The organism is Geomonas ferrireducens (assembly GCF_004917065.1).
GTDB lineage: Bacteria > Desulfobacterota > Desulfuromonadia > Geobacterales > Geobacteraceae > Geomonas > Geomonas ferrireducens.
This window is the reverse complement of sequence record NZ_SSYA01000001.1, coordinates 242,213-299,168: the sequence shown is the minus strand read 5'-3', so window position 1 is coordinate 299,168 and position 56,956 is coordinate 242,213. Positions and strand designations below refer to the sequence as shown.

The window sequence follows — 56,956 nt, the reverse complement described above, 5'->3', positions numbered from 1 at the left end:
ATTACCTGTCAGGGTGGGTCAAGACTGAGAATGTAGCTCATACCCGTGAAATTGTGGACGCAGGGGCAAATATCTCGGTGTTCAATTCGTTTATTCGCTCGCCGGCTACCTATGGAACAAACGATTGGGCGAAAACCGGAATCGTGTTCAATTCAGAGGGAAAGAATCAGGTCACAATTGCTGCCAGGTTGGGGTTCTATGCTGGCACTACTACTGGTACCGCTTGGTTTGACGATGTCAGGTTGACTCCGGTTGTTCCAAACGATCCTCATCCACGGTGGAATATCTTGGTGCTGATATACCGAAACACAAACTTTGCCTATGGGGACAAGTTTGGAACGCGACATCATGTAATGGCTTCAATGACCCCGGAAGAGGTAGCACGGGCTGCGGATGCGGCTCGGCGGTTCGTGGAGCAGGATATCCCGGCATTGACTGACACCAACGTGCTGCCAAGACTGACAATCCGGTACCCAGAGCAGGCTTTGTCAGCGCTTGCGCCAAATGGAGCAGGATGGTGGCCGGCCCCGGAAAATACGGCCGGTGATCTTGATCCCGCTTTCGACTCAGTCATCGTCATTTGGGATCCTCGTTGCACTGACCAACTCACGGGACAGCCGGTTTGGATCGGCAGCGCAGCCGGGCTTACCCCCGCGATGGGAACAGGCCAGACCTACACCACCATGATCATTGAGGCAGCCATTTCGTACGGCCATAGAAACGTGTTCAAGCATGAGTACGGACACTCTATCACCGAGTATTTCAACGCCGCCGGGGTTACCCCGAAACCGAAGGTCGAGAACCATGCAATCGCAAGTGACTATGTTAACTGTTTGACCGGCACTTCTTATGTCTGGATAGATGAGACAGATGCAAATCCCATCAGCAACTCTATCTATAGCAACGCGTCGGGGTTTACCCACGACTATTACTCGGGCATGACGGCTTTGGCGAGCAACCCGACACGTTGTCTTGGCATTAATCGAGACGCATGGGCGCTGGGCGGGCCTGTGTCGCATTCCGGTTCCAATCCGGTATTTACGCCGACTCAAAGAGTGTTTGCCATAATGGATCAAGTTGCAGCCCTGGTCACAGCCGGGCAACTTGACTCACTTCATAGCGATTCTCTCAACGGCGAACTGGAAGCAGCTTTATCGGGAGGTGGTAAGAAGTTCGAGCAGCATCTTCACAAATTCGTGAAGCGAGTCGAATCTCTCTTGAGAAAGGAGCAGATGCAGGCGAATGCAGGCGAACTCTTGATCGCGGCCGCTAATGCAGCAATCGGTTGCCTTCAGTATTCATCATCATCGCGGTAAGAAAGAGAAGGCGGTAACCGGTACGCCGCTACGAACACAGTTCAGAAATCGGCTTGGTAACGGCTGCTGAGGACAAACTTGACGGTAAGTAGGACCAGGTAGGATCATGAGCGCTCTGCTTTTCCTTATCAGGTTGAGCAGAGCGCTTGCAGTCCACACCCTTCATCACCCCGCGCTGACTCCCGCCAGCAAGGCGGAAAAACCCTGAAGATCAATTTCGGATGTGCGCAAGTAAACAGGTAGGCGGAAGTTTTGCTACCTTCTCTTCTCGTGCGCCTTTTGGCCGTGCACCCGCTCGTAGGCGCGGCAGAAGGGGCAGATGTCCTCTTCCACCTTGGTCACGAAGTCGTAGACCATACCTTTCTGGTGGTAACGTGCATGCAGGCACACCGGGCAGAGCTCGCATACCTTGGCCATGGCCTTATCGGTGGCGGTCGGTTCGTTGTGTCGAAGTGTCATGGGCAACTCCCAAGAAAACGGTGCGGAAACGCCCTATCCTAGATTAAACGGCCTCGTCTAGGCAACTATAACCTGACCTTCCTGTCCCAGACGCTCAGGACGAATCGGGTTACGGGCTCCAGCCGTTTTCTTGAGGCGTGGACCAAAGCGGTGGCAAGTATCCCGGTAACTGCACCACCAACGACATCCAACGGATAATGGGCCCCGGTGTAGACACGAGAGAAGGCAAGCAAGGCGGCAAACCCTAAGGACAGAGCACCCGTCTTTTTGTCGGCTAGAAAAAGCGAGGAGGCGAGTGAAAAGCCGCCAGTTGAGTGGTCGCTGGGAAAGGATGGATCGGGTGATCGGTCCAGCAGCAGTGCTACGGCGTGTTCCGCGTAGGGGCGTGGCCGGAAATAGAAATGTCCTATCACCTGGTTCATCCCAAGTCCGATCATCGCAGAGCAGATCGCATGGATCACGGCAGTCCGGTTCGCCATCTTGGCTTCCGGGGTATCGGGGTGGGCAAGCCAGGTCCTCAAAAGGATAAGGGCGAAAAGCAGCGGACCGTATTTCGCGATGCAGACCATGGCGGTATCGAGTACCGCGGTTTTGCCGGCGAGGCCGTTAACCAGGTGAAAAAGCGTGAGATCTGCGTAGAGCATGAGGCGTTATTCCGGGTTGTTCTTGTGGCGGTCAAAACGAAGGCTTTTGCAGGGCAACCGGCATGGCTCTGCCGGCGATGGTCCCCATCTCGACCTTGCACGGGGGGGCGCTTGCTCCGTACTCGTTGGCAGCCTCGCGGAGTGTGATGAAGCGTACACCTCGCTTTGACAGCGACGTAAGGAGTTCCCGGAAGGTGTTGACCATGGCGTGCCCCTCGAGTTCGGCGTGGATGGTGTGAACGTTGAGTCCGGGACGCAGACGGGCAAGGTAAACGTCGTTCACCGTGGCGGCAGTCACGCCGTTTTCTCCGATCAGTTCATCCATGGTGGGCCAGGTTGAAGGGATCTGCAGCGTCTTGAACCGCTTTCCGGCGAGGATCGGATAGAAGGGGGAATCTCCCCTCGTATCGCTGCAATAGGCGAAGCCCATGGCGTCCTGGGTCTCAAGGGAAGTGGAGCTGACCGTCCACCCGGGCGCCGCACTGGTCCGGGCGCGGCAGCTAAAGATCGTCTCGAAGGTTGAAGCGGCACGTTCCAGCGCAGCTTCAACCTGTTCCGGGGTGAACCGGTGCAGATGGTCGTGCCAGTTGACGTGGTCCCAGCAGTGGATCCCCACCTCGTGCCCCGCATCCCTCACGCTCCTGATGACGTCCGGCAGTCCTTGGCCGATCATCGGGGCGGGGAGCAGGGTGCCGTAGAGCATGGTCTTCAGCCCGTACATGGCGGGCGCCTTGGTACGCAGCATCTTGGCGAGAAAACCCTTGTGCAGCAGGCGACGCACCGCCTTGCCGGAGTTGTCGGGGCCGAAGGAGAAATAGAACGTGGCGCGCACCCCGAACTCGTCCAGGATGCGCAGCAGGTTCGGAATGCCGTCGCGGGTGCCGCAAAAGGTATCGACGTCGACTTTCAGGGCAACAGTTTCGTTGCTGTTTTCAGGCATGTCGTCTCCGTTAGCGTGATCAGGCGAGGAGCTCGCCTAAGCAGGGGATCTTTTTGACGAACGCTTCGCCGGAAAGCTCAGCCTCTCCTTCCACCTGCAGGCGCCGAATTTCCAGCAGCCCCGTGCCGGTGCCGACACGCAGCGGCTCTGTAGAGACCACGCGCCCCGGTTCAGCCGCCCCTTCCACCGGAAGCGCCTGCCAGATGAAGACCCTGCGGCCGGATAACGTGGTGAAGGCGCCGGGATACGGGTGGGTTACGCCGCGCACCAGATTGTAGATGCGTTCCGCGCCGAGGCGCCAGTCTATGCGGCCGTCTTCGGGACGGCGGCCGCCGCAGTAGTTCCCCGCCTTGAGGTCCATGGGGATGCGGGGCGCGGTCCCGGCGACAAGCTGCGGCCACGTCCGGCGCAGCACGGTTACCGCGGCCTCGGTGACCTTTTTGAAGACGTCGAAGGCGGTATCCTCGAAGGCTATCTCCACCGCTTCCTGGTCGACGATCTCGCCTGCGTCGGGCATCTCCACCATGTAATGCAGGGTGGCCCCGGTTTGCTTCTCGCCGTTTATCACGGCCCAGTTGATCGGTACGCGCCCGCGGTACTTCGGGAGGTAGGAGCCGTGCAGGTTGAGGGCGCCGCGCCGCGCAAGGGCGAGCACCTCCGGCTCGATCATGTTGCGGTAGTAGAAGGAAAGCAGGAAGTCGGGGGCGAGTGCAGCGACCCTCTCGCGGTTCTCGGCAGCGTTGATGCTGCCGGTAACACAGGGGATGCCGTGGCGCGCGGCGAGCTCCCGCACGCTGTCAAACCAGATCTCCTCGTTCGCCGAGTCCTCGTGGCTGAAGACGAGACGGACGTCGGCTCCCTGCCGGATCAGCTCCTCGAGGCAGCGGTAGCCCACGTTGTGGTAGGCGCAGACGACGACCTTATCCTTCATCGCTTCCTCCGTGTATCCTGCGCACCACGTAGCGCGGCCTGCGCCGCACCTCCTGGTAGATCCTCCCCACATACTCACCGACGATACCTATCCCGAAGATGGTGATGCCCAGGAAGAAGAACAGGATGGCGAAAAGGGTGAAGACACCTTCGACCTCCGCGCCGACCAGGAAGCGCCTGACGATAAGGAAGACGGCAAAGGCGACGGCGCCGAGCGAGGTGATGATCCCGGTGAGGGCGAAAAGCTGCAGAGGCACCACCGAGAAACCGGTCATGAGGTCGAAGTTCAGACGCACGAGCTTGTAGAGCGAGTACTTGCTTTCCCCTTCGCTGCGCTCGGCATGCGCCACGGTGATCTCGCTCGGGCTGGAGGCGAAGGTCTGTGCGAGGGCGGGGATGAAGGTGCTCGCCTCGCCGCAGCGGTTGATGTTGTTCACCACGTTTCGGTGGTAGGCCCTCAGCATGCAGCCATAGTCGGTCATCTTCATGCCGGTCATCTTGCGCGTGGTCATGTTGACCAGGCGCGAGGCGCTCTTGCGGAAGAAGGTGTCCTGGCGCTTCATCCGGATGGTGCCCACCACGTCGTGCCCTTTTTCCATCTCGGCCACGAGCTTGGGGATCTCCTCGGGCGGATTCTGCAGGTCGGCGTCCAGGGTGACCACGATCTCGCCGCGGCTGATCTCGAAGGCCGCGAGGATGGCCATGTGCTGACCGAAGTTGCCGTTGAACTCGATCACGCGCACCTCGGGGTGGCTCCCCGCCAGGCGCTTGAGGATCTCCAGGGAACGGTCGCGGCTGCCGTCGTCGGTGAAGATGATCTCGAAAGGACGTCCCATTCCCTTGAGCACGGGGTAGAGGCGCCCCATCAGGTTTTCCAGGTTCCCTTCCTCGTTATAGACGGGAACCACTATGGAGAGGTACGGGGTCATTTGCGGTTCCTTGCTATCACGGTCTTCACCGCCTCGACCACGTCGCTTGCGTCCGCGGCGGTCATCTTCGGGAAGAGCGGCAGCGACAGGATGCGGCCCGAGGCGTAGTCGGCGTTCGGGAGCGAACCTTCGGGCTGCGGCAGGTTGGCCTGGTACCAGGAATGCTGGTGTACCGCCTTGTAGTGCAGCCCGCTGCCGATGTTGAGCTCCTTAAGTTTCGCCATGAAGCCGTCGCGGTCGATGGAAAGGTGCTCGATCTTGACCAGCGGCGTGTAGAGATGCCAGGCGTGTCGCTGCTGGTACGGGGCGTACGCCGGAAGGCAGAGTTCGGCCACGTCGGCGAAGGCCGCGTTGTAGAAATGGGCGATCTCGGTGCGCCGGTCGATGAAGCCGTCGAGCTTTGGAAGCTGGTGGATGCCGATGGCCGCCTGGATGTCCATCATGTTGTACTTGAAGCCCGGGAGCACGATGTCGTAGTTTGGCGTCCCGCTCGCGGCGAAGCGCTTCCACGCCTCGCGGCTCATGCCGTGAAATTTGAGCAGGGACACTTCCTCGGCAAGAGCCTCGTCAGGCGTGCAGACCATGCCGCCTTCGCCGGTGGTGATGTTCTTGTTCGGGTGGAAGGAGAAGATGGAGATGCTGTCCAGGGAGCCGATCCTGCGCCCCTTGTACTCGGTCCCGGCGGCGTGGGCCGCGTCTTCGATGACGGTGAGATCGAACTCGCGGGCGAGCTCGAAAATCGGGTCCATGTCGCAGGGCTGCCCGGCGAAGTGCACCGGGATGATGGCCCTGGTGCGGGGGGTGATCTTCTCGCGTACTTTTGTCACGTCCAGGTTGAGGGTCCCTGGCTCAATGTCCACGAGGACCGGCTTCAGCCCGCACAGCACGCAGATGCTCACCGTGGAGGCGAAGGTCATCGGCGTCGTGATGACCTCGTCCCCCTCCTGGAACTTGAGTGCCAGCAGAGTCAGGTGGAGCCCCGCTGTGGCCGAGGAGAGGGGGACCGCGAACGGCGCCCCGACATAGGAGCGGAACTGCTCCTCGAAGCGTTTCACTTTCGGGCCGGTGGTGATCCAACCGGATTTTAGGGAATCGACCACCTCGGCGATCTCTGCGTCGTCGATGGTCGGAGTGGAAAAGGGCAGAAACTCGCTGCGCACGTGGCCTCCGGAATTACAAAAGGTGCTGGATGGTTTCCCGCTGCTCAATCAGGTAGAAGTCGAGGGTCTGTCTCAAGGCGTCTTCCACGGAGGTGGACGGCTCCCATCCAAGGCGCTGCTTCGCGTTCTTCACCGAGGGGACCCTGTTCAGCATGTCCTGGTATCCCTTGCCGTAAAACTCGGCGGAGGTCACCTCTATGATGCGGCACGCATTCGCCCTCTCCTCGTAACCGGGATACTGCCCTACCAGTTCGAGCAGCTTTTCTGCCAGTTCCTTGACGGACAGGTCGTTGTCAGGGTTACCGATGTTGAAGATGCCTGCTTCGGCGCAGCCGTCGCGGTTCTCGATGATGCGCATGAGGCAGTCGATTCCGTCCTCGATGTAGGTGAAGGAGCGGCGCTGTTCGCCGCCGTCAACGAGCTGGATCGGCTCGCCGGCCAGGATGTTGTAGAGAAACTGGGTCAGGACGCGGGAGCTCCCCTCTTTCGCTGTGCTGATCGAATCGAGTTTCGGGCCGATCCAGTTGAAGGGACGGAACAGGGTGTAGCGCAACCCCTCATGGGCGCCGTAGGCGTAGATGACGCGGTCGAGCATCTGTTTCGCGCAGGAGTAGATCCAGCGTTCCTTGTTGATCGGCCCCAGCATGAGCGGGGAAGTCTCCTCGTCGAACTCGCGGTCCGGGCTCATGCCGTAGACCTCCGAGGTGGAGGGGAAGATGATGCGCTTGTTGTACTTCGCGCACTGACGGATCACCTTGAGGTTCTCCTCGAAGTCGAGTTCGAAGACCCGCAGCGGGTCCTTCACGTAGGTGACGGGGGTCGCGATGGCAACCAGCGGCAGCACCACGTCGCACTTCTTGATGTTGTACTCGATCCACTCCTTGTTTATGGTGATGTCGCCTTCCAGGAAGTGAAAGCGCGGGTGCCCCATGGAGCGCTCCAGTTTGTCGCAGGCCATGTCGAGGCCGTAGACCTCCCAGTCCGTGGTGGTGAGAATACGGTGGGTGAGGGCGTTGCCGATGAAGCCGTTCACTCCGAGGATCAGTACTTTCATATCTTTCTCCTTTGCTGCAGATGAGGCTAAGGCGGCGTGCGAGGCGGCCTGTAGGTTTATCTATTGGTTACGAGGTAGTGCTTGGAACTTTGCCAGAGGATGCGCGGTGAGGCCTTGCCGTCGCGGGAAAGTTCGGGCAGGTACTTACGCAGTATCATCGCGTACACGGGCCTCGGTCCGTCCCAGAGCGCGAGGAAGCTCGTCCGGTCGAGGAACCAGGCGGACTGGTCGCCGATCTTGCTGCCGAATTCGATTTCGCCGGTGCCGCCGAAGATCGCCACGCGGCGCCCCGAGTAGAAGGAGAGCCCCTGGCGCAGGCCCTGGCTGACGAGCACCGCGTCGGGACCGGCCAGTTTTTTCACGATTTCACCCGGCTCCCGATACGATTTACGCTCCACGAAGAGCGGATAGATGAAGTGTGGTGCGACCAGAAATAGCAGGACCGAGCCGAGCAGCATCCCCGTGAAGAGTCCGCGCGGGTCCTGACGAATGGCGGCACCGACGGAAAAGGCCCCCTGCACGAGCAGTATCGAGCCTACGACGAGTCCGCCGATCGGGGCGACGAGCGGTCTGTGGGCGACCAGCGGGTAAATCATCGAAGCGCAGCCTAAAAGGACGAGGAGCCAGCCGAAGGCGAGCGCCGGGCGGCGCAGGGGGCGGAAGTCACCGTTCAGCGCCTTGTCGAACAGCACGGCGATCAGTATGGCGAGCGCCGGGTAGACCGGCAGGATGTAGGCGGGCAACTTCGAGTTCGACTTGGAAAAAAACAGGAAGATGATTATGGCCCAGAGTGCAAGGAAGAGGCGGGACTCTCCGCCGTGAACGGAGCGCTCGCGCCAGCAACCGCGCAGCGCCGCCGGAATGAAGAAGGACCATGGGATCATGAAGCCGCACAGAATAGGTATGAAGTACCAAAACGGCTGATAGCGGTGGTGCACTTTGGTCAGGAAACGCTCGAAATGCTCGTGGATGAAGAAGAAATTGAAGAAATCCGGGTTGCGCTGGCACACCACCACAAACCAAGGGGCGGCGACCGCAAGAAAAAGTATGATGCCGGTTGCAAGACGCATCTCCTTCAGGATGCGCCAGCGCCGGGTCAGCGCGAGGTGCCAGAAGATGACCGCGCCGGGGAGGACGATACCGATCAACCCCTTCGCGAGGACCGCAAGAGCGGCGAAAAGGTAGAAGAGGTAATAGTAGCCGGGCCTTGGGTGGTCGGCGTCCCTGGCGGCAAGGATGTAGCTTCCAAGGGCCACGGTCATGGTGAAGGTGAGGGGGATGTCGGTCAGGTTCATCCTGCTCTGGATCAGGAAACCGGTGCAGCCTCCGAGGACCAAGGCGCTTAGCATGCCGACGCGGCGCCCGAACAGTTCGCGCCCCAGATGGTAGCTGAAGAGCACCGTGCCGAGTCCACTCAGGGCGCAGGCTAGGCGGGCGGCAAACTCGTTGATGCCGAACAAGGTGAAGGAGAGGGAGTTCAGCCAGTAGAGAAGCACGGGTTTTTCGAAGTACTTGACGTAGTTCAGCAGCGGGGTGATCAGGTCGCCGCGCTCCAGCATCTCGCGCGGAATCTCCGCGTAGCGGGTTTCGTCGGGGTCGATGAGCGGGAAGTGGCCGAGCAACTGCAGGAAGAGTACACCAAAGAGAAGGGCAAGTATCAGGAGGTCACGGCGGCGCGACGCGTCGGGGCGGGTCACGAAGTCAATCGGATTCTGCATCACAACTCCAGGGTACGGTCGATCACGGTGACCCCTCATGGCATCTCCGAGCGCATGCCAATATAGGGAAATGTGTATTACCTGAAAATGACATCAACATTACAATACTGTCATCTGGAGAGGTGCGTCGACCGCTCCGAAGACGATAGAAGAGCTGAAAGACGCCGCGCCGCTCGCCCGTGGCGTCAAAGGCGCGGGGTCATTGGAATTCCTGATCAGTCCGTGAGCAGTATTGTGGAGCCTGTGGTTCTGCGCCCCTCCAGGTCCTGGTGCGCCCGTGGTGCGTCCTGCAGGGGGTACTGCTGGTTGATCTCGATCTTCACGGCGCCGGAGGCGACCACGCCGAAGAGCTCTGCCGCGGCCTCTTCGAGATCGAAGCGCTGCGCGATGTAGGTGGCGAGGGTGGGGCGGGTGACGTAGAGTGAGCCCAACTGGGAGAGCAGCAGCAGGTCGAGCGGCGGGACGGGCCCGGAGGCGTTGCCGAAGGAGACCATCAGCCCGCGGGGGCGCAGTGACTTGAGCGAGGTCTCGAAGGTGTCCTTGCCGACGGAGTCGTACACGACCGAGGCCCCTTGGCCGCCGGTTATCTCCTTCACGCGCTCGAGGATGTTCTCGGTCCGGTAGTCGATGCAGAAATCGGCGCCGTTTTGCCGCGCGAGCTCGCACTTCGATTCCGACCCGGCCGTACCGATCACCTTCGCGCCCAGCATCCTCAGCCACTGGCAGGCGATGGTCCCGACGCCGCCTGCTGCCGCGTGGAATACAACCGTTTCACCTGCCTCCACCCGGTAGGTCCTGCGAATCAGGTACTGGACGGTGAGCCCCTTAAGCATCATGGCCGCCGCCTGCTCGAAGGAGATGTCGTCTGGGAGGAGGCAAAGCCGCTCCGCCTTGATGTTGCGGACCTCGCAGTACGCCCCCATCACCCCTGCGTAGGCGACGCGGTCACCGGGTTTGACCAGCGTCACCCCGGCCCCGACAGCCTCGACGATGCCGGCTCCTTCGTTGCCGGCTATGGACGGCAGAGGCGCCTTGTAAAGCCCGCTGCGCTGGTAGACGTCCACGAAGTTCACCCCCACCGCCTTGTGGCGAATGCGTGCCTCTCCCGGTCCCGGCTCCGGCACCTCGACATCCATCCACTTCATGACCTCCGGGCCTCCGAACTGTTCAAAACAGATCGCTTTTGGCATCGTTGCCTCCTTTTAGTATTGGTCGGCTCTTGGTTCAGAATCCCATGAACAGGAAGTCCAGGGCGGTGATGATCTCGGTACGTGAATCTTTGAGAGTGCCCGCCTTTACGCCAAGCTCACGGATGTGTATGCCCGACAGCTCGGCCGTCGACATTACGACGGCCTTCCCTTCGACCTCGAACTGAGGATTCAGAAGGCGGACTGGTTTTCCCATAGCTGCGACGGTAACGAGCGGGACTACTACACGAGTCGTCAGCTTGTTTAACAAGTCGGCCTGCACGTCCAGGAGATAAGGTACCGATGTCCTGGAAGCTTGGTCCGTGTTCTCATACACGTCGAATTGCGCCATCAGAACAGCCTCCGCCCGTCCCCGAAGGTTCCCTCTGCTTCGACACGACTATTATAATTGTCGATCGCCTCTTTGTTCTCCTCGTTCCAGTGCAGGTAGAAGTCTTCCCTCAGCATCTCGGCAAGACGTGCTTCCAGGGCCTGTGACAAATTGATGCGCCGCTCTTTTGCCAGGCGCAACAGGTCGCTGTTGATGCTTAGATTGGTCGCCTTTTTGGGGGCGTCAGGGTCGAACAGGTTTACTTGCATGAATGCCTCCTGCGCATGGGTTATGCGCATAGCATAGCGACCTTTTTCACTTCGTTCAAACTTTCTCTCTGAGCTCATCCGGACGAGGCGCTTCGCCCACACAAAAAGGCCGCCCCGTAAGGACGGCCTTTTTCTACCTATGCTTGCTGCCACGGCGGCGGCCGGAGGCACGAAAGGATCGCGTTGTTGCCGGTCGCCCCCGTGACAATGGGTTACGAAACCATTTCGCAGTCGTCTTCAGGCCAGCTGTCGAGGCTGCCGTCGGAAAGTTCCACCTGGACGGTGTCCCCCTCGATGGTGCAGCCGTAGCTCAGACCGGTCTCGCCGGTCTTCTTGTTGCGCACCTGTACCCGCTGTTCCTTTCTTTCCGTGGTATCACAAATCTCCGAATGTACCCGTTTCATGGTAGCCTCCTGAGTCTTGTCCTAATGATAGCAAGGTCGTTGGGCGATGCAACTAGAGAACTGCGGCGATTTCCGGCGCGGCGGTCTCCTTGAACTGCTCGAAGTTGTGACGGAACATCTCGACGAGCTTTTGTGCCATCGCGTCGTAGGCCGCCTTGTCGCTCCATGCGTTTCTCGGGTTCAGGATCTCGGTGGGCAACCCGGGGCAGGAGGCGGGGATGTCGAGCCCGAAGACGGGGTCCTTCACGAAGCTCCCCTTGGCGAGCGTGCCGTCCAGTGACGCGTTCACGAGGGCGCGGGAGTAGGCGATCTTCATCCTGCTCCCGACACCCGGACCTCCGCCGCTCCAGCCCGTGTTGACGAGCCAGCAGTCAACCTTTCTCGAGGCGATCTTCTTGCCCAAGAGGTCGGCGTAGAGCGAGGGCTTGAGCGCCATGAAGGGAGCGCCGAAGCAGGCGGAAAAGGTCGCCTGCGGTTCGGTGACCCCTGCCTCGGTGCCGGCGACCTTGGCCGTGTAGCCGGAGAGGAAATGGTACATCGCCTGCTCGGGGGTGAGCTTCGCGATCGGGGGAAGCACGCCGAAGGCGTCGCAGGTGAGCATGATGATGTTGTTCGGGTGCCCCCCCACCCCGGAGGGGACGATGTTGGGGATGTGGGTGATGGGATAGGAGGCCCGGGTGTTCTCGGTGAAGGAGGCGTCGTCCAGGTCGATACGGCGCGAGATGGTGTCGATGGCGACGTTCTCGAGGATGGTGCCGAACCTTCTTGTGCACTGGTAGATCTCAGGCTCGCTCTCGGCGGAGAGGTTGATCACCTTGGCGTAGCACCCCCCCTCGAAGTTGAAGACGCCGTTCTCGTCCCAGCCGTGCTCGTCGTCGCCGATCAGGAGCCGGTTCGGTGCCGCGGAGAGCGTCGTCTTGCCGGTGCCGGAGAGACCGAAGAAGACGGCGACGTCCCCCTGCGGGCCGGTGTTGGCCGAGCAGTGCATCGACATCACGTTCTTTTGCGGCAACAGGTAGTTGAGCACGGTGAAGATCGACTTCTTGATCTCGCCTGCGTAGCTGGTGCCGCCGATGATGACGAGCTTCCTTGCGAAGTTGATGATGATGAAGGCCTCGGAATTCGTGCCGTCGATCTTTGGTTGGGCGTGGAAAGCGGGAAGGTCTATGACGGTGAACTCGGTCTTGTGGGTGAGAAGCTCCTCCGGGGTGGCGCGCAGGAACATGTTGCGGGCGAACAGCGAGTGCCACGCGCGCTCGCTTATGATGCGCACCGGGATGCGATGCGCTGGACTTGCGCCGGCGAAGCAGTCCTGTACGAAGAGGTCACGCCCCTGCATGTAGTTGCACATCTTCTTGTAGAGGGCATCGAAGCGTTCCGCCTCGAAGGGGCGGTTCACCTTGCCCCAGTTGACGAGGTGGCTGCTCGAGGGCTCCTCGACGATGAACTTGTCGTTCGCGGCGCGCCCGGTGTAGTGGCCGGTCTTTACGGTGAGGGCCCCCAGGTGGGAGATGAGTCCCTCGCCGCGCCGGACCACCTGCTCGTAAAGGACTGAGGTGGGGGAGGTCCAGTAGATGAGGTTCGCGTTGGTGATGCCGTGTTGTTCCAGTCCATTGCCTCTGGTTATGTCGTTTAATCTCACTGCTCCCTCCTTCTCATTGGATCTGCGACAAGATTAAAAGATAACAGGGGCAGGTGTCTTTGCAACCTTAGCGACAATGAGAAAGGGCCCCGGTCTTTCGACCGGGGCCCTTCATCGTTGCATCTGTTTTTCAACGCGTTAGTCGTTGAAACCTTCCTCCGGGGTCAGCGGGTTGAACTGCTCCCAGTGCTCCGGGGAGCGCCACAGGCCGGAAAGGATCATCTCGCGGATGTGGAGGAACTCCTTCGGGAGGCGGTCGTACATCTTCACGAAGAGCTCCTCGTGGGAGAGGATCTCCTCCTTCCAGACGTCACGGTCGATGGACATGAGCTCGTGGTACTGCTCGCGGGATACCGAGCCGAGCCCGGTCCAGTCGATGTCCTCATAGCGCGGCATCCAGCCAAGCGGGCTTTCCACGGAGGCGCCGCGGCCGTTGGCGCGGTCGGCGATCCACTTGAGAACGCGCATGTTCTCGCCGAAGCCCGGCCAGAGGAACTTGCCGTTGGCGTCTTTTCTGAACCAGTTGACGGAGAAGATGCGCGGCGGGTTCGGCGTGGTGCGGCCGACCTGCAGCCAGTGGTTGAAGTAGTCCGCCACGTGGTAGCCGGTGAACGGCAGCATCGCGAACGGGTCGCGGCGCACGTTGCCGATGGCGCCTACCGCGGCCGCGGTGGTCTCGCTCCCCATGGTGGCGGCCAAGTACACGCCGTAGCTCCAGTTGAAGGCCTGGTACACGAGCGGGATCACGTTGTTGCGGCGGCCGCCGAACACGAACGCCTTCATCGGAACGCCCTTCGGATCTTCCCAAGCGGGGTCGATGGAGGGGCACTGGGAAGCCGGGGAGGTGAAGCGGGAGTTCGGGTGCGCGGCGTTCCTGCCGCAGCCCGCGGTCCACGCGTTACCCTGCCAGTCGGTGAGCTTCGCGGGCGCCTCGTCGGTCATCCCCTCCCACCAGACGTCGCCGTCTTCGGTGAGTGCCACGTTGGTGAAGATGGTGTTCTTGGAGCAGGAGTGCATCGCGTTCGGGTTGGACTTGAACGAGGTGCCGGGGGCCACGCCGAAGAAGCCCGCTTCCGGGTTGATGGCGTAGAGCTGGCCGTCCGGGCCGGGCTTGATCCAGGCGATGTCGTCGCCGACGGTGGAGATCTTGTAGCCGCTCTGCTTGAAGTGGTCGGGCGGGACCAGCATGGAGAGGTTGGTCTTGCCGCATGCGCTCGGGAAGGCGGCACCCAGGTAGGTCTTCTCGCCTTCCGGGGTCTCGATGCCGAGGATCAGCATGTGCTCGGCGAGCCACCCTTCGTCCTTGGCGATCTTGGAGGCGATCCTGAGGGCCAAGCATTTCTTGCCGAGAAGGGCGTTGCCGCCGTAGCCGGAACCGAAGGACCAGATGGAGCGCTCCTCCGGGAAGTGAACGATGTACTTCTCCTTGTTGCACGGCCAGGGCACATCTTTCTGGCCCGGGGCGAGCGGTGCGCCGACGGAGTGGAGGCAGGGGACGAACTCGCCGTTCTCACCCAGGATGTCGATGACCTTCTTGCCCATGCGGGTCATGATCTTCATGTTGACCGCGACGTAGGCGGAGTCGGAGATCTCAACGCCGATCTTGGCGATGTTGGAGCCCAAGGGCCCCATGGAGAAGGGGATGACGTACATGGTGCGTCCCTTCATGCAGCCGGTGAAGAGGCCGGTCAGGGTCTTCTTCATCTCTTTCGGGGGCGTCCAGTTGTTGGTCGGGCCTGCGTCCTGTTTCGCGATGGAGCAGATGAAGGTGCGGTCTTCGACGCGCGCGACGTCGCCGGGGTCGGACCAGGCGAGGTAGCTGTTCGGGCGCTTCTCCGGGTTCAGCTTCTTGAAGGTGCCCCCCTTGACGAGCTGCTCGCAGAGGCTGTCGTACTCCGCCTCGCTGCCGTCACACCAGTGGATCTGGTCCGGCTGGCACATCTCTGCCACTTCCTTCACCCAGGCCAGCAGTTGCTTGTTCTTTACTTCGTAACTCATGCCTATTCCCTCCTTTGGGTATTTCGACGCGATAACACGTGACGCTAATGTCTCTTGGGTGTTGCTGATCATCGTTTCCATGGGGTCACCCTCCTTCGCCTAAGTGGCGGAAGACCGAGAGGAGACGGCGGGGTGCAAACGTATCCGCTGCCGGAATTTCCGGTCGGTCTGCTGTTTGATGTTTTTACTGCGTTCGATTTTCGGGACTGTGATGACTGAGAACTGCGGGATTGCAGGGACCTCTGGTGCGGGGGATGTTGCAGTGACGTCCTCGCCCTGTGTCTTGTTCTTCTGTCTTGCACTGTGCCTTGCTGCTGTGAGTCGCCCGTTACTGCCGGGAGACCTTATGCCTTTGCTGCATCGAACGGCTGTCTTCTCACCTCCCTGTTTTATAGTTTTAATTATCGCACTGTAACACAGCGTGCAATGAAAGCAAGTTCTAAACGGCTCGGCACCCCAATTGACAGGCTGCGGCGCTCTGTTAGACTTTTGCGGTCCCAGAACAGATACCGAGGGGGTGTTTAATGGAGCCTTACATCTGCACCGTATGCCAGTATGTCTATGACCCTTACGTCGGCGACCCCGACAACGGCGTGCCGCCGGGAACACCCTTCGCGGACCTGCCGGACGACTGGGTCTGTCCCATCTGCGGCGTCGGCAAGGAGGCCTTCGAGCCTGAGTAAAGCATTTAAAAAGGGGGGGAGCTGAACTGCTCCCCCCCTTCGTCTGTTTAGAGACCCTGCAGGATCCCTTCCAATTCGGTTGTAATCTGTTTGAGATCTTCCAACTGCATGTCGCCCATGTGTGCCACGCGGAAGGTCTTCCCTTTCAGTTTCCCGTAGCCGTCGTCGAACGCAATGCCGCGCTCGCCCAGCTGTTTCTTCACAAGGGCCAGGTCCACGCCGCGGTCGTTGGTCGCGCAGGTGAGGGTGACGGAGCGGTAACCTTCGGCTGGAAGGATGCCGAAGCCCTTCTCCCCGACCCAGGCGCGCATGAAGTCGGCCATCGCCTGGTGACGCTGCCAGCGCTTCTCGAGCCCTTCGGCGAAGATCCTCTCCAACTGCAGGTCCATGGCGTAGATGAGCGAGATGCACGGGGTGGACGGGGTGTTGTCCTTCTCGTCGGCCGCGAGGAATTCCAGGAAGTCGAAGTAGTAGCCGCGCCCCGGGACGTTCTTCGCGCGCTCCAGCGCCTTCTCGCTTGCGGTGAAGACGGCGAGGCCCGGCGGCAGGGCGAAGGCCTTCTGCACCCCGAAGACGCAGCAGTCGATCCCGATCTCGTCGATGGGGATGTTGAGTGCGCTCATCGAGGATACCGTGTCGACGATGGAAACGACGTCCGGGTACTTCTTGAGCACCTCGCCGATCTCGAAGAGCGGGCTCATGGTGCCGGTGGACGTTTCGTTGTGGATGAGGGTGATGGCGTCGTACTTGCCGGTGGCAAGTGCTGCGTCGACCATCTCGGGGGTGATCGGCTGTCCCCACTCGGCCTTGAAGGCGTCCGCCTCCTTGCCGCAGGAAAGGGTGACCTTGTGCCACTTGTCGGAGAAGGCGCCGTTGCAGAAGTTCGCGCAGCGCTTGCCGACGAGGTTGCGTACCGCCCCTTCCATGGCGCCGAAGGCGCTCGAGGTGGAGAGGAACACTTTGTCGGAGGTGGACATGAGCCGTTTCAGCTTATCGGTGACGCCCTTGTGCAGGCGGGCGTACTCCGGCATGCGGTGGCCGATCATCGGGGTTGCCATGGCCTGGAGGATCTCCGGGCTCACCTCGATCGGTCCGGGGATATACAGCTTCTTGTGCATGTAGGGCTCCGTTCCTGAAGTTTTAGAGATCTTGCCGGCAGCGTGCGGCGGGAGGGCGGGGGTAGGGCGTGAACGTCCGACACAACGGGGTCACAGTCCTGCTGCAGGCGGATCGCCAACCTAGCAGATTCCGCTTGCAATGTCAATTCTTGCGCGAGGCAAAAGAGCCTTTGCAAACTGTATCGGAGGCGGCGTCGCACCCCTTTGTGTTGTCTCCCGCCGGGCCATACTCTGACAATGAGCGTACCTGTGTCAGGCGCCTCGGGAGTAGGGACGTACTTCGGTCTCCAATCGCCCCTGCAATGCCTCCAGCGCGACTTCCATGTCGTAGTTGTTCTGCAGGTTGAGCCAAAACTGGGCTTCCATTCCGAAGAGGCGACCGAGACGCAGTGCGGTGTCCGCGGTGACGGCGCGCCGTTTAGCCGCGTAAGACCGTTACCGACGGCCTTTTGCGACTAAATTGTATATGTTGCTTATTGATCGGCAAAATGTTAAACATACCGGTTAGCTGTTTAATACATTAAAACCGAAAGCGCGCGTTTTTTTAGCATCTTACGAATTGGCGCGTTTTCCGCTGGAAAAACATGAAACCTATTATTGCCATCGTCGGGCGCCCGAACGTCGGGAAGTCCACCCTCTTCAACAGGCTGGTCGGGCGCCGCAAGGCGATGGTCGACGACATGCCCGGGGTCACCCGGGACCGTAACTACGCCGAAGTGAACCGCTTCGACATCCCCTTCATCCTGGTCGACACCGGCGGCTTCGAGCCGGAGACCTCGGACAAGCTCTTACAGCAGATGAGGGAGCAGTCCCGCTTTGCCATGGAAGAGGCGGACCTGATCCTCTTCATCATGGACGCCCGCGACGGGCTCACCCCAGCCGACCGGGACGTCGTCGACATGCTGCGGCGCATCAACAAGCCGGTCTTCCACATCATCAACAAGGTGGACGGCGAGAAGCAGGAGGCGAACGCGGGGGATTTCTACTCTCTCGGCGTCGACCACGTCCACACCATCTCCGCCGAGCACAACCGCGGCGTGGGCGACCTGATGGACGAGGTGCTGGCCGCGCTCCCCTACAACCGGGAGAAGGATGAGGACGAGGAGATCACGAGGATCGCCGTGGTGGGGCGCCCGAACGTCGGGAAGTCCACCCTGGTGAATCGTCTCCTTGGATACGAGCGCGTGGTGGCGAACCCCACCGCCGGCACCACGAGGGACGCGGTCGACACCCGCTTCACCGTGAACAAGAAGCCGTACCTCTTGATCGACACAGCCGGCATCCGCCGCAAGGGGAAGACGGTCGAGAAGGTGGAGAAGTACTCGGTCATGGACGCTTTGCGCTCCATCGAGCGGGCGGACGTGGTGCTCATCGTGCTGAACGCCGAGGAAGGGGTCACCGAGCAGGACACGAAGATCGCCGGTTACGCCTACGAGGCTGGGCGCGGCTGCATCTTCGTCGTCAACAAGTGGGACACCCTGCAAAAGGACAACTCCACCATAGTGAAGTTCACCGACGACATCCGCCGTCATTTCAAATACCTCCCCTTCGCGCCGATCCTCTTCATCTCGGCTTCCACCGGTCAGCGCACCGGCAAGATCATCGCCGAGGTGGACCGGGTCATGGAGCAGTACTGCAAGAGGGTCCCGACCGGCGAGCTGAACCGGATCTTCAACCAGGCCGTGGACGAGAATCACGCACCGCTCGACGGCGGCAGAAGGGTGAAGTTTTACTATGCGACCCAGGTAGGGGTGAAACCTCCTTCCTTTGTCATCTTCACCAACCGCCCCGAGGGGATTCATTTTTCCTATGAGCGGTACATCATGAATCGTTTTAGAGAGGCTTTCTGTTTCGACGGGACTCCATTGAAACTCATTTTCCGTGGCAGAGACAAGAAAGATACCTAAATCATTCTTTACTTGGCCGATACGATGGTTTAGTATGATGCCTATTTTTAATCTACCTCCTACGCACAGCGAGCGGCATCAATGAGTCTAGTCGGCAATTTGGAAGATCTCGGACTTGGCGAGATCCTGCAGATAGTCAGCCTGAGCAGAAGGTCCGGCGTCCTCACCCTGCAAAGCAGGGGACGGGAGGCTCGGGTGCTTTTCCGCAGCGGGCAGGTTATCCGCGCCACCTCGTCGACCTTCCAACAGAACATTGGCGAGGTGCTGATCCAGCAGGGGGTAATCGACCTCGGCACCTTGAAGCGCGCGCTCAGCATCCAGGCCGACGAGGGATACAAGCAACTGCTCGGCGCCATCATGGTGGACCGCTTCAACGTCAGCGCGGACGCCATCGAGACGGTGGTGCGCGAGCAGATCGAGAACGTGGTCTACTCGCTCTTCGCGTGGGCGGAGGGGACCTTCGAGTTCGAACTGCAGGAGATCGGCGAGGGGGACAGTACCAGGCTCGACCCGGTGCAGTTCATGCTGCAGCAGGGGCTCAACCCGCAATACCTCGCCATGGAAGGGTCGCGCATCATCGACGAGCAGCGCCACCGCGGCGAGTCCGGCGAGGAGCACGATGAGGCCGCGGTGCAGGACGAGTCGGTGGACTTCGCCTTCGACCTGCTCCAGGAGCCCGAACCGAGCCCCCCCGCGTCCCCTTCCTTCCCCCCTGACGTACCCGCCTTTCAAGAGGAACCGCCCGCAGCACCGACTCCCGCGGCACCCCGCGAGCGAATAACCGCCACCACGGCGGGAAAGCCGCTCGTGCTCGTGGACGACGACCCGGCGACTCTCTCTGCGCTCACCGACATGCTCACCGCACAGGGGTTCCGGGTGGAAGGGATGGATCGTGGCGAGGATGCCCTCATCCGTGTCGACTCGCTGTACCGTGACGGCGTGCGCCCGACGGTGCTCGTGGACCTGATCATGCCCCGCATGGACGGCACCGGCATCCTGGGCGGGCTGGAGCTTTTGGAACTCGTGCGCAACAACTTCCCGGAGCTGCCGCTTCTGGGATTCTCCGACTTCCCCAACGACGAGGCGCAGCGCAAGATGCGCACCCTCGGCATACCGCTGCTTATGAAGCCGTCGAAGGGCGACCTGGACGACGCGCTCGACATCTTCGCGCCCAGGCTGCAAAAAGCGCTGGAAAGTCTGGCTGCCGGGGAGGATGCCGCCTTCACCAGCGTCAACATCGGCGACGAGCTGCGGCTCGAGATGGGGGAGGAGCCGGCGCTTCCTGCGCCGCAGGTGAGCCAGAGCACCGGCATCTCGCAGCTGCGCGGCATGCTCGAGGAGCTCAACAACCCGCAGCTTGGCGGCGGGATCATCCTGCTCGTGCTTCGTTTCGCGTCGGAGTTCGTGAACCGTGCCGTAGTGCTTCTGGTCAAGAAGGAGACCATCCAGGGGCTCGGGCAGTTCGGCCTGAGGGACAGGGACGGGAATGCCGACGCCAGGATCAGGTCCCTTTCCATACCGAGGGGTGAGCCATCCCTCTTTACACAGGTGCTCGAGACCCGCTTCCCCATGAAAGGGGAGGTGGACGCCTCCGTCTGGAGCCGGCACTTCCTTGAACAGCTCGGAGGCGGGCGCCCTGCAGAGTATTTTGTGGGGCCGATCGTGAGTGAAGGGAAGGTCGTAGCGGTCCTCTACGGCGACAATCTGCCGGAGGACAAGCCCGTAGGCGACACCGACTCGCTGGAGATATTCCTGAGTCAGGCGGGCATAGCGATGGAGAAGGCCCTCCTGCAGCGCAGGCTGCAGGAACAGGGACGAGGAGAAATGTGACGTGAAGAGGATACTCATAGCGGAAGATTCCAATACCATGCGTTCCATGCTGGTCTCCACCATAGACGAGCTAGAGAAATACACCATCGTCGAGGCGGCGAGCGGGTTCGAGGCGCTGCGGCTTTTGCCGCGCGAGCAGGTGGACCTGATCATCACCGACATCAACATGCCCGACATCAACGGGCTCGAGCTGATCAGCTACGTGCGCAACAACCCTAACTACCAGTCCATCCCGCTCTTCATCGTCTCCACCGAAAGCGGCGAGAAGGACCTGGAGAAGGGGCGTGCGCTCGGGGCGAACGAGTACCTGGTGAAGCCGTTCGACCCGGTGAAGCTGCAGGAACTGGTGCAGAAGTATCTCGGATAAGGCCGTTCAACGTTCTACGTTCAACGTTCCGCATCGACTTGCCCGTGGCAAAGGGAGCGGCGACGGCTTCAGGAGTAATACGCAGACACGACAGTCTTAGACAGAACAGAAGGCCAAATCGAACGTTGAACGTTGAACGTTGAACGTCAGTTGAGAGAAAGAGGCTATGAGCGTTGAGGACAACATAGGGAAGGCTTTGAAGGATTTCCTCGCTGAGGCGGAGGAGATCCTCGACCAGTTGAGTCTTGACCTGGTTTCGCTGAGCGACTGCGCGGATACCGGCGACTGCAATCCGGACCTGGTGAACTCGGTGTTCCGCGGCGCGCACTCCCTCAAGGGGCTCGCGGGGATGTTCGGCCTCTCGGACATCGCGGAACTGGGACACCACCTGGAAAACCTCCTCGACGCCCTGAGGCTAGGCAAGGTGGAACTGGACCAGGCGGTGGTGAGCACCCTCTTCGAATCGACCGAACTGCTGGCGCAGCTCGTGCGCGGTGCAGGCGAGTCGGGTGGCGAGGGGGCCGACCTATCCGGGGCGATGAAACGCATCAACGACTGCCTCACCCGCGGCCCGAAGGGAAATCAGGATTCGCCGCTTGCCCGCCTCAAAATCCCCGAGCGGGTCCTCTCCTCGATGACCGAGTACGAGGAACACCGGCTCCTGGAGAACGTGAAGAAGGGGCGCAACATCTACTCGATCCGGGTCTCGCTTCTCCTTGCGTCCTTCGATTCCGAGCTCATGGAGCTCACCGAGACGCTGAAGCAGGCGGGCGAGGTCATCAGTACGCTCCCCTCGGCCTCCAGCGGGCTCGACTCCGGTATCGACTTCGAGATCCTCTTCGGCTCGGAGCTCTCCGCCGACGCACTCACCCCGCTTATCGACCGCGAGCACCTGAGCATCACCGCCTTCGGCGACGCAGACAAGAACCAGGCCCCGCGCCGCTCGCAGCCCCTCGCCCAAGCCGAAGTCGAGGCCGAGGCCGAGGCGGAAGCAGGAACCGGGCACGAGGAAGGGGAGTTCCAGCCTCCGGTGCAGGCGGAGTCGGCGCTCAGCGCGAAGAGTATGAGCCGCACCGTGCGCGTCGACATCGGAAAGCTCGACCTGCTCATGAACATCGTAGGGGAACTGGTTCTCTCCCACTCCATGATCGCCGACGTCGCCGGCCGGATGCGCCGCGACGGCCTCATCGTCCCTTCGCAGGATCTCAACAAGGCCGCCAAGGGGCTCGAGAAGAAGCTCTCCGAGTTGCAGAAGGGGGTCATGGAGATCAGGATGATCCCGGTGGGGCAGCTCTTCGACAAGATGTCACGCATCATCAGGAAGATCTCCCGCGAGCAGGGGAAGAAGGTCGACCTGAAGCTCTACGGCGCGGACACCGAGCTCGACAAGCTCATCATCGAGGACATCTCCGACCCGGTCATGCACATCGTGAGAAACTCCATCGACCACGGCATCGAGACCCCCGAAGAACGGCTCGCCGCGGGCAAGGACGAGAAGGGAACCATCACCCTCTCCTCCTACCAAAAGGGGAACCACGTCGTGATCCAGGTCGATGACGACGGCGGCGGCATCGACGTGTCGCGGGTGAAGAAGAAGGCGATGCAGCTGGGCATCATCGACAGCATGGACGAGGTGAACGACCGCGAGGCGCTCGACTTCATCTTCCGCCCCGGCTTCTCCACCACCGACACGGTGAGCGAGATCTCCGGTCGCGGCGTCGGCATGGACGTGGTGCGCACCAACATAGCCGCCCTCTCCGGCCTGATCGACGTGGAGAACTTCCCGGGGCAGGGCGCCCGTTTCGTGATCACCCTCCCCATCACCCTCGCCATCATCAAGGCGCTCATCATCTCCACCGCGGGACGCACCTACGCCCTCCCCATCACCTCGGTCCTTGAAAGCATCATCGTAGAGCAAAAGGAGATCAAGACCGTGGAGCGCAAGGAAGTGATCCAACTGCGCGAGACGACGCTGCCGCTTTTGCGCCTCTCGGAGTTCTTCGAGCTTAAAGGGGGGACTCCGGCGCCGGAGAGCTGCTACGTGGTCGTGGTCGGGGTTGCCGAGAAAAGGCTCGGGCTCGTGGTCGACGACCTTTTGGGGCAGCAGGACATCGTCATCAAGTCCATCGGCGAGACCTTCGCCGGCTTCCGCGGCATCTCCGGTGCGGCGGACCTGGGGGATCAGCGCACCATCCTGGTGCTTGACGTCGGGGGCGTGATCAGCGAGGCCACCCGGGGGAGCGCCTGATGTACAAGGAGTTTTACGGTCTCATCGAGAAGCCTTTCAGCAAGACCCCTGATCCCCGGTTCCTTTACATGAGTTCCGGGCACCAGGAGGCCCTGGCGCGGCTCGAGTATGCGGTGGAGGAGACCGAGATCGCCCTTCTTACCGGCGACATCGGCTGCGGCAAGACCACGATTTCGCGGGCGCTCATGGACCGTATGGGGGACAGGTACCACTTCCTGTTCGTCTTCAACCCGCGCCTTACCGCGGACGAGCTTTTGCGCGTGATCGCCTCCGGCCTGCAGGTGGATACCCCCTCCTCGCAGAAGGACCAGCTATTGAAGGAGATCACTACGGCGCTCTACCGTCTGCACGGCGAGGGACGCATCCCGGTGGTGGTGATCGACGAGGCGCAGATGATTCCGGACCGGGACCTTTTCGATGAGCTGCGTTTGCTTACCAATTTCCAGCTCGACGACCGGAACCTTTTGAGCGTGATCATCATGGGGCAGCCCGAGCTGCGCGAGATGCTTGCCTCGCCGGTCTACGAGCCGTTTCGTCAGCGCATCTCGCTCACTTTCCACCTGGCGCCGCTTGGGCTCGAGGAGACGCTTGAGTATCTGGATTTCCGGATCGCGGCGGCCGGGGGGGAGCCCGGGCTTTTCTCACCCGATGCGGTGCAGAGGATCTACGAGCTTTCCGGCGGGGTGCCGCGGCGCATCAACGCCGTCGCCACCAACGCGCTCTTGATCGGCTACGGCAGGGACGCCGCCTGGATCGACGCCTCGATCATCGAGGAGACCGCGGCCGAACTGCTTGCTTGAACCGAACTGACGTTCAACGTTCAGCGTTCAACGTTTAAAGCAAGACACCCGCTTGATCTGTCGCTGCGTCAATGGTAGGTGCGGCCCGCGTTGAAGCTGATGCCCCGAACGTTGAACGTTGAACGCTGAACGGGTTTTACGAGGTCCTATGAATCTTGCAGAGATCAGAAAGAAGGCTTCCCGCGGGGAGGCGCCGAGGACGGCCCAGGAATGGACAGCGCCTCAGGCTGAGCCCGCGCCGCAAGCGCCTCAGGCTGAACCCGCGCCGCAACCGGCGCAGGATGCTCCGGCGGAGCACGAGACGGACGAGTTCGCCGAACTCGAATTCGAACCGGCTGCCGTCGACCCGGATCCGCTGCCGCAGGCATCCCGCCCATGGCAGGCGGAGACACAGGCGTTTGACTCCTTCGAGGAAGAGTCTGAGGTCTTCGACCCGGCCGCGGTGATCCTCAAGGGGCGCGAATCGGCCTCCTTCGATATCGAGGTCTCCCCGCAGGACGTACTGGACGCGGCCAGCGTGGAGCTTCTCTGCTTCAGGGTGGCGAGCGAGGAGTACGCCATCAGCATCATGGACATAAAGGAGATCATCAAACCGCGCGAGGTGACCGAGGTTCCCAGGGTGCCGAGTTTCGTCCGCGGCATCCTCTCCCTGCGCGGCAACATCATCCCGGTTTTCGACATCAAGGCGCGCCTCGGCCTCGTCGACGGGGCGGTCTCCGAGCGCGAACGCATCGTGGTGGTGAAGCGGGAAAACGGCTACGCCGGCGTCCTCGTGGACGAGGTGGTGCAGGTCGTGCGCATCGCCGAGGGTGGGATCGAACCGCCGCCGGTGGTCCTCGAGGGGATCGACCGAGAGTTCGTGCTCGGCATCGGCCGGGTGAGCGGCAGGATGCTCATCCTGCTCGACATGGAAAAGGTACTGGACGTAGGGCTTTTGTAGCAGCCACGGGGCGGCAGGGGGGAAAGATGGAGAAGAACAGGATCCTCGTGGTCGAGGATGAAGAGAGTCTGCTGAAGCTTGAAAGCATCCTCTTCACCTCCAAAGGATATCAGGTCACCGGCGTACGCGGCGGCAAGGAGGCCCTGGCAGCGATCGCGGAGCAGGCACCGGACCTCATCGTCCTGGACCTCATGCTCCCGGACATGGACGGCTTCGAGGTCTGCCGGCACATAAAGGAAAACGAGGCGACGCGCGTCATCCCGGTGGTGATGCTGACCGCCAAAAAGAGCAGCCGCGACCTTGAGCACGGCAAGCAGGTAGGCGCCGACGCCTACATCACCAAGCCTTTCAAATCGGTTAAGGTGCTCGAGGTGATCGAGGAACTGCTCGGCAACCAGCAGGAGAAGGAGGGGCGATGACTGAGGATCTGCAGGAAATCCAGGTCGCCTGCCTGCGCATGGACGAGGGGCTGTACGCCGTTGATATCATGCGCATCAGGGAGATCATCAGGGTTCCCAAGCTCGCGCCGCTGCCGAGGGCGCTCCCGTTCGTAGAGGGGGTGATCAACCTGCGCGGTTCGGTGATCCCTGTCGTCGATCTGAGGAAGCGCTTCGGGCTTCCCCCCGCTGAAAACAAGGAGACCGCGCGTCTTTTGATCCTCTCCATCTCGGGGCAACCGCTGGCCCTTATGGTGGATGAGGTAACCGAGATGATCACCATCCCGATGCGGGAGCTGAAGGCGCCGCCGCGCGGCGTGAGGATCGTGGGGAGCGAGTACATGGTGGGGCTTTGCCTGGTGCAGGAGGTGCCGGTGATGCTCCTGAACATAGACGCCCTGCTCACCTTCCAGGAGAAGGCCCAACTGGGCTGCTTCACCCCCCAGACGGGGACCACTTCCACGACGAAAAAGAGCCAAGCATGCTGATAGTCTGCCCAAACTGCAAGAAGAGATTCGACGTTACCGTTACCGGTCCTGAAGAGGCGAAGAAGCTGCGCTGCTCCAGCTGCAAGGCGGTGTTCCGCCTGGTGCGCAAGGGTGAGCGGAGTGCTGCACCGCCGACGGCCGGGCTGAAGGTGGTGGTAGCCAACGAGAGCGGCGCCTTCTGCAAGGCGGTCGAGAAGGTTCTGGCCGCCGAGCCTTTCAAGCTCTTTCTCTGCACCGACGGCAAGGAGGCGCTGGAGACTGTGCAGCGGGAGAAACCTGCGGTGCTTCTTCTCGACGTGGCCCTTCCCACCATGTTCGGATTCGAGGTCTGCGAGCGGGTGCGCCAGGACCCCGCGCTTTCCGGCGTGAAGATCGTGCTCATCGCCTCGATTTACGACAAGACCCGTTACAAGCGTTCGCCGAACTCCCTTTACGGCGCCGACGACTACATCGAAAAGCACCATATCCCGGACTCGCTGGTCTCCATGATCTACCGGCTCACCTCCGGCGGGATGCCCCCCGTGGTGCGTCCGACCGAGAGTGAACTTGCCGCGCAGGAGCAAAGCCGCAGCGAGATCAGGCAGTGTGAGGTTGAGGAGACCTCCATGGCCGTGCCGCCCGCTTCCGAAGCGGCCCCGTCCCCCGCAGCCGTCCCCGCTCCCGAGGAGGTCCCGGTTCCCGAGGCAGCACCGATTCCGGTGGAAGTACCTGCCCCGGTTGAGGTCCCTGCACCGGTCGAGATCCCTGCACCGGTCGAGGCACCTGCACCGGTCGAGGCACCTGCACCGGTCGAGATCCCCGCACCGGTCGAGGCACCGGCTCCCGTTGAAGCGCCTGTACTCGAAGCTGCCCAGGAAGTGCCGGCGCCCCCGGTTACTCTCGCTGCACCCGCAGCTTCCCCGGCTCCTGCACAGCAACTGCCGGAGGAACAGGTCAAGGCGCGGCGTCTGGCGAGGATCATCGTCTCCGATATCGTCCTCTACAACCAGGCGAAGGTGGAGCTGGGGGTGCGCGAAGGGAGTTTTTACAACCTTTTGGCCGACGACATCAGGGAAGGAGAATACCTGTACCAGCAGCGTGTTTCCCAGCAGGTACGGGACACCACCACCTTCCTGAAGGACGCCTTCGAGGAACTGATCGCGAAAAAAAGAGCCGAACTGAACGTCTAGGAGATCACCCTGTTTACCGATCTGCAAGAAATCAACGAGAGACTCGCAGCCCCTGACGAGGAGCAAAGACGGTTTGCCGTCATGGCACTGCGCGGGCGTCCCTTCCCGGAGGCGATGGAACTGCTGTTCCGCGCCATGGCGGACGACAGCTGGCGCGTGCGCAAGGAGGCGGTGAGCGTGGTGCTGCAGGCACAACCTCTTTCCGCCGGGGCGCTCGAGGCTCTCATAGACTTATTGCGGGCCTCGGACAACGCGGGGTTGCGCAACTCGGCGGTGGAGTCGCTTGAGCGGATCGGGGAGCCTGCTGTTGAAAAGCTCTGTGCTCACCTTGAAGACCCGGACCACGACCTGCGCAAGTTCATCATCGACATCCTCGGCAACATCCGCTGCGCGGCGTGCGTGCCGCTTCTGGTACGGGCGCTGGACGACGAAGACATGAACGTGAGGGTTGCCGCCGCTGAGAACCTGGGCAAGATCGGCGACCGGCGCGCCCTGCCGCACCTCCTTAAGGTGCTTGACGGCGGCGAGATCTGGTTCAAGTTCACCGTTCTCGATGCGCTTTCCTCGATAGGTATCCCGGTGCCGCTCGCGAAGCTCGAGCCGCTTTTGCAGGAAGGGCTCTTGCGGCGGGCGACCTACGACTGCCTCGCCGTGATCGGCGATGCGAAATGCATCCCGCTTTTGTTGCAGGGGATGCACGAGAAGGCGAAGAACGCCCGCGAGGCCGCCGCCGTAGCACTCATGCGGATCAGGGGCCGCCTGCCGGTCCAGGAACGCGATGCGCTCATCGACCTGCAGCTCAGGGAGCTTGCCGGCACCCCGGCGGCGAAAAAGCTCATCGACTCGCTGCACGGCGAGGACCCGGTGCTGATCGCCGTGCTGGCGCAGCTTTGCGGCATCATGCGTGACGAGCGCGCGGCGCTCCCCCTGGTGCGTGCCGCACGTGCCGAGAGGCTGCGCGCGGGGTGCCTGGAGGCGCTGCGCAGCATCGGGGAACCGGTGATGCCGTTGCTTCTCGAGCACTTCCCGGTTTCCGGCTCCAGCGAGCGGGCGGTGGTCGTGCAACTGATCGCGGAAACGGAGCACCACGGTAACGACGAACTCCTCTTCTCGGCCCTCGAGGACGAAGGCGCGGAGGTCCGTCGCTGCGCCGCCCTCGCCCTGGGACGTCTTGCTCCTGCGGGCGCGGCGTCGCGCGTGGCAGCGCTTCTTGACGATGACGACCCACAGGTGCGGGAGGGTGCGCTCGACGCGGTACAGCGTCTTGCCGCCGCCGACCGCGACGGGGTCTGCGCCATCTGCTCCAAGCTTTTGCGCAGCCGCGACGAGCGCAAAAGGCGGGACGCCGCGGTCATCCTCGGCGCGCTCTCCGACGGGGAGCGGCTCGCCCTGCTCGTGAAGGACGAGGATGCCACGGTGCGCCGCGCCGCGGTTGCCTCGCTGGCGCGGGTGGAATCGCCGCAGGCGCCTGCTGCGCTCGTCCTTTCCCTCTCCGACGAGGAGCCCGAAGTGCGCATCGCCGCGGCCCAGGCGCTCGCGGAACGCGGCGGCCGCGACGTTCTGGCGCCCCTTTGCCTTGCGCTGAACGACTCCGATCCCTGGGTGCAGACCGCGGCGCTCAAGGGGCTCGCCGGGGTGGGGGACGCCGAGGCGCTTCCCGGCGTCATGGCGCTTTTGGAGCAGGCCCAGGGGCAGGTGCTGATCGCGGCGCTCAACACGGTCGCGGCACTCGGGGGAGCCAAGGCGCTAGCACCGGTGCAAAAGGCGCTCAGCCACAGCGACGAGGAGGTGGTCGAGGCCGCCATAGCGATCCTCTCCGGCTTCGGCACCGATTGGATCGGCGAGCATCGCGAGGAGCTTTTGGGGCACCCGCACTGGATGGTGCGGCGCTCCTTCGTGCGTGCCGTGGCGCAGCTTAAGGGGGCTGAGTCACTGGGCGTTTTGGACCAGGCGCTCGCCCGTGAATCGGACCCGCTGGTGAAGAGCGAGATCGCCGAACTCCTCGACAGGCTGCGCTAATGCCATATTTCGAACCGGAACTGCAACTGACGGAAGAAGAATTCCGCCTGATCAGGGACCTGATCTACAACCACTGCGGCCTCTTTTTCGACGACGACAGCAAGTACCTTCTCGACCGTCGTCTGTCGCAGAGGGTATTCCATCACAACCTGTCCGGCTTCCGCGAGTACTACCAGTTCCTGAAGTACGATCGCAGAAAGGAGGAGGAGGTCGCCGACATCATGGACCTCCTCACCACGAACGAGACCTACTTCTTCCGTGAGGCCTTCCAGCTCAGGGCCTTCACCGACGAGATCGTGCCGGAGCTTTTGAAGCTGAAGCAGCGCGAGCGCACCCTGCGCATCTGGAGCGCCGGCTGTTCCACCGGGGAGGAACCCTACACCATCGCGATGCTCCTCCTCGAGATGGGGCTTCATGGGTGGCGCATCGAGATCGTCGGCTCGGACATAAGCCACCGCGTGGTGCAGCAGGCCCGCAAGGGGGTCTACACCAAGTCCTCGTTCCGGGCAACCGAAGAGCACTACCTGAAGCGCTTCTTCGTCGAAACCGACGAGGGGTACCGCATCTGCGACGAGGTCCGGGAGCTGGTCACCATCAGCCAGATGAACCTTTTCGATGCCAACCGGCTGGCGCTTCTGGGGAAGATGGACGTGATCTTCTGTCGCAACGTGATCATCTATTTCGACCAGAGCTCGAAGAAAAGGGTGATCGAATCTTTCTACAACACGCTGCGCGGCGGCGGGTACCTCCTGCTGGGGCACTCCGAGTCGCTCATGAACATATCGACCGCGTTTGCGCTGAAACATTTGAAAAACGACATGGTCTATCAGAAGACAGATACGATTAGCGGCGGAGTGGCCTCGTGAAAAAGATACGGGTAGTAGTCGTCGACGATTCAGCCTATAATCGGCGCGCCATCACCAAGATGCTGGAGGAACTCCCGGGCGTTCAGGTGGTGGGATACGCCACCAACGGCGAGGAGGGGATCCGCAGGGTCATCGACCTCACCCCCGACCTGGTGACGCTGGACCTAGAGATGCCGCGCATGGATGGTTTCACCATGCTCCGCATCCTGATGGCGAGCACGCCGGTCCCGGTGATCGTGATCAGTTCGACCTCCGGCGACGAGAAGGTTTTCAAGGCGCTCGAGCTTGGCGCCGTGGATTTCATCGCCAAGCCGACCAGCGTCATCTCGGACGAGCTTTTGACGATCCAGCAGGACCTGCACCGGAAGGTCCAGGCGGTCTTCAAACTGAACATGGCGCGGGTGCAGAGGCGGGTCGAACCGGCCCCTCCCCCCCCCGAGGTCACCGTTCCGGCGGTCGCCGGCGGCGCCAACAGCAGCATGGATATCGTTGCCATCGGCTCCTCCACAGGAGGTCCGCCGGCGCTGCAGCGCATCTTCGCCTCGTTCAGGGAGGCGCCTCCCTTCGCCATGGTCGTGTCTCAGCACATGCCGGCCGGCTTCACCACCGCTTTTGCCGAGAGACTGAACCGCAGCAGCGGCTTCGACGTGCGCGAGGCGAAGGACGGCGACGAGGTGGTCGCCGGGCGTGCGCTCATCGCGCCGGGCGGGCGGAACCTCATTTTCGAGCGGTCCGGGGAGAAGGTGGTCGCCAGGGTGGTTCCTCCCGGGCTCAAGGACAGGTATGTTCCGTCGGTGGACGTTATGTTCCGCTCTTGCGCCGAACTCTACCGTAACCGGATGCTCGCCGTCGTGCTGACCGGGATGGGGAACGACGGTGCCGCCGGGGTGCGCGAGGCCAAGAAGGCGGGCGCGCAGATCGTCGCGGAATCCGAGGAGTCCGCCGTGGTCTTCGGCATGCCGCGTGAGGCGATAGCGACGGGAGTTGTGGACAGGGTGGTTCCCATGGATGCCATGGTGCGGGAAATAGTGCTTCGTTGCGGCCTCGTGCCGCGATTTGGTTGATCAAAAGACGATGTAAACCGGGGTGCGCATGCAAAAGGACGATGAACGTTTGGTTCATAGCAGGGGCGAAGAGTTCCTGCAGGTTTTCAAGAAGGGAGCGGAGTTCACCCAGGATCTGCTCCGGGAGAACGAGCGCCTGAGGTACCGGCTGCTGGAGCTTGAGAAGTGCCAGCTTGTGGGCGAAGCCGCGCCTGCTTCCGAGCTCACCAAGCTGAGCGAGCGGATCGCGGACCTGGAAAGGGAGAAGCAGGAGATCCTGGACCGGATCAAGCAGGTCGAGGAGGAGAACCAGGACTTCGCCGCGCGGTACATCGAGATAGAGGACGAGAACAACAACCTCGCCAACCTCTACATCGCGAGCTATCAGCTCCACTCCACGCTCGACTTCAAGGAAGTGCTCCAGATCATCACCGAGATCATCATCAACTTGATCGGTGCAGAGGAGTTCGCCATCCTTCTTCTGGACGAGAAGAGCGACGAGCTGCAGGCGGTCTCCACCGAGGGGGTGGAACGCAGCGAGATCCCGGTGGTGCGCCTTGGCAAGGGGATCATCGGCGGGGTGGCGCAGTCCGGCGAGAGTCACTTCGCTGCCGACTGCGACGCCTACGAGCGCGACTTCAACGCCCCGATGGTCTGCATCCCGCTCAAGATCAAGGAGCACGTCATCGGCGTTCTCGCGATCTACAAGCTGTTGATGCAGAAAAAGGAGTTCGCCGCGGTCGATTACGAGCTCTTCACCCTGCTCGCCGGGCATGCCGCGACCGCGATCTTCAGTTCGCGTCTTTACAGCGACTCGGAGCGGAAGTTGTCGACCATCCAGGGGTTCATTGATCTCTTGACGAAATAACAGATGTTGTAATGGGGGATAAAGTTCAGATGTCAGATTACAACGTATTGATAGTCGAAGATTCACCCACCATGAGGCAGCTCATCGCCTTTGCGCTGAAGCGGATCAGGGGGGTGCGCATCGTCGAGGCCAACGACGGGGTCGACGGTCTGAAGAAGCTTTCCTCGGAGCGTTTCGACCTGATTCTCACCGACATCAACATGCCCATCATGGACGGGTTGAAGCTGGTGAGCCTGGTGCGTAACGACGCCAACTACAAGGCGATCCCGATCGTGGTCATCACCACCGAAGGAGCCCAGGAAGACCGCGAGCGCGCCCTGGCCCTGGGGGCAAACGACTACATCACCAAGCCGATCCAGCCGACGAAGATCCTCGACGTCGCCAAGGGGCTGCTCAGGATCGTCTAGAGTGGCTTGATGGCTTGTTGCTGCCGGTGAGTCGTAACCAGGCGCCGGTTGTACTTCAGGTTCAGTGGGCTCCTCGTGTCCCATGATTCCCATAAGTCGCATAAGTCCCATGGCTCCCATGGCACGCATGAGGCTCCTTTTTTCAAAATTCCCCGCAGCCATCATCGCTGCATACCAAATAAATTGCGCGTCCCCTTGAGGGGGGCGCTGGAAGGTGGGCTTCAAATGGAAGAGAAATACATCCCCTCGGCGGTCGAGGGCAAGTGGCAGCAGTTCTGGGCAACGCACAACAGCTTCGAGGCGACCGAAGACGCGAACCGGAAGAAGTACTACCTCCTGGAGATGTTCCCGTATCCCTCCGGTAAGATCCACATGGGTCACGTGAGGAACTATTCCATTGGCGACGTCATCGCGCGCTTCAAGCGCATGCAGGGTTACAACGTGCTGCACCCGATGGGTTGGGACGCCTTCGGCATGCCGGCCGAGAACGCGGCCATCCAGAACAAGAGCCATCCCGCCAAGTGGACCTACGAGAACATCGCCTACATGCGCGGGCAGCTGAAGCGCCTGGGGCTCTCCTACGACTGGGAGCGCGAGCTCGCGACCTGCGACCTCGACTATTACAAGTGGGAGCAGAAGATCTTCCTCGAGATGTACAAGAAGGGGCTCGCCTACAAGAAGTCTTCCGCCGTCAACTGGTGCCCGAAATGCGAGACCGTGCTCGCCAACGAGCAGGTCGAGGACGGCTGCTGCTGGCGCTGCGACTCGCTGGTTGAGCAGAAAGAACTGGAGCAGTGGTCCTTCAGGATCACCAACTACGCCCAGGAACTTCTTGACGATACCTACAAGCTCTCCGGCTGGCCCGAGCGCGTCCTCACCATGCAGAGGAACTGGATCGGCCGCTCGGTAGGCTGCGAGATCGAGTTCCCGCTGGAGAACGGGCTCTCCAAGATCAAGGTCTTCACCACAAGGCCGGACACCCTTTTCGGCGCCACCTTCATGTCGCTTGCCGCCGAACACCCCATGGCACTTGAGCTCACAAGCGGTGCGCAACGGTCCGCAGTCGAGGCCTTCATCGACAAGGTGAAGAAGATCGACCGCATCAAGCGCTCCGACGAGGACCAGGAGAAGGAAGGCGTCTTCACCGGCTCCTACTGCGTAAACCCGCTCACCAACGTGAAGATGCCGATCTACCTCGCCAACTTCGTCCTCATGGGCTACGGTACCGGCGCCGTCATGGCGGTGCCGACCCACGACCAGCGCGACTTCGAGTTCGCAAAGAAATACGACCTGCCGCTCAAGGTGGTGATCCAGCCGGAAGGGGAGACCCTCGACGCCGCGACCATGACCGAGGCGTACACCGACGAGGGGACCATGGTCAACTCGGGGCGCTTCGACGGCATGGGGAACGGTGACGCCAAGGAGGCCATCGCGGACTTCCTCGAAAAGGAAGGCATCGGCAAGAAGACGGTCAACTACCGCCTGCGCGACTGGGGCATATCCCGCCAGCGTTACTGGGGGAACCCGATCCCGGTGATCAACTGCGACCTCTGCGGCGTGGTGCCGGTGCCGGAGACGGATCTGCCGGTAGTGCTTCCGATGGATGCCGAGTTCACCGGCGAGGGGGGGAACCCGCTCGCGCGCGTCGAGAGTTTCACCAACTGCACCTGCCCGCAGTGCGGTGAGGCGGCCCGCCGCGAGACCGACACCATGGATACCTTCGTGCAGTCCTCCTGGTACTTCCTGCGCTACTGCTCGCCGAAATTCACCGCCGGTCCGCTGGACCGCGAGAAGGTCGAGCACTGGATGCCGGTGGACCAGTACATCGGCGGCATCGAGCACGCCGTTTTGCACCTGCTTTACGCGCGTTTCTTCACCAAGGTCCTGAGGGACCTGGGGTACTGCAACGTGGACGAGCCGTTCTCCAACCTGTTGACCCAGGGGATGGTGATCAAGGACGGCGCCAAGATGTCCAAGTCCAAGGGTAACGTCGTCGACCCGAACGCCCTCATCGAGCGCTACGGGGCCGACACGGCGCGCCTTTTCTCCCTTTTCGCGGCACCGCCGGAGAAGGATCTCGACTGGAGCGACCAGGGTGTGGACGGCAGCTACCGCTTCCTGAACCGCGTATGGCGCCTGGTCTTCGACGTCCTGCCGGCGATCAAAGGGGCCGGTGCCGTCAAGACCGACGCACTTTCCGCTGAAGGGAAGAAGCTGCGCCGTGCCGTGCACAAGACCATCAAGAAGGTCTCCGAGGACATCGAGGAGCGTTTCCACTTCAACACCGCCATCGCTGCGGTCATGGAGCTTGTGAACTCCATCCAGGGCTTCGCCGCCAAAGACGCCCCGGAGAACGTCGCCGTTGTGCGCGAGGCAGTCGAGTCGGTGATTCGTCTGCTGGCTCCCTTCGTGCCCCATTTCGCCGAGGAACTCTGGGCTGAACTCGGCAACGAGGTCGGGCTGGAAGCGTCCGGCTGGCCCGGTTATGACGCCGACGCCGTCGTGGACGAGGAGATCACCGTCGTCGTCCAGGTGAACGGCAAGCTAAGAAGCAAGTTGACGGTCGCCCCGGATGCCAAGGAAGAGGACGTGCGCGCCGCCGCCCTCGCCGACGAGAAGATCAAGCCGTACCTGGAAGGGAAGGAGATCAAGAAAGTCGTCTACGTTCCGGGCAAGCTGGTCAGCGTGGTGGTCGCCTAGGGCGCGGGGAAAAGTACCATGTCAACGCGCAGACTTCTTTGCCGCATCGGCGCGGCGCTTCTCGTGGTCGCCGCCCTCAGCGGCTGCGGCTACCGCCCCGTTGTCCAACACGGGCCTCTGGCGCAGGCCAATGGCGTCAACGTCGTCCTCTTCGCCAACAAGAGCTACCGTGCCGGTGTGGAAGCGGTTCTTGGCCGTCACATGATCGATGAATTCGCGCTTCGCACCGGCGGGCGCGTCCTCCCCGCCGATCGGGCCGATCTCGAGCTCACCGGCACCGTAGTCTCCTACGGCACGACGCCCGTCTCCTACACCGCGGCGGACGCGATAAAGGAGTATCGGGCCGTCCTCACCGTGCAGGCCGTGCTGCGTGAGCAGCGCTCGCAAAAGGTGCTCTGGAAGGGGGATCTCTCCGAACAGCAGGTCTACCCGGTGAACGCGGACATCGCACTGCAGCAGAATGCCGAGGATGCTGCGATAGATAAGGTGTGCCGTCGTCTCTCCGAGCGGGTCTGGCAGCAGATCAGCCAGCGTTTCTAGTCCGTTCAGCGCGGTTCGCAAACCACAACGCCGCCCATTCAGCATAAGGCTGGTGGGCGGCTTTTTTCGCATGAGGTGTTCATGAAACCGGAAGAGTTCAACAGGGCCGTGGAGAAAGGGGAGCTCGCTTCCCTGTACCTTTTGTACGGCGACGAGCCGTACCTGGTCGAGCGTGCCGTGAAGAAACTCATGGATCGCGCCGTAGACCCTGGGTTCCGCGACTTCAACCTGAACGTCTTCTACGGCAACGAATGCAAGGGGGATGAGGTGTTCAGCGCGGCACAGACCCTCCCGATGTTCGCCGAACGACGCGTCGTCCTGGTGAAGAAGGGGGGAGATCTCTCCGCCGCTGCCATGGAGGTACTGCTCTCCTATTTGCAGGACCCGTCACCCGGCACCTGTCTCATCCTGCAGGCTGAGAAGGTCGACGGCCGCAAGAAGTTCTACGCCGAGTTCAAGAAGCGCGGGGAGGCTGTGGAATTCAAGCGCCCCTACGAGAATCAGCTGGGCCCCTACGTGCGCGACGAGGTGCGTGCCGCCGGCAAGAAGATCGAGCCCGCCGCCGCCGAACTTCTCGCCTACCTCGTGGGAAACAACCTGCAGGAGCTTGTCTCCCAGATCGAGAAGCTCTGCATCTACTGCGGCAAGAACGAGACGGTGACCATTGCCGATGTGAGAACCATCGTCTCTGACACCAAGGTCGAGAGCGTCTTCGAGTTCACCGATGCGCTGGGCTCCAAGGAACTTCCCCGTGCGCTCAAGCTGCTGACCTCCCTTTTGCAGGATGGTGAGGCCCCGTTGCGCGTATTGGGTGCCGTCGCTCGGCATTACCGCCAGCTCTGGCAGGTGCGCGAGCTCATGGATCGGAAGGTGCCGCAGTCCGAGCTCGCCAAGGCCTCCGGGATCAACCCGTATTTTCTCGGCAAGGTGACCGCGCAGGCGAAGAACTACACGGCAGCTGAGCTGAAGCGGATCTTCGAGCAGATGTTGGAACTGGATATAGCCTTCAAGTCAGGTGGTCTGGAAGAGCCCCTGTTCGAGCGTTTCGTAATGCAAGCGTGCAAACGGCCGGAAGGCAGGCGCTAAGAAGTCAGTTGCTGGAAAGAAAGGCAAATGAAGGCAGAGGCGCTTCAGCAGGCAGAGGCGCTTTAGCTCCCTCCCCTGGAGGGGGAGGGTAGGGGAGGGGGAAGTCTAACCGGCCCCCTTGTGCAGTGACCAGTTTGAGGCAGAGCCGGAGCGGCCGACATAGCCGGTGGAAACTAGAAAAGGGAATACCCGACTGGGCATTCCCTTTTTACTTTTATCGAGCCGTTACCGGTTAGGCCAGGGTGTTGACCAGTTTGGTGAGGCGGGAGACGTTCCTGGAAGCGTTGGAGGAGTGGATGATCCCCTTGGTTGCAGCGCCGTCGATGACCGGGATAGCAGCAGCCAGAGCAGCCTTTGCCGCATCCTGATCCTTGGTAGCAACCGCTTCGCGGACGCGCTTTATGAAAGTACGGAGAGTAGAACGCTCGTGCTTGTTGCGCTCGGTCCTCTTAACCGTCTGCTTGATCCTCTTCATTGCCGATTTATGATTTGCCAAACTGCACCTCCGGTATTTTAAAAATGTAGCTTTTTGGTTTTTGGAAAGAGGAATTTTATAGCACCGGGGACGTCGTGTGTCAAGCACAAAACCGCCCGCTGTGGCAAAAAGATCCTCAGCGCGAACAGGGCACACTACCATTGTTTCAGCTGCAACGCCAGCAAAAAGAACCGGCCCCAACATTTTGTCGCCCCCTCATCCCTGCACCCCTCTTATTCCTCCACCCCTCTCACCCCTCCCATTCCTCCCATTCCTCCCATTCCTCCCATTCCTCCCATTCCTCCCATTCCTCCCATTCCTCCCATTCCTCCCATTCCTCCCATTCCCGCCGCCCGGGGACCCGCCATGTCCGCCGCGAGCACCACCTCTCCTTGACATTCATCTTCTTGAATACTATGCTGCATCAGCCAAAGAACCAACGACCCCGGAGGCAAAGCCATGCAAAACGACAACAAGCGGGATTTCGATGCCGTAGCTGAAAAATGGGACGAGGAACCCCGTCGTCTGAAGCTCGCCCAAGAGGTGGTGGCGGCCATGCGCCGGGAACTTCCCCTCGCTTCCTCCATGCAAGCCCTTGACTACGGTTGCGGCAGCGGGCTGGTCACGCTGGGGCTGCACCCCTCGGTAGGCCGGATCACCGGCGCCGACAGCTCCAAGGGGATGCTGGAGGTTCTGCAGCGGAAAATCAAAGAGCGGGGGCTCTCCAACGTTTCCACCATGCTGCTGGACCTGGAACACCAGAACCTTGAGCAAAGCTACGACCTGATTGTGAGCAGCATGACACTGCACCACGTGCAGGACGTGGCGAGCCTGATCAACTCTCTTGCCCAATCCTTAAACCCTGGCGGGTGGCTCGCCTTGGCCGATCTCGAGAGCGAGGACGGCACCTTTCACGACGACCCGAAGGGAGTGCTGCACCACGGTTTCTCCAGGGAGTTTCTCACCGATACGTTTTCTCGATGCGGTCTCACCGACGTCCGGGTGGTGACCGCCACCACGGTAGACAAAAAACGAGAGAACGGCACGGTAGTCACCTACCCGGTACTGCTCTGCCTGGGGCGCAGGTAGCCTGATTGCTACACTCTCAGGGCCTTCGTGCTCATAACCAGGAACAAAAAAAGGCCCCCCTTTTCAGGAGGGCCTTTTTCATTCGTTGTTGCCAAGAGAGTGCCTACCACTCTTCCTTCTGTTTTTTGGCCACCTTCTCCATGTAGAGCTCGGGGCTTGTCAGCTTCACGATCTCCTTATCGCTGTAGCCAAGATCCTTGAAGTTGAGCACGCCGTTGGGAGCGTGACAGTTCGCACAGTAAAGCGCCTTCGTCTTGGTGACCAGGTGATTGCTGCCGAAGTAGATCGTCTGCCAACCAGGCACCGCCTCCTTGGCTATCTTTTCCGGGTTCTTGAGGCCAAGGGTCTTCGCTGCCGAGAGAACTCCGGCGCGGGTATCGCCGTTGGACATCGGCTGCGCGAAGTCCATGGAAAGAAGCTGGCCTGTCTGCTTGTTGTAGTAGGCCCTTCCCTGGAAGATCTTGAACGGGGTGATCTTGCTCTTGCCGTCCTTCCTGCTCCCCTTGGGGCCGATGAAATGCGGCGTGTTCTTCACCGTGCCGTTGTACCAGGCGTAAACCGGCGTCGTCTCGTTCGCCTCCTTCTTCAGCGTGGTCGGCTCGTAGAACTTATCCGGGGTCTGTTCCCACACGGTGAAGTCCTTGGCGAAAGCTCCGCCGGTGCGCGGGATATGACAGGTCTGGCAGGCGATCTTCGCGCTGTGGCGGTTCAGGTCGGCATCCTTGTGCGGCTTCACACCGTGGCAGGAGGTGTCGGCGCAGGAGACGAACACGCCGTCGTTGGCCCAGTTGTTGGGATCGTGACCGGTAGGCATCTTATGGTTCTTCGCCTTGTGACAGTCAACGCAGACCATCCCTTTAGCGGCATGGGCATCGGTATCCTTGGTGAAGGTGAAGCCGCGCTTCACGATGACGCCGCCACCTGCCGCCTCATGACAGACCATGCAGTTCTTGACGGTAGGCTTGCCGATGGCCAGGGCCGCCTTGGTGCTGCGGTCCTGCCCCATGACCACTTCCCCTTTTTCGTTTTTAAACGCCTTTCTCTGCCGGAAGTCGTAGTCGGTGGAGTGGCAGACCAGGCAATCGACGGCGGCTGCTGCGGCGGGGCCGGTGCTGCCGACATCGGAGAGGTGGTTGCCCGGGTGGCAGGTGTTGCATCCGGAGAACTTGCTCTTGCCGGTGACCGGGCTCTTCGGGATCTCCTTCAGGTTGTTGACGATGTCGTTTCCGTTGCACATGACGTAAATGCGGTTTTTCATCCCGTATTCTAGCTTCGGGTTGATGTTGTCCACGTTGGTCACCTTGGATGCATGCTTCCAGTGCACCGTATCCAGAAAGGCCTTGGACGTGCCGGGGTGGCACTCCTCACAGGTCTCAGGCCCCTTGTAGCCGCTCTTCTCGATGGATTCTTTACCGGGATGTTCGCTCGCTGCCAGGGCAGCCGTCGCTGCCAAGGCAAGGCAAAGCACGACCGCCGTTACGCTTTTCTTACTCATAAAGGCCCTCCTCGTGTGTTTGATCGCAATCTATGATGTTATCGGCAAATGGCACTAATAGTTTAGTATTCTTCCGAGGTATGTCGAGTCTTTTGCTGGCACTATTTCCCGTCCGTATCGTGACAAAGGGGCATAGATCCTTGTTCTCAAAGTAAGTGCGGGAGGTGGCGCCGTAACAATACGCTGTCCCAACGGAAAAAGGGGCGGATTGCTCCGCCCCTTGTCACATCGTATCTGCTCTTTTTGACTACTTCTTGGCTACCTTCTTTGCTGCCTTGGCGAACCTGCCGCCGGTCTGCATCGGGTCGGCCTTGTACCCGAGCGCCTTCCAGTCGAGGCGGTTGCCGCCCATGTGGCACTCACCGCACTGCAGCGCCTCTTCCTTGGGAGCTACCTCGTGCTGTGCCGCGATGTAAGCCTCGGTGTTTACGAACTGGTATTTCCCGCTGTAGGGGAGGCCGGAACCTTCTGCGCCCAGACGGCACGCCTTATCCCAGTTGTAGTCGACCCACAGGGACTTGTACTGCTGGAAGATGATCAGGTTCTTGTACTTCGCGTCCATCGGCTGGTCGCCCTTGTAGAGCTTGTAGGGGTAGATCTTGGCCTTCTGGTCCTTGATGTCGCCAACCGGACGCATCATCATCACCGGCTTCTTGGGATCCTTGACCTTCTCGCCCACCATGTAGCGCTCGACCATGCCGTTGCTCCAGGCGTAGACAGGCTTCACGTTCATGCCCCAGATGAAGGTTCCCTTGTGCTTGGCGAAGGTTTCCTTGTCGAATTGTTCTTCGGCGGTGATGTTCTTGCCCACATCGGACCAGTGCCATGCCATCTTGGTTGCCTGGCCTTTAGCGAAGAACGGGATATGGCAGGTCTGGCAGGCGACGGTCGCGAGGTGCTTGTTGATGATCGCGCCGTTTTTGGCCTTCTTGTGCGGTGCCTTTGCGCCGGAGTGGCACTGATCACAGTTCACGCGGGTGTCGTAGTGCGCCATCATGCTCGAGGCGCCGCCGATCTTGTGCTGCTTGGTGACGTGGCATGCCTGGCAGGCCATGTCCTGGCCGCCGCTTTCCTTGGTGCCCATGTGGACGTCCTGGGACTTCTTCGGTTTCTCGAGGGTGGAGTCAAGACCCGCGTTTTTCACCGCGTCGCCGCCGCCGCCGTAGAAGTGGCAGGAGCCGCAGTTCTTACGGCCCGGCAGGCCTACGCTCTGTGCCGCGACGTTCAGGTCCATGCTCTTCTTGTCGATGCTCTTGCTGTCGATGTCGCACCCGACCGCGGCCCTGGTGTAGTTACCCTTCTGCGCGTGGCAGACGAGGCAGTCGACCTTGGTCTTGTCGGTGAAGTCGAAGTTGGTACGGGTCCAGCCGTAACCTGCGTGGCACTTGCCGCAGGACTCGTGCACCACCCCTTCCTTGCCACCCTGGATCGAGGTGCAGAAGGAGTTGATCATGTTGGACTTGCCGTACTTCTTGGTGCTCTTCTCCATCCCCTTGACCATGTTCGGGGTTCCGGCCCAGGTCCAGTGAGTAGTCTTCATGAAATCAGCTGCCTGCTGTTCGTGGCACTCAAGGCAGACCTTGGTTACCTCGGTGCCGCTTTTGAACGGCCCCTTAACGAACTCGGAATGGTCGACCGCCGCCATCCCTTGGGCGGCTGCCGCAAGCATCGCGATCCCCGCCAGAATTCCCAGAATACCTTTCATATAACCTCCCGTGATGAAGCGGCTAGGCGCCGCCTGAAACACTATTTAAGGCCTTATATATATTAGATTTTATATACATATGGCCAAAAAGAAGCGCTGCAATTCGAAAACTACAGCGCCGTCTACGAGGAACCCGGTCGGACTAACAGCCGGCTGTTTTCCTGAACAGTTTGGAGACGTTCTTGCCGTCGATAACCTCGTACTTGCAGCGGATCTCGTCCCCTTCGACGATCCTGTGGTCCTTGAACTTGTCCAGGGTGAGGTCGTCGTTCACGGTGATGACCACGGGCTGCTCGGTTTTGTTGTCCTTCAGGGTGGCGGTGGCGGTTTTTGCGTCGGCACCGGCGATCTCGATTTTGGTGATCACGCCCACCATCTTGATCTCCTCGCCTGCGCTTGCCATGCTGCCGAAGCAGAGGATGCTGAGCGCTGCAACTGCTACCAGGACCATTACCGAAACTGTTTTTTTCATCTTCGTTCTCCTTTTATGGGGGCGGCGACTCGGTCGCCGCCCCTGTGCATGGTGTTTCGTCTGGTGCTGCTTCGTCCTAGAATTTGACCTCGAAGGTAGCGTAGATGTCACGAGCGTATTTTACCGGGGTCAGCATCATCATCCTGTTGTTCACATCGGAAATCTTCACCGGAGCGCCTACCCAGTTGTTGCTCCCGGTGTAGTCGAAGTCGTACCACTGGAAGCCGACCCTGAAGAAGGCCTTGGAGAGGTAGGAGGAAACCGGCTTGGAGTTGATCTCCTGGATCAGGTAGCCTTCGTAGACGTTACCGCGGGTCCCGAGTTTGGTGGTCCACATGTCGTCAGCTGCAGGAGCGAAGGTGATCCAGTTCTTGGAGCCGTGGTTGTACTCGACGCCGACCTTGGTCTTGGTCGGGGTGTAGTCGTAGCGGGCGCCGGCATATGCGGCCCAACCGGTCTTGCTGGTCGGTTTTTCGGGGTCGAAGAAGCCGCCGGTCATGAGGCCCTGGAAGCCGGCCTGAGAGGAGACGTTGTCGTTCGGGTGGGTGACGCTGAGACCTGCGTCGGCGAAGAAGTTCAGGTTGCCCGGGCCGATGTTCTTGAGGGTGCTCATCGCGCCCGCACCGTACCAGTCGATAGCGCCGAGGTCGGTGGACGGGTAGGTGTTGCCGAACGCGGTGTCTTTCATCGCCGGGAAGTCGAAGATGTTGAAGCCGCGGTTGTACTGCAGCCAGACGCGCAGCGGGTCGGTGTCGACCGGGATGATGGCCAGGCCGAGCATGTCGGTGTCCCTGAGGTTGTTGTTATTGTTTTCGAAGCCACCTTCGAAGCCGCGGCCGTAGCAGATCTTAGCGTAAGCGCCGGGGAGACCTTCGATGTCCGGTGCCCAGCCGATGGTCATGCCGTCAAAGGCGTAGTCGACGAGAAGGGCAGGGGTACCGCCGTTGCCCGGGCGCTCGTTGTTCAGGCGCAGGTTGCTCGGAGCCCCCTCGGTGGAGGGACGACGACCTACGGAGAACCAGATCGGCTGGTCGGCGATGTTGCTCCAGGTGGCGTAGGCGCGGTCGACGTTCAGGAAGCTCGAGGAGGGGACGTGACCCATGGTGCCGTCGAAGGTCCCGACGCGATCGGCGAAGAACGGGGTGCCGCCGTAGTTGGTTACTGCGTTGTCGTCCTGGGCGCCGAACACCTTGTACGCGAGCAGGCGGACGTTCACGGTCACGTCCTTGGTCGCCTTGGCGTGCAGGTTCAGGCCCAAGCGGTTGGTGTAGATGGTGTCGTTGTTCGGCTTATAGGCCGGAACCTGTTTGGCGTAAGCTGCCAGCATCCCCGGAGTGGTCGGGGTGCCTACGAGGGCCGAGTTATCCTGGAGGAACTGGCCCGCCTGGGAAAATGTCCTGACGCCGGACATTGCGTTGGAGAAGCCCATGAGACCGCTCAGCATGCCGGCGTTCATCGGGTTGGTCGGATCAGCGAAAAAAGCAGCCTGAATCTGGTTGGCTGCGTTGGTGAAGGTACCGTTTGCGTCGGTGTAACCGACGGTACGGCCGTTCAGGTTGTCGAGCCTGAAGCGGTAGTCACCACCGATGGTGAGCCACTTGCCGAGGGATTTTTCCTCGATCCTGTCAACCTTCTTGGTGAGGTCGGCGATCTTCTTAGAGTCGGAGCCTTTCTGCTGCTCTTCGAGCTTCTGCACCTTCTTGGTGAGGTCGTCGATCTTCTTCTGCATTTCCTGGTCGTCCGCCTGCGCGGCCGCCGGAACCGCCAGTGCGCAAAGGGCTGCGCCTACCAACAGCTTTTCCAGTTTTTTCATGTACTTCTCCTTTTCCTGTTCGCTGGTGTTGAACCAACTTTCTTCAGAGAATATTGCAGATGCACGTTGCCGTGCCGAGGTAACTCATTAAACGCTGGACGCTACTGCCCTAATCGGCGCATTGACCGGTAGATTTAGGGGAAATGTGTAATTTTGGAGATTTATAATGGTTCCAGAGTCATCCAGTCATTAACAGAATCTGGATTGGAAGGGTCGTGCGTAAGTGGGATTTTGGAGCGGGGCGCATGCCGGGACTCCTAATGAGTCTTATAAATCCAGCTCGCGTGATATGTCAATATATTTTTTCTCGAATATATCGCTAGGTCCATGATTTATATGCACTAATATTGTATTCGGCGACGGAGTGCGGACGTGGTGGGAACTGCTTAATAGGGGTTGACGTGGAGCCGCGAATTCTCGTACTATTCTCCAATTTAACCGACAGGATGTGGGCGTGATTAAGGCAAAAAAGCTTTACCTGGAAACGTTCGGTTGCCAGATGAACGTGAGCGATTCCGAAAAGATCGTGACCCTGATGAAGGGGATCGGCTACGGACAGACGCAGGAACCCGGGGAGGCCGACCTGGTTCTTCTCAACACCTGCAGCATCCGCGCTACCGCCGAGCAGCGCATGTACGGACATCTCGGCAAGTTCAAGTCGATGAAGAAGAAGCGGCCTGAGCTCATCATCGGCGTCGGTGGATGCGTCGCCCAGCAGGAAGGGGAGGAACTCCTGAAGAAAGCCCCCTTCGTCGACCTGGTCTTCGGCACGCACAACCTGCACCTGCTGCAGAAGATGGTCGCCGGGGCCGAGGCGGGGAAAAAAAGCGTCGCCACCGACTTTCTCGACGACGAAAAGCGCTTCGACCTCTTTCCCCACGCCGAGAACGAGGGGGGCGTCACCCGTTTCGTCACCGTCATGCAAGGGTGCGACAACTTCTGCGCCTACTGCATCGTGCCGCATGTGCGCGGGCGCGAAATCAGCCGAAGCGCCGACAAGGTGGTCGAGGAGGTGGCGGCACTCGCCGTGGCAGGCGTCACCGAGGTGACGCTCTTGGGGCAGAACGTAAACTCCTACGGTTTCAAGGAGGATGCGGCGCCCGACTTCGCCGAGCTCCTCTTCCGGGTGGCCGAGGTGGACGGCATCGAAAGGCTTCGCTTCACCACCTCGCATCCCAAAGACATCTCGGCAAGGCTCATCGACTGCTTCGCGCAGATTCCGAAACTCGCCCCGCACATACACCTCCCGGCCCAGTCCGGTAGTGATGAGGTGCTAAAGAGGATGAACCGCGGCTACACCCGTGCCGACTACCTTGCCAAAGTGCGTGCGCTCGAGCAGGCCTGCCCCGGGATACAAATCACCGGCGACATGATCGTAGGCTTTCCCGGCGAGGACGAAGCGGCTTTCCGGGAGACCATGGAACTCATCGAGGAGGTGCGCTACGCAGACCTCTTCTCCTTTATCTATTCCCCCCGTCCTGGCACGAAGGCCGCCGGTTTTCCCGACGAGGTGACCAGGAAGGAGAAGCAGGGACGCTTGGAGCTCCTGCAGGCAGCGCAAAAGCGGATCACCCTGGCGAGGAACCAAAGCCTGGTGGGGAGTGTGCAGCGGGTGCTGGTGGAGGGGGCTAGCAGCAGCGGCGACTCCCTCTTCGGCAGAACCGGCGGCAACAGGGGGACGGTCCTTCATGGAGACCTGGCCCTGGCCGGGCATATCGTCGAGGTGCGCATCACCGAAGGGCTGCAGACCCTGCTCAAAGGGGAGATCCTGCATGCCTGAGAAGGGGGAGAAGGAACCGATGTACGTCGAGATGAAGGTATTCGGCTTCGCCATGGACGCCATCGCACAGATGCCGGTGATCATCCTGAAGGATCCCGAGGAAAAACTGGCCGTGCCGGTCTGGATCAACGCCTCTGAGTCCGTTTCCTTCGCCGCGCAATTCGTGGGGCGGGAGATGAGCGCCCGCACCGCCCGACGGGACGTCTTCACTGCACTGATCGAGCATCTCGGCATGACGGTAGTCGGCATCTACGTCGAGAGCCTGCGCGACGGCATCTTCACCGCCTCGGTGCGGGTCGTCGACGGTGCGGCCGAAGAGATCCGACTCGAGGTGCACGTGGCCGAGGCTATGCTCTTTTCACTGAAATACCGCCTCCCTGTGTGGGTGAGCGATGAGGTGCTGGGCCAGGCGTCGAAGCTCGACATGAACGAAGAGGGATTTGTCCGCGAAAACAACGCCCGCCGCTTCGTCGACTTCCTGGACCACATGGACCCCGCCGCCATGGGCAAATACCCCATGTAGCGCCCTGCCAGAGAGGGGTGAGGGCGCCGCATAGCGAAGAGGAACATGCCGCGGCCGGTGGCGTCCCGCACCGTATTGAAAAACGAAGTCATAAAGGGTAGGGTGAGAGTGGGCTCTGCCCTTTCTTAATTAACTACAGCGTCAATCCGGAGGAAAGACCATGCGCGACGCATCATTTGAGTTTCTGCAGCAGCTTCTGGCAGCCCCCAGCCCCTCGGGGTACGAGCAGCCTGCCCAGCGCGTTTTCCGCTCCTACATAGAACCTTTCTGCCAGGTCGCCACCGACGTAATGGGCAACGTGTTCGGCATGATCCAGGGAGAGGGGAAGGACCGTCCGCGCGTCATGGTGGTGGGGCACTCCGACGAGATCGGCCTGCAGGTGCGCTACCTGGACGACAACGGCTTCATCTACTTCTCGCCGATCGGCGGCGTCGATCCGCACATCACCCCGGGTATGCGCGTGCACGTGCACACCTCCCGCGGTGCGATAAACGGCGTCGTCGGGAAGCGCCCCATCCACCTGATCGAGCCCAAGGAGCGCGACCAGGTGATCAAGCTGGACGCCCAGTACATCGATATAGGCGCCGCCAACAAGCAGGAGGCCCTCGAGTGGGTCCGTGTCGGCGACCCGATCACCTTTGCGAGCAATCTCGAGCGTCTCTTCGGGGACCGCGTGAGCTCGCGCGGTCTCGACGACAAGGCGGGCAGCTTCGTGGTCGCCGAGGTGTTGCGCCGCGTCTCCGAACTGCCGAACCGGCTCCCGGTCGATCTCTACGGCGTCTCCTCGGTACAGGAGGAGGTCGGTCTCAGAGGCGGCACCACGAGTTCCTACTCGGTGAACCCGGACGTAGGCATCTGCGTCGAGGTGGACTTCGCCACCGATCAGCCCGACGTGGACAAAAAGCACAACGGCGAAGTGGGACTCGGCAAAGGGCCGATCCTGCCGCGCGGCGCGAACATAAACCCGGTGCTCTTCGATCTCCTCTCCGGCACCGCACGGGATAACGGCATCGCCGTGCAGTACACCGGCATCGCCCGGGCCACCGGCACCGACGCGAACCCGATGCAGATCTCGCGCGGCGGCGTCGCGACCGCCCTCGTCAAGCTTCCGCTGCGTTACATGCACACCCCGGTCGAGACCATGTCCCTCTCCGACCTGGACCATGCGGTCGAACTGATCGTCGCCTCCCTCTCGAAGATGGGGAGAAGGGACGCCTTCATCCCGATGTGAAAAAAAACCCCCTCCCGAAAAAACGCGAGGGGGTTTTTCGTAGCGCGGCGAGGCGGCGGCGCGCCGGCTGTGAAGCCACGGCGCCGTGAGGAACGCATGCGCCGCACCGGGATTTTCCCGTACCCATTAGCCGCGGTAGTGTAGACGCTAAGGTTGGGAAATCCTATGCTTTTCTCTTTGTCATTAGCCTAATTTTAGTTGACTTGCCTTCCCCCTTGTAATAGGTTTTCCGGTTAAAACCTGCGCCCAAACAACAAAAGGAGCCCCCTAATGTTAGAAAGCAGCCTTCCCGAAGGTCTCACGTTTGACGACGTCCTGCTTCTCCCAGCCCACTCGCTTATCCTCCCCCGCGATACCGACCTTTCCACCCGTCTGACCAACAACATCCAGCTGAACATCCCGCTGGTGAGCGCCGCCATGGACACCGTCACGGAGGCGAGGGCAGCGATCTGCATGGCCCGGGAAGGGGGCATCGGTTTCATCCACAAGAACCTCACCGTCGCCGAGCAGGCGATGGAGGTGGACAAGGTGAAAAAGAGTGAGTCCGGGATGATCGTCGACCCGATCACCATGCGCCCGAACCAGCGCATCCGGGAAGCGCTCGAGATGATGGCCAAGTACCGCATCTCCGGGGTGCCGATAACGAAGGCCAACGGGAAGCTGGTCGGCATTCTGACCAACAGGGACCTCCGTTTCGAGACCGACCTCGATCTCCCCATCTCCGACAGGATGACCAAGCGAAACCTGGTCACCGTGCCGGTCGGGACCACCCTGGAACAGGCGAAAGAGCACCTGAAGCACACCAGGGTCGAGAAGCTTCTCGTCGTCGACGAGGAGAAGAACCTGAAGGGGCTCATCACCATCAAGGACATCGAGAAGATCAAGAAGTACCCGAACGCCTGCAAGGACTCCCTCGGCCGTCTGAGGGTCGGCGCCGCCGTAGGCCCCACCCCGGACGTGGACCAACGCATCGAGGCGCTCATGAAGGCCGGTGTCGACGTCGTCGTCATCGACACCGCCCACGGCCACTCCCAGGGGGTCATCGACGCCATCGCGCGCATCAAGAAGACCTACCCCGGCCTTGAGCTCATCGCCGGCAACATCGCCACCGCGGCCGCCGCCGAGGCGCTCATCAAGGTCGGCGTCGACGCCATCAAGGTCGGCATCGGGCCGGGCTCCATCTGCACCACCCGCGTGGTAGCCGGCATCGGCGTGCCGCAGATCACCGCAATCGCCGAGTGCTCCCGCGTCGCGAAGAAGTACAACATCCCGCTCATCGCCGACGGCGGCATCAAGTACTCGGGCGATCTCACCAAGGCCATCGCCGCCGGCGCCGACGTCGTCATGATCGGCTCCCTCTTCGCCGGTACCGAGGAGTCCCCGGGCGACACCATCCTGTACCAGGGGCGCGCCTACAAGAGCTACCGCGGCATGGGCTCCATCGGCGCCATGAAAGAGGGGAGCAAGGACCGCTACTTCCAGAGCGACGTCGACTCCGACGTGAAGCTCGTCCCGGAGGGGATCGAGGGTATGGTGCCGCTCAGGGGACCGCTCTCCGCCAACGTGCACCAGCTGATGGGCGGCCTGAGGGCCGGCATGGGCTACACCGGCAGCCGCAGCATCGTCGATCTGCAGAAAAACGGCCGCTTCGTCAGGATCACCGGCGCAGGTCTCAAGGAATCCCACGTCCACGACGTCATGATCACCAAAGAGGCCCCGAACTACCGCGTAGAGAAGTAATAAACATAAGGAACCTCAAAATGACCGTAGATATCCATTCAGAGAAGGTGCTGATCCTCGACTTCGGCTCCCAGGTGACCCAGCTCATCGCACGCCGCGTGAGGGAGCAGAGCGTCTACTGCGAGATCCACCCCTACAACATGGCGCTCGAGAAGATAAAGGCGTTCGCACCGAAGGGGATCATCCTCTCCGGCGGCCCTTCCAGCGTCTACGACAAGGATGCCCCGCACTCCGACCTCGGCATCTATGACTTAGGCATTCCGATCCTCGGGATTTGCTACGGCATGCAGCTCATGACCCAGCAGTTGGGCGGGCGCGTCGAGCGTTGCGACAAGCGCGAGTTCGGCCGTGCCACCCTGACTCTCGACGGCACGAGCGAAGTCTTCGCCGGCTTCGACGGCGGCGCCGAGGTCTGGATGTCCCACGGCGACCGCATCGAAGAGATGCCCGCCGGCTTCGTCAAGATGGCCCACACCCAGACCTGCCCGGTCGCCGCGATGAAGGACGACAAGCGCCGCTTCTACGGCGTGCAGTTCCACCCCGAGGTGGTGCACACCCCGCGCGGCGACGAGATGATCGGCAACTTCCTGTTCAACGTCTGCGGTTCGCAGCCGACCTGGACCATGGCGAACTTCATCGAGACCGAGATCGAGGATATCCGCAAGAAGGTCGGCACCGGCAAGGTGCTCTGCGCCCTCTCCGGCGGGGTCGACTCCTCCGTCGTCGCGGTCCTCATCCACAAGGCGATCGGCGACCAGCTCCAGTGCGTCTTCGTGAACAACGGGCTCTTGAGGAAAGGGGAGGCCGAGAAGGTGGTTAACCTCTTCACCAAGCACTTCAAGATCAACCTCGACTACGTCGACGCCACCGACCGCTTCCTCGGCGTACTCTCCGGCGTCTCCGACCCGGAGAAGAAAAGGAAGATCATCGGCAACGAGTTCATCTACCTTTTCGAGGAGGAGGCCAAGAAGCTCGGGCAGGTGGACTACCTGGCCCAGGGAACCCTCTACCCCGACGTCATCGAATCCGTCTCCACCAAAGGGCCTTCCGCCGTCATCAAGAGCCACCACAACGTGGGTGGGCTCCCCGAGAAGATGAACCTGAAGCTCCTCGAGCCGGTGCGCGAGCTATTCAAGGACGAGGTGAGGCTCCTCGGCAAGGAACTCGGCATGCCCGACGAGGTGGTGTACCGTCAGCCCTTCCCGGGACCGGGCCTCGCCATCCGCTGCATCGGCGAGCTCTCCGGCGAAAAACTCGACATCCTGCGCGAAGCCGACGCCATCGTCATCGAAGAAATCCGCAAAGCTGGGTTATATCGCGACATCTGGCAGTCATTTGCCGTGCTGCTGCCGGTGAAAACCGTCGGCGTAATGGGTGACGCCCGCACCTACGAGTACACCGTAGCCCTGCGCGCGGTGAACTCCCTGGACGGCATGACCGCCGACTGGGTCAAGCTCCCGTACGAGCTTCTGGGGAGCATATCCTCCCGTATCATCAACGAAGTGAAGGGTGTCAACCGCGTGGTTTACGACATCAGCCAGAAGCCCCCCGCAACCATCGAGTGGGAATAAACCGGGCCGGCCTCATCCCCTGAGGTCCGCTTTTTGCACAAATACACCGCGGTGACCGCCGGTAAGGCCGGTCGCCGCGGTTCTTTCGTATCTGGAGACTGAAAAATGGGTCCAATCCGGCTGCTCATCTTCGACCTGGACGGCACGCTCATCGACTCGCTGCCCGACCTGACCGACGCCACCAATCTGATCCGCGAGCGATACGGGCTGCCCCGGGTCGGCATCAGCGACGTGCGCAAACTCGTCGGGCGCGGGGTGCGCAACCTCGTGGAGCGGGCCCTGCCCGGGGTCGGCGTGGAGGAACTGGACCGCGCCACCGAAGTCTTCCTCGAGTTCAACCTGGCGCACATAGCCGACAAGACCCGGCCGTACCCCGGTGTGCCCGAGACGCTCTCCGATCTCTCCGGGCTCGGCATCCCGATGGTGGTCCTCTCCAACAAGAACGTGGCCCTTTGCCGCGAGGTGCTCGGGAAACTGGGCCTTGAGCGGCATTTCACCGACATCTTCGGCGCCGACTCCTTTCCGTGCCGCAAACCCTCTCCCGAGCCCGTCCTGGCCGTCCTGAAGGGGTTCGGGGTTCCCGCCGCCGAGTGCGTCATGGTGGGGGACAGCATCAACGACATAGCCGCAGGAGGCGGAGCCGGTGTATGGACCGTCGGGTGCAGCTACGGCTACGGCGAGATGAGCGAACTGGAAGGAGCGAGCTACCGGGTGGGGGACTTCCCCTCGCTGTTGCAGCTCCCCTTCATCGAGAAGAAAAAATGATGTCTGTTGAAAATTAGCTAAAGTTATTCGTCCGGGTGTCGAAACGAAAGTAGATCTACAACCAACCTACTGGGGGCGTAATCAGATGAAACTTGAAGAGCTCAATACCAACCCGGCCGCAACCCATCTTGCCGTCGTGCGCAACGAGAAGCCCGAGACGGGCGACGCACACGCCGAGACCGCGGCCAGGCAGCAGGCGGCGACCGACAAGGTCGAGCTGTCGAGCTACATGCCCGTGGTTCCCACCTCGAAGCAGAGGAGGGACGACATCCGGGTGGAAAAGGTAGAAGAGTTGCGTTCACAGATCAAGAGCGGCACCTACGAGGTATCCAGCCAGGATCTCGCCCAGAAGATGCTTTCCAAGCTCGTCATGAAGTAAAGTCCATTCCCGGCGTTTTCCGCTACCGGTGTCCATGCACTCTCTCCCTCCGGGAGACGGCAGGGTCAGGGCTTTGGCCCCCAAACGTACCCGTCCCTCGGGCACCTGGAAGAATAGCCGGCCTGTCGGAAGGGCATGGTCGCTTCGGGAAAATCGTTGACAACGAGTTTCGGATAAGGTAAAAGGTTCTTCTCACTTAGGCGGGAATAACTCAGTGGTAGAGTGTCAGCTTCCCAAGCTGAAGGTCGCGGGTTCGAATCCCGTTTCCCGCTCCAAGAAATTCAAGGACTTAGCTGATGCTAGCTAGGTCCTTTTTTGTTGCTTGCAACCGTTTGCATCCGTTTTTGCATCCGTTTTGCAACCGTTTTGCAACCGTTTAGAGTTCGCTCTAGAACGGCAACCCAGTTTCCGCTCTTGCCAGCGTGACCATGCAGATGGAGACCATGCGAAGATTGGGAGGGGATGACGACCGCGTAAATAAGCCTTAAAGCTAGACCTACCGAACTCCCATCTCTAGGTGTTCTTATAGAACCGAGAGTCATCGGATTGGTGAGAGTGTGGTCAAGCCAGTGCTCGAATTCCTCCCGATGCCTGACCAAGCAGCGGCGATACTCCGACCGAGTTTAATGGGCCAAGGTTCCCCGAAGGTGAAACCTTCAGGCTGCTTTCCCGGCCTCAGCCCGTTTCCGTGCTCCCGCCTCCGCTCCAGCTCCAGCTCCGCTGCCCCCCCCGAACGCCGGCTTCCCTCGCAACACCTCTCCCGGGCTAAATATACTCCTTCGGAGGTTGTCGTGTAGGTCGATGGCTGAACGCCTTAAGCCGGAGGATGGCGCGCAGAAATAGCTGCCAGAGCCCCAAATTTGCCCTGCAGCCGGAGATCGTTACGGCATGGCTATAGAGACACGCGATGAGAGGGTGTTAAGGCGGATAGTGGTGGCGTTTCTTTTGCTTGCTGCCCTGCAACTCCTCGGCATTCGCTATCGAGGGATTTTCCGGCTCAACCTGACCGACGGCGAACCGATCGGCCTGTAGTCGCCTCCATCCGTTGCACGGGGGAGGCCGACGCGGGGAGATGGTCATCATAGACGTCCCGGAAGAGTTCCGGCAGTACGTCTATGGCCGGGGCTGGCTCCCCAAGAGTTGGCCGCTCCCGAAGCACATAAAAGCTGTCGCTGGAGAGTGCTACCGCGTTGGAAACGGACGCTTCATCGTGAAATTGCAAATTCATCGGTCCGGTCTACCGTTCCGACCAGGTGGCCGCTACCTAGGGTGGCAGGGTGCCGCGATGTCCCGGCTGGACATTTCCTCCCGTTCGCCACCCACATCTCCAGTTCCTTCGACGGCCGCTACACGGCTGCCCAGGGGGGGCATGATCAAAGGGACCGTGCGGGAGTATGCGGCCACCTCGCCGCTTTTCTTCACAACCTAACCGGCGCCATGACGGCACGAGACCTTTAGTCATCCAAGCCTCTCCGGCGGCGGCATGATGGCGAGGATAAGCGCGAAGATACTGCGCCACCGAGGGCTACTGCCTCAAAGGGGAGAGTCCAGCCTGTAGCTCGGGAAAGCCACGAAGGATCTAAGCTCGTCGGTAGGGTGGAAGAGTTCGCCTGTAGATCCGTGAGCTGTGGGGCAGTGTTCCCGAAAAATAACGGCCCCCGCCCTGAAGATCAGAGGAAAAATAGAGGCGGCCAAAATCCGGCGCCGGCTGCGTCTACCGCACCGCGTCAAAAACGCGCGCGAGTGCTGAGGGATGCTTCACCTTCCTCACCCACAGGGAAGAGAGGTGACTTTCGATCGGGCCAAAGTCATGAAAGCAGCGGTGCACATCTCATCCGAAGACCACACAAAGTGGAGTAAGATGGTTTGCCTCAAGGACCGGCGCCCCCAAGGTGATGCTGGAGCTGAATTGAAACGCTAGAGCCTCCGCATCTGGAACGAGTCATATAATCGAAAACGGGGACGACAGGTCAAGTCAAAGACCCATCCGTTATCCTTATACACCTGACGCAGCCCTCTCCGGCAGCATCAGGTGTAACTCCTTGATAAAGGTCAAAAAAACCGCCCCCAGAAACGTCGGTAGGGGCGTCTAAGTGCCTGATTTTAATCTCGGACCGGGCGGTCCAGCGAATAAGAGGTATTGGAGATGGCGAAAATGAAGCTAAACCAGAGATTGGAGCTCGAGATTTTCGAGCGCCTGATGCAGCTTCAGGCCTCTCAGAAAATCTCCATGGACGATCTCATTGCCAACTCCTTGGACGCTCTGGAACGGGAAATAAAGATGGGAGCTAGTCCCTTTGGCTTCGGACGTTTCTCTCGGCAGAGGGTAGGACGCTTAAGGGGGAAGATTACTCCTCGCTGCGACCGCGGGGCGTTCTTTGCTACCCCCTCTGCCGGGGACTTTCCCCGCAACGCCCCCGGTTGAAAAAGGCGGAGCGTTTGGACCAAAGCCGCCGGCACTCGCGTACCGGCCGCTTTACCGGTCACGGCCCGTTGGCAGACTGCCGGTTGCACCGGCTGCCTGTCAACCGGCCTAAAACTTTGCAACGCGCACCAGGCCCAAGCCGGTGGCAAAGGCGCTGACCATGTGCAGTGGGCCGGGCGCATCCTCGCCGGTGATGCGCCGGCCCGTCTTGCCGTCGATGGCGCAGCTTCGTCCTTTTTACTTGTTTACCCAAGGCATGGAAAGGTCGAGGTCAGAGACCAGCTTTCCACCGCCGAAGCTCATGTTCTCCAAGGGAATGGCATAGATCACCAGGGAGACATCGTCCTGGCTGACGCCAACCTTTTCCACTGCGTATCGGGTGACCAACTCCGCGAGCTTGCGTTTCTGCTCCACCGTCCTGCTCGTGCCGGACGTCACCGTTACGAGCATGCGCTTGTCGGATCTCTTCATGTCGGGAAAAGTCGGATGGATGAAGAATTCATCGTCCTTGTGCTCACTGATGATGATGAAACGGTCATCCATAGGCGTATCCATGGCTTCATGAAGAGCGAGATTTAAGGCATCTGCCAGAGCCCGCTTCTCTTCGCTAGAGAACTTTTGAGCCGGGATATGGGCGTGAAATATTGGCATGAGTGTTTCCTCCGTTGTGTTGTTCAGGTTACATGATGCGATGACGCTGGCTGTGGTCCTGGCTTAGTTAAAGAAGTCCTGACCGAGGGTTCCTTCGAGTCGCTCCTTGAGGCCGGACGAGAATTCACGAACGACGGGAAACGGGCTTTGGAAGAGCTTGATGTTGTTGATGAGGCCAGACTCATTCCGAGTGATTATGGTGGCGCCGGCGACCGGCTTGCCACCGTGGATACCCTCCCACTCAAGGTACGTCTTTGCACCGTCAATCGTCTCCGCAGTGAACACGAATTGTTCGTACATCTTGCTCGTCGCGGCAAAGAACGCCCCGATGAGTGTCGGGCCGACAACGGCTTTGCTGAGGGCTGAGGTCTGAAGGGTGGCGTCAGGAGTGAACGACTTCGCGAAGTCGCTCGTTCCTTTCTTCATGACGATTTGCATCCATGCCGTTCCCGGCCGGTTGGTGACGCCCGCAACCTCCTTGTGCTGCATCGGCGCTGCAGCTTGGGCTGGTGCTACAGCAACGAAGGCGCTGGCGCATGCTAACGATACCGCGAACACGGTACGCGAAATGATGGTGGAGAATTTCATGGTGTTTCTCCCTCTAGAGCACTTGCAAAGTGCAAGTGGTTGAATAGTGCTTGTTCAGAGAATGGGGCTCGGATCGGAGCCACATGACCCCACGTCTGTGAAACGAACGAGACATCCGTTTCAAGTCAATTTCGCTGCCCCGTTTCGAGGACAGGGCAGCTTCGTCGAGTTTGCTGTTTTCCCTGCTTAGCTAAAGAAGTCCTGACCGAGAGTCCCTTCGAGTCGCTCCTTGAGGCCGGACGAGAATTCCCGAACGACGGGAAGCGGGCTTTGGAAGAGCTTGATGTTGTTGATGAGGCCAGACTCATTCCGAGTGATTATGGTGGCGCCGGCGACCGGCTTGCCACCGTGGATACCCTCCCACTCAAGGTACGTTTTTGCACCGTCAACCGTCTCCGCAGTGAACACGAATTGTTCATACATCTTGCTCGTCGCGGCAAAGAACGCCCCGATGAGTGTCGGGCCGACCACGGCCTTGCTGAGGGCTGAGGTCTGAAGGGTGGCGCCAGGAGTGAACGACTTTGCGAAGTCGCTCGTTCCTTTCTTCATGACGATTTGCATCCATGCCGTTCCCGGCGGGTTGGTGTCAGTGGTCATTACAACCTCCTATCGAGTGTCTGCGTCTTCGCAGAGTGTGCGCGCGTGCTATTTTTCAAGGTGCCCGATGAGAAACTCTCCGGCTCTCTGCAGCGCGTCGTGGGCCTGAGGCAAAGAGCCTGTCTGAATGTGCCAGACGTGCAGCATCTCAGGCCAGACCTCAAGGTGCGACTCGCCGCCGGCCGCGCGCACCTTCCGGTCAATTTCAAGCGCGTCGTCGAGAAGTACTTCGTCGCTTCCGACATGGATGAGCAGTGGAGGAAAACCGTGCATGTCGGCGAACAGGGGCGAGATGCGGGGATCCTTCAAGTCGTGGTTGCCAGCGTAAGCCTCGACCATCTCCCGCATCGCGCTCGCGTTGACCATTGGGTCGCGGTCGGCCAACTGCGTTAACGAGGGGAGCGTCAGCGTCAAGTCTGCCCATGGGCTGATTAGTATTCCTGCTCGCGCGTCCTTGTGGCCCTTCGAGGATGCGTAGGCGAGAACGTTGAGAACCATGCCTCCGCCACTGGAGTCTCCTGTCACGGCGAACGGCTTGCCAAGCGCACGCACTGCTTCGTAGGCGCGGACGGACTCATCGTAGGACGCCGGAAATGGGTGCTCGGGTGCCCTGGAGTGGTCCAGGACGATGACCTGGGACTTTGCCGCTCGAGACAGCTCTCCGAGCATGCCCAGATGCGAGGCAGGAGAGCCAGCCACCCAGCCACCACCGTGGAGATGGTAGATGACTCGGTCTTTGGACGCGCCGGGAGCCGTAATCGCCACCGCGGCTACGCCACCGAGCTCGGTCGGCTCGACGGTTAGGTCAGCCGCCGGCGGGTTTGCTTGTGAAATTGCCTCCATGCCGACGCGGAGCGTCTCGATGGTGCGTACGGGATGCGCAAAGTCGAAGGCGAACATCGCATCGCGGAGCTTATGAATGGAAGTTGAATCGTAGGTCATGGCTCACCTCACCTCAGGTCGACGAAGGTCGCCGGTACCCAGTCGTAGCCAACGCCGGTGTCGGCCTTGCGAATACGGCCCAGGCCAGGGAACGGCATGTGGGCGGCGGCAATCATAGTCTTGTCCGCAGCGAGTTTCACCAAAAGGGCTTCACGTGTTTTGACAGCCGATTCGCTGTCCGAGTCGAAGACGATGCTGACTTCCGGGTGTGGCATCTG

General features: G+C 60.8%; 53 protein-coding genes, 1 tRNA gene and 1 pseudogene (2 of these 55 cut by a window edge). 29 read left to right on the top strand and 26 right to left on the bottom strand.

The features are described 5' to 3' along the window. Window positions 1-1,316 carry the 3' portion of a hypothetical protein gene (locus E8L22_RS01385; protein ID WP_136523506.1) on the top strand. It extends 310 nt beyond the left edge of the window, so 1,316 of the gene's 1,626 nt are visible here — the last part of the coding sequence; its start codon lies beyond the left edge, outside the window; its stop codon occupies window positions 1,314-1,316. Between the two features lie 255 nt (window positions 1,317-1,571). Here the strand turns inward: E8L22_RS01385 and E8L22_RS01380 are convergent, their stop codons facing one another. The 14 genes from E8L22_RS01380 to E8L22_RS01315 all read right to left on the bottom strand — a co-directional run bounded on the left by E8L22_RS01380 (window position 1,572) and on the right by E8L22_RS01315 (window position 15,062). Further along, window positions 1,572-1,775, bottom strand: coding sequence for a hypothetical protein (locus E8L22_RS01380; RefSeq protein ID WP_136523505.1), 204 nt, complete (start codon window positions 1,773-1,775; stop codon window positions 1,572-1,574). Window positions 1,776-1,840: 65 nt separating this feature from the next. Further along, entirely contained in the window at window positions 1,841-2,419 is a 579-nt protein-coding gene (locus tag E8L22_RS01375) for an undecaprenyl-diphosphatase (RefSeq protein ID WP_136523504.1), read from the bottom strand. 31 nt (window positions 2,420-2,450) lie between these two features. After that, window positions 2,451-3,359, bottom strand: coding sequence for a polysaccharide deacetylase family protein (locus tag E8L22_RS01370; RefSeq protein ID WP_136523503.1), 909 nt, complete (start codon window positions 3,357-3,359; stop codon window positions 2,451-2,453). 19 nt (window positions 3,360-3,378) lie between these two features. Next, a complete protein-coding gene (locus tag E8L22_RS01365; protein ID WP_136523502.1) occupies window positions 3,379-4,290 on the bottom strand; it encodes a formyltransferase in 912 nt (303 codons plus the stop codon). Further along, window positions 4,280-5,218 carry a glycosyltransferase gene (locus E8L22_RS01360; protein ID WP_136523501.1) on the bottom strand — a complete coding sequence of 313 codons (939 nt, stop codon included), beginning with the start codon at window positions 5,216-5,218 and terminating at the stop codon, window positions 4,280-4,282. Before E8L22_RS01360 ends, E8L22_RS01365 begins: the two co-directional genes overlap by 11 nt. After that, window positions 5,215-6,378: a DegT/DnrJ/EryC1/StrS family aminotransferase gene (locus E8L22_RS01355; protein WP_136523500.1), complete on the bottom strand. Its 1,164-nt coding sequence runs from the start codon at window positions 6,376-6,378 to the stop codon at window positions 5,215-5,217. Before E8L22_RS01355 ends, E8L22_RS01360 begins: the two co-directional genes overlap by 4 nt. A 13-nt stretch (window positions 6,379-6,391) precedes the next feature. Next, entirely contained in the window at window positions 6,392-7,432 is a 1,041-nt protein-coding gene (locus E8L22_RS01350) for a bifunctional UDP-4-keto-pentose/UDP-xylose synthase (RefSeq protein ID WP_136523499.1), read from the bottom strand. Between the two features lie 56 nt (window positions 7,433-7,488). After that, the gene (locus tag E8L22_RS01345) at window positions 7,489-9,150 is read right to left on the bottom strand and encodes a phospholipid carrier-dependent glycosyltransferase (RefSeq protein ID WP_136523498.1); all 1,662 of its coding nucleotides are present in this window, start codon (window positions 9,148-9,150) and stop codon (window positions 7,489-7,491) included. A 215-nt stretch (window positions 9,151-9,365) separates the two neighbouring features. After that, window positions 9,366-10,340, bottom strand: a complete 975-nt coding sequence (locus tag E8L22_RS01340; RefSeq protein WP_136523497.1) for a quinone oxidoreductase family protein — start codon at window positions 10,338-10,340, stop codon at window positions 9,366-9,368. 34 nt (window positions 10,341-10,374) lie between these two features. After that, on the bottom strand, window positions 10,375-10,689 hold the full coding sequence (locus E8L22_RS01335; RefSeq protein WP_136523496.1) for a CcdB family protein: 315 nt from the start codon (window positions 10,687-10,689) through the stop codon (window positions 10,375-10,377). Continuing rightward, window positions 10,689-10,937 carry a type II toxin-antitoxin system CcdA family antitoxin gene (locus E8L22_RS01330; RefSeq protein ID WP_136523495.1) on the bottom strand — a complete coding sequence of 83 codons (249 nt, stop codon included), beginning with the start codon at window positions 10,935-10,937 and terminating at the stop codon, window positions 10,689-10,691. Before E8L22_RS01330 ends, E8L22_RS01335 begins: the two co-directional genes overlap by 1 nt. Window positions 10,938-11,149: 212 nt before the next feature. Next, entirely contained in the window at window positions 11,150-11,341 is a 192-nt protein-coding gene (locus E8L22_RS01325; protein ID WP_135868281.1) for a hypothetical protein, read from the bottom strand. A gap of 52 nt (window positions 11,342-11,393) precedes the next feature. After that, window positions 11,394-12,983: a phosphoenolpyruvate carboxykinase (ATP) gene (pckA, locus tag E8L22_RS01320; RefSeq protein WP_136523494.1), complete on the bottom strand. Its 1,590-nt coding sequence runs from the start codon at window positions 12,981-12,983 to the stop codon at window positions 11,394-11,396. Window positions 12,984-13,121: 138 nt separating this feature from the next. Beyond that, window positions 13,122-15,062: a phosphoenolpyruvate carboxykinase (GTP) gene (locus E8L22_RS01315; protein ID WP_281282907.1), complete on the bottom strand. Its 1,941-nt coding sequence runs from the start codon at window positions 15,060-15,062 to the stop codon at window positions 13,122-13,124. A 443-nt stretch (window positions 15,063-15,505) separates the two neighbouring features. On the opposite strand from E8L22_RS01315, the gene rd reads away from it, so the two are divergent. Next, window positions 15,506-15,664, top strand: coding sequence for a rubredoxin (rd, locus tag E8L22_RS01310; protein ID WP_129127127.1), 159 nt, complete (start codon window positions 15,506-15,508; stop codon window positions 15,662-15,664). A 47-nt stretch (window positions 15,665-15,711) separates the two neighbouring features. On the opposite strand, the gene E8L22_RS01305 is transcribed toward rd, so the two are convergent. Both E8L22_RS01305 and E8L22_RS01300 read right to left on the bottom strand, forming a co-directional pair. Then, window positions 15,712-16,782 (bottom strand): pyridoxal-phosphate-dependent aminotransferase family protein, encoded by a 1,071-nt coding sequence (locus E8L22_RS01305; protein WP_136523492.1) that lies wholly within the window; start codon window positions 16,780-16,782, stop codon window positions 15,712-15,714. A gap of 252 nt (window positions 16,783-17,034) precedes the next feature. Then, window positions 17,035-17,190, bottom strand: a pseudogene (locus E8L22_RS01300) (helix-turn-helix transcriptional regulator); the annotation flags it as partial. Window positions 17,191-17,366: 176 nt separating this feature from the next. Here E8L22_RS01300 and der point away from each other — a divergent pair. The 17 genes from der (at window position 17,367) to holA (ending at window position 36,497) form a co-directional block, all read left to right on the top strand. Beyond that, on the top strand, window positions 17,367-18,689 hold the full coding sequence (der, locus tag E8L22_RS01295; protein WP_136523491.1) for a ribosome biogenesis GTPase Der: 1,323 nt from the start codon (window positions 17,367-17,369) through the stop codon (window positions 18,687-18,689). Between the two features lie 81 nt (window positions 18,690-18,770). After that, window positions 18,771-20,519: a response regulator gene (locus E8L22_RS01290; RefSeq protein WP_136523490.1), complete on the top strand. Its 1,749-nt coding sequence runs from the start codon at window positions 18,771-18,773 to the stop codon at window positions 20,517-20,519. Window position 20,520: 1 nt separating this feature from the next. After that, window positions 20,521-20,886, top strand: coding sequence for a response regulator (locus E8L22_RS01285; protein WP_129127121.1), 366 nt, complete (start codon window positions 20,521-20,523; stop codon window positions 20,884-20,886). Between the two features lie 166 nt (window positions 20,887-21,052). Beyond that, entirely contained in the window at window positions 21,053-23,134 is a 2,082-nt protein-coding gene (locus E8L22_RS01280) for a chemotaxis protein CheA (protein WP_136523489.1), read from the top strand. After that, entirely contained in the window at window positions 23,134-23,934 is an 801-nt protein-coding gene (locus E8L22_RS01275) for an ExeA family protein (RefSeq protein WP_136523488.1), read from the top strand. The genes E8L22_RS01280 and E8L22_RS01275 overlap by 1 nt, the downstream gene beginning before the upstream one ends. 148 nt (window positions 23,935-24,082) lie before the next feature. Next, window positions 24,083-24,874 carry a chemotaxis protein CheW gene (locus E8L22_RS01270; protein WP_136523487.1) on the top strand — a complete coding sequence of 264 codons (792 nt, stop codon included), beginning with the start codon at window positions 24,083-24,085 and terminating at the stop codon, window positions 24,872-24,874. Between the two features lie 26 nt (window positions 24,875-24,900). Next, window positions 24,901-25,293 carry a response regulator transcription factor gene (locus E8L22_RS01265; RefSeq protein ID WP_136523486.1) on the top strand — a complete coding sequence of 131 codons (393 nt, stop codon included), beginning with the start codon at window positions 24,901-24,903 and terminating at the stop codon, window positions 25,291-25,293. Beyond that, window positions 25,290-25,799 (top strand): chemotaxis protein CheW, encoded by a 510-nt coding sequence (locus tag E8L22_RS01260; protein ID WP_136523485.1) that lies wholly within the window; start codon window positions 25,290-25,292, stop codon window positions 25,797-25,799. Before E8L22_RS01265 ends, E8L22_RS01260 begins: the two co-directional genes overlap by 4 nt. Further along, window positions 25,793-26,968 carry a response regulator gene (locus tag E8L22_RS01255; RefSeq protein ID WP_136523484.1) on the top strand — a complete coding sequence of 392 codons (1,176 nt, stop codon included), beginning with the start codon at window positions 25,793-25,795 and terminating at the stop codon, window positions 26,966-26,968. Before E8L22_RS01260 ends, E8L22_RS01255 begins: the two co-directional genes overlap by 7 nt. Before the next feature lie 3 nt (window positions 26,969-26,971). Then, complete coding sequence (locus E8L22_RS01250; RefSeq protein WP_342792606.1) at window positions 26,972-28,987, top strand: HEAT repeat domain-containing protein; 2,016 nt, start codon at window positions 26,972-26,974, stop codon at window positions 28,985-28,987. Beyond that, window positions 28,987-29,853: a CheR family methyltransferase gene (locus tag E8L22_RS01245; RefSeq protein ID WP_136523482.1), complete on the top strand. Its 867-nt coding sequence runs from the start codon at window positions 28,987-28,989 to the stop codon at window positions 29,851-29,853. The genes E8L22_RS01250 and E8L22_RS01245 overlap by 1 nt, the downstream gene beginning before the upstream one ends. Next, window positions 29,850-30,917, top strand: coding sequence for a protein-glutamate methylesterase/protein-glutamine glutaminase (locus tag E8L22_RS01240; protein ID WP_136523481.1), 1,068 nt, complete (start codon window positions 29,850-29,852; stop codon window positions 30,915-30,917). Before E8L22_RS01245 ends, E8L22_RS01240 begins: the two co-directional genes overlap by 4 nt. A 28-nt stretch (window positions 30,918-30,945) precedes the next feature. After that, the gene (locus tag E8L22_RS01235) at window positions 30,946-31,764 is read left to right on the top strand and encodes a GAF domain-containing protein (protein WP_136523480.1); all 819 of its coding nucleotides are present in this window, start codon (window positions 30,946-30,948) and stop codon (window positions 31,762-31,764) included. 29 nt (window positions 31,765-31,793) lie between these two features. Then, window positions 31,794-32,171: a response regulator gene (locus E8L22_RS01230; RefSeq protein WP_129127110.1), complete on the top strand. Its 378-nt coding sequence runs from the start codon at window positions 31,794-31,796 to the stop codon at window positions 32,169-32,171. A gap of 225 nt (window positions 32,172-32,396) precedes the next feature. After that, on the top strand, window positions 32,397-34,871 hold the full coding sequence (gene leuS, locus E8L22_RS01225) for a leucine--tRNA ligase (RefSeq protein WP_136523479.1): 2,475 nt from the start codon (window positions 32,397-32,399) through the stop codon (window positions 34,869-34,871). Window positions 34,872-34,889: 18 nt separating this feature from the next. After that, window positions 34,890-35,411 carry an LptE family protein gene (gene lptE / locus E8L22_RS01220; RefSeq protein ID WP_136523478.1) on the top strand — a complete coding sequence of 174 codons (522 nt, stop codon included), beginning with the start codon at window positions 34,890-34,892 and terminating at the stop codon, window positions 35,409-35,411. A gap of 81 nt (window positions 35,412-35,492) precedes the next feature. After that, window positions 35,493-36,497, top strand: a complete 1,005-nt coding sequence (holA, locus tag E8L22_RS01215; protein WP_136523477.1) for a DNA polymerase III subunit delta — start codon at window positions 35,493-35,495, stop codon at window positions 36,495-36,497. Between the two features lie 232 nt (window positions 36,498-36,729). On the opposite strand, the gene rpsT is transcribed toward holA, so the two are convergent. Beyond that, window positions 36,730-36,993 (bottom strand): 30S ribosomal protein S20, encoded by a 264-nt coding sequence (gene rpsT, locus E8L22_RS01210; protein WP_136523476.1) that lies wholly within the window; start codon window positions 36,991-36,993, stop codon window positions 36,730-36,732. 438 nt (window positions 36,994-37,431) lie between these two features. Here rpsT and E8L22_RS01205 point away from each other — a divergent pair, with 438 nt between their 5' ends. After that, entirely contained in the window at window positions 37,432-38,061 is a 630-nt protein-coding gene (locus tag E8L22_RS01205; protein ID WP_136523475.1) for a class I SAM-dependent DNA methyltransferase, read from the top strand. Window positions 38,062-38,164: 103 nt separating this feature from the next. Here E8L22_RS01205 and E8L22_RS01200 read toward each other — a convergent pair whose 3' ends face one another. The 4 genes from E8L22_RS01200 to E8L22_RS01185 all read right to left on the bottom strand — a co-directional run bounded on the left by E8L22_RS01200 (window position 38,165) and on the right by E8L22_RS01185 (window position 43,546). After that, complete coding sequence (locus E8L22_RS01200) at window positions 38,165-39,556, bottom strand: cytochrome C (RefSeq protein ID WP_136523474.1); 1,392 nt, start codon at window positions 39,554-39,556, stop codon at window positions 38,165-38,167. A gap of 247 nt (window positions 39,557-39,803) precedes the next feature. Further along, window positions 39,804-41,261 (bottom strand): tetrathionate reductase family octaheme c-type cytochrome, encoded by a 1,458-nt coding sequence (locus tag E8L22_RS01195; RefSeq protein ID WP_136523473.1) that lies wholly within the window; start codon window positions 41,259-41,261, stop codon window positions 39,804-39,806. A gap of 142 nt (window positions 41,262-41,403) precedes the next feature. Continuing rightward, a complete protein-coding gene (locus E8L22_RS01190) occupies window positions 41,404-41,733 on the bottom strand; it encodes a hypothetical protein (protein ID WP_136523472.1) in 330 nt (109 codons plus the stop codon). Window positions 41,734-41,809: 76 nt separating this feature from the next. Then, the gene (locus E8L22_RS01185) at window positions 41,810-43,546 is read right to left on the bottom strand and encodes a DUF3373 domain-containing protein (protein WP_136523471.1); all 1,737 of its coding nucleotides are present in this window, start codon (window positions 43,544-43,546) and stop codon (window positions 41,810-41,812) included. 454 nt (window positions 43,547-44,000) lie between these two features. On the opposite strand from E8L22_RS01185, the gene miaB reads away from it, so the two are divergent. The 9 genes from miaB to E8L22_RS21345 all read left to right on the top strand — a co-directional run bounded on the left by miaB (window position 44,001) and on the right by E8L22_RS21345 (window position 52,567). Beyond that, window positions 44,001-45,326, top strand: a complete 1,326-nt coding sequence (gene miaB / locus E8L22_RS01180; RefSeq protein WP_136523470.1) for a tRNA (N6-isopentenyl adenosine(37)-C2)-methylthiotransferase MiaB — start codon at window positions 44,001-44,003, stop codon at window positions 45,324-45,326. Further along, window positions 45,319-45,849, top strand: a complete 531-nt coding sequence (locus E8L22_RS01175; RefSeq protein WP_136523469.1) for a bifunctional nuclease domain-containing protein — start codon at window positions 45,319-45,321, stop codon at window positions 45,847-45,849. Before miaB ends, E8L22_RS01175 begins: the two co-directional genes overlap by 8 nt. Before the next feature lie 160 nt (window positions 45,850-46,009). Continuing rightward, the gene (locus E8L22_RS01170; RefSeq protein ID WP_136523468.1) at window positions 46,010-47,080 is read left to right on the top strand and encodes a M42 family metallopeptidase; all 1,071 of its coding nucleotides are present in this window, start codon (window positions 46,010-46,012) and stop codon (window positions 47,078-47,080) included. A 270-nt stretch (window positions 47,081-47,350) separates the two neighbouring features. Then, entirely contained in the window at window positions 47,351-48,820 is a 1,470-nt protein-coding gene (guaB, locus tag E8L22_RS01165; RefSeq protein WP_136523467.1) for an IMP dehydrogenase, read from the top strand. Window positions 48,821-48,840: 20 nt separating this feature from the next. Continuing rightward, entirely contained in the window at window positions 48,841-50,391 is a 1,551-nt protein-coding gene (guaA, locus tag E8L22_RS01160; RefSeq protein ID WP_136523466.1) for a glutamine-hydrolyzing GMP synthase, read from the top strand. Window positions 50,392-50,496: 105 nt separating this feature from the next. Further along, the gene (locus E8L22_RS01155) at window positions 50,497-51,156 is read left to right on the top strand and encodes an HAD family hydrolase (protein WP_136523465.1); all 660 of its coding nucleotides are present in this window, start codon (window positions 50,497-50,499) and stop codon (window positions 51,154-51,156) included. An 85-nt stretch (window positions 51,157-51,241) separates the two neighbouring features. Continuing rightward, complete coding sequence (flgM, locus tag E8L22_RS01150; protein WP_136523464.1) at window positions 51,242-51,535, top strand: flagellar biosynthesis anti-sigma factor FlgM; 294 nt, start codon at window positions 51,242-51,244, stop codon at window positions 51,533-51,535. A 200-nt stretch (window positions 51,536-51,735) separates the two neighbouring features. After that, a tRNA-Gly gene (locus E8L22_RS01145) sits at window positions 51,736-51,810 on the top strand. A gap of 613 nt (window positions 51,811-52,423) precedes the next feature. Further along, entirely contained in the window at window positions 52,424-52,567 is a 144-nt protein-coding gene (locus tag E8L22_RS21345) for a hypothetical protein (RefSeq protein ID WP_162604756.1), read from the top strand. 1,630 nt (window positions 52,568-54,197) lie between these two features. Here E8L22_RS21345 and E8L22_RS01135 read toward each other — a convergent pair. From E8L22_RS01135 to E8L22_RS01115, 5 genes are all read right to left on the bottom strand, one after another. Continuing rightward, a complete protein-coding gene (locus E8L22_RS01135; RefSeq protein WP_136523462.1) occupies window positions 54,198-54,611 on the bottom strand; it encodes a tautomerase family protein in 414 nt (137 codons plus the stop codon). Window positions 54,612-54,674: 63 nt separating this feature from the next. Beyond that, complete coding sequence (locus E8L22_RS01130; RefSeq protein WP_136523461.1) at window positions 54,675-55,199, bottom strand: hypothetical protein; 525 nt, start codon at window positions 55,197-55,199, stop codon at window positions 54,675-54,677. 186 nt (window positions 55,200-55,385) lie between these two features. Further along, complete coding sequence (locus tag E8L22_RS01125; protein ID WP_136523460.1) at window positions 55,386-55,796, bottom strand: hypothetical protein; 411 nt, start codon at window positions 55,794-55,796, stop codon at window positions 55,386-55,388. Window positions 55,797-55,844: 48 nt separating this feature from the next. Continuing rightward, entirely contained in the window at window positions 55,845-56,738 is an 894-nt protein-coding gene (locus tag E8L22_RS01120) for an alpha/beta hydrolase (protein WP_136523459.1), read from the bottom strand. 8 nt (window positions 56,739-56,746) lie between these two features. Next, on the bottom strand, window positions 56,747-56,956 hold the 3' portion of the coding sequence (locus E8L22_RS01115) for an MBL fold metallo-hydrolase (protein ID WP_136523458.1). 768 nt of this gene lie beyond the right edge of the window; the window shows 210 of its 978 coding nt (coding positions 769-978); its start codon lies off the right edge, out of view; its stop codon occupies window positions 56,747-56,749.

Excerpts from the sequence above, each read along its gene's own strand:
- E8L22_RS01380 (WP_136523505.1), bottom strand. The coding sequence starts at position 1,775 with ATGACACTTCGACACAACGAACCGACCGCCACCGATAAGGCCATGGCC.
- E8L22_RS01375 (WP_136523504.1), bottom strand. The coding sequence starts at position 2,419 with ATGCTCTACGCAGATCTCACGCTTTTTCACCTGGTTAACGGCCTCGCC.
- E8L22_RS01370 (WP_136523503.1), bottom strand. The coding sequence starts at position 3,359 with ATGCCTGAAAACAGCAACGAAACTGTTGCCCTGAAAGTCGACGTCGAT.
- E8L22_RS01365 (WP_136523502.1), bottom strand. The coding sequence starts at position 4,290 with ATGAAGGATAAGGTCGTCGTCTGCGCCTACCACAACGTGGGCTACCGC.
- E8L22_RS01360 (WP_136523501.1), bottom strand. The coding sequence starts at position 5,218 with ATGACCCCGTACCTCTCCATAGTGGTTCCCGTCTATAACGAGGAAGGG.
- E8L22_RS01350 (WP_136523499.1), bottom strand. The coding sequence starts at position 7,432 with ATGAAAGTACTGATCCTCGGAGTGAACGGCTTCATCGGCAACGCCCTC.
- E8L22_RS01345 (WP_136523498.1), bottom strand. The coding sequence starts at position 9,150 with ATGCAGAATCCGATTGACTTCGTGACCCGCCCCGACGCGTCGCGCCGC.
- E8L22_RS01340 (WP_136523497.1), bottom strand. The coding sequence starts at position 10,340 with ATGCCAAAAGCGATCTGTTTTGAACAGTTCGGAGGCCCGGAGGTCATG.
- E8L22_RS01335 (WP_136523496.1), bottom strand. The coding sequence starts at position 10,689 with ATGGCGCAATTCGACGTGTATGAGAACACGGACCAAGCTTCCAGGACA.
- E8L22_RS01330 (WP_136523495.1), bottom strand. The coding sequence starts at position 10,937 with ATGCAAGTAAACCTGTTCGACCCTGACGCCCCCAAAAAGGCGACCAAT.
- E8L22_RS01325 (WP_135868281.1), bottom strand. The coding sequence starts at position 11,341 with ATGAAACGGGTACATTCGGAGATTTGTGATACCACGGAAAGAAAGGAA.
- E8L22_RS01315 (WP_281282907.1), bottom strand. The coding sequence starts at position 15,062 with ATGGAAACGATGATCAGCAACACCCAAGAGACATTAGCGTCACGTGTT.
- rd (WP_129127127.1), top strand. The coding sequence starts at position 15,506 with ATGGAGCCTTACATCTGCACCGTATGCCAGTATGTCTATGACCCTTAC.
- E8L22_RS01305 (WP_136523492.1), bottom strand. The coding sequence starts at position 16,782 with ATGCACAAGAAGCTGTATATCCCCGGACCGATCGAGGTGAGCCCGGAG.
- der (WP_136523491.1), top strand. The coding sequence starts at position 17,367 with ATGAAACCTATTATTGCCATCGTCGGGCGCCCGAACGTCGGGAAGTCC.
- E8L22_RS01290 (WP_136523490.1), top strand. The coding sequence starts at position 18,771 with ATGAGTCTAGTCGGCAATTTGGAAGATCTCGGACTTGGCGAGATCCTG.
- E8L22_RS01280 (WP_136523489.1), top strand. The coding sequence starts at position 21,053 with ATGAGCGTTGAGGACAACATAGGGAAGGCTTTGAAGGATTTCCTCGCT.
- E8L22_RS01275 (WP_136523488.1), top strand. The coding sequence starts at position 23,134 with ATGTACAAGGAGTTTTACGGTCTCATCGAGAAGCCTTTCAGCAAGACC.
- E8L22_RS01270 (WP_136523487.1), top strand. The coding sequence starts at position 24,083 with ATGAATCTTGCAGAGATCAGAAAGAAGGCTTCCCGCGGGGAGGCGCCG.
- E8L22_RS01265 (WP_136523486.1), top strand. The coding sequence starts at position 24,901 with ATGGAGAAGAACAGGATCCTCGTGGTCGAGGATGAAGAGAGTCTGCTG.
- E8L22_RS01260 (WP_136523485.1), top strand. The coding sequence starts at position 25,290 with ATGACTGAGGATCTGCAGGAAATCCAGGTCGCCTGCCTGCGCATGGAC.
- E8L22_RS01255 (WP_136523484.1), top strand. The coding sequence starts at position 25,793 with ATGCTGATAGTCTGCCCAAACTGCAAGAAGAGATTCGACGTTACCGTT.
- E8L22_RS01245 (WP_136523482.1), top strand. The coding sequence starts at position 28,987 with ATGCCATATTTCGAACCGGAACTGCAACTGACGGAAGAAGAATTCCGC.
- E8L22_RS01235 (WP_136523480.1), top strand. The coding sequence starts at position 30,946 with ATGCAAAAGGACGATGAACGTTTGGTTCATAGCAGGGGCGAAGAGTTC.
- E8L22_RS01230 (WP_129127110.1), top strand. The coding sequence starts at position 31,794 with ATGTCAGATTACAACGTATTGATAGTCGAAGATTCACCCACCATGAGG.
- leuS (WP_136523479.1), top strand. The coding sequence starts at position 32,397 with ATGGAAGAGAAATACATCCCCTCGGCGGTCGAGGGCAAGTGGCAGCAG.
- lptE (WP_136523478.1), top strand. The coding sequence starts at position 34,890 with ATGTCAACGCGCAGACTTCTTTGCCGCATCGGCGCGGCGCTTCTCGTG.
- holA (WP_136523477.1), top strand. The coding sequence starts at position 35,493 with ATGAAACCGGAAGAGTTCAACAGGGCCGTGGAGAAAGGGGAGCTCGCT.
- E8L22_RS01205 (WP_136523475.1), top strand. The coding sequence starts at position 37,432 with ATGCAAAACGACAACAAGCGGGATTTCGATGCCGTAGCTGAAAAATGG.
- E8L22_RS01200 (WP_136523474.1), bottom strand. The coding sequence starts at position 39,556 with ATGAGTAAGAAAAGCGTAACGGCGGTCGTGCTTTGCCTTGCCTTGGCA.
- E8L22_RS01195 (WP_136523473.1), bottom strand. The coding sequence starts at position 41,261 with ATGAAAGGTATTCTGGGAATTCTGGCGGGGATCGCGATGCTTGCGGCA.
- E8L22_RS01190 (WP_136523472.1), bottom strand. The coding sequence starts at position 41,733 with ATGAAAAAAACAGTTTCGGTAATGGTCCTGGTAGCAGTTGCAGCGCTC.
- E8L22_RS01185 (WP_136523471.1), bottom strand. The coding sequence starts at position 43,546 with ATGAAAAAACTGGAAAAGCTGTTGGTAGGCGCAGCCCTTTGCGCACTG.
- E8L22_RS01175 (WP_136523469.1), top strand. The coding sequence starts at position 45,319 with ATGCCTGAGAAGGGGGAGAAGGAACCGATGTACGTCGAGATGAAGGTA.
- E8L22_RS01170 (WP_136523468.1), top strand. The coding sequence starts at position 46,010 with ATGCGCGACGCATCATTTGAGTTTCTGCAGCAGCTTCTGGCAGCCCCC.
- guaB (WP_136523467.1), top strand. The coding sequence starts at position 47,351 with ATGTTAGAAAGCAGCCTTCCCGAAGGTCTCACGTTTGACGACGTCCTG.
- guaA (WP_136523466.1), top strand. The coding sequence starts at position 48,841 with ATGACCGTAGATATCCATTCAGAGAAGGTGCTGATCCTCGACTTCGGC.
- E8L22_RS01155 (WP_136523465.1), top strand. The coding sequence starts at position 50,497 with ATGGGTCCAATCCGGCTGCTCATCTTCGACCTGGACGGCACGCTCATC.
- flgM (WP_136523464.1), top strand. The coding sequence starts at position 51,242 with ATGAAACTTGAAGAGCTCAATACCAACCCGGCCGCAACCCATCTTGCC.
- E8L22_RS21345 (WP_162604756.1), top strand. The coding sequence starts at position 52,424 with ATGGCTATAGAGACACGCGATGAGAGGGTGTTAAGGCGGATAGTGGTG.
- E8L22_RS01135 (WP_136523462.1), bottom strand. The coding sequence starts at position 54,611 with ATGCCAATATTTCACGCCCATATCCCGGCTCAAAAGTTCTCTAGCGAA.
- E8L22_RS01130 (WP_136523461.1), bottom strand. The coding sequence starts at position 55,199 with ATGAAATTCTCCACCATCATTTCGCGTACCGTGTTCGCGGTATCGTTA.
- E8L22_RS01125 (WP_136523460.1), bottom strand. The coding sequence starts at position 55,796 with ATGACCACTGACACCAACCCGCCGGGAACGGCATGGATGCAAATCGTC.
- E8L22_RS01120 (WP_136523459.1), bottom strand. The coding sequence starts at position 56,738 with ATGACCTACGATTCAACTTCCATTCATAAGCTCCGCGATGCGATGTTC.